The 57,281-nt window shown below is 71.3% G+C and carries 50 protein-coding genes and 1 pseudogene (1 of these 51 running past the window's edge); 18 read left to right on the plus strand and 33 right to left on the minus strand.

Annotation, left to right across the window (positions count from 1 at the left end; translation table 11 throughout):
* From ACRDSK_RS00995 to ACRDSK_RS01045, 11 genes and pseudogenes are all read left to right on the plus strand, one after another.
* A pseudogene (locus ACRDSK_RS00995) lies at window positions 1-1,899 on the plus strand (hypothetical protein); the annotation flags it as partial.
* A gap of 68 nt (window positions 1,900-1,967) precedes the next feature.
* A complete protein-coding gene (locus ACRDSK_RS01000; RefSeq protein WP_431437916.1) occupies window positions 1,968-2,612 on the plus strand; it encodes a DUF1707 SHOCT-like domain-containing protein in 645 nt (214 codons plus the stop codon).
* A gap of 60 nt (window positions 2,613-2,672) precedes the next feature.
* Window positions 2,673-3,248 carry a DinB family protein gene (locus ACRDSK_RS01005; protein WP_431437980.1) on the plus strand — a complete coding sequence of 192 codons (576 nt, stop codon included), beginning with the start codon at window positions 2,673-2,675 and terminating at the stop codon, window positions 3,246-3,248.
* A gap of 10 nt (window positions 3,249-3,258) precedes the next feature.
* Entirely contained in the window at window positions 3,259-4,227 is a 969-nt protein-coding gene (gene deoC, locus ACRDSK_RS01010) for a deoxyribose-phosphate aldolase (RefSeq protein WP_431437918.1), read from the plus strand.
* 1 nt (window position 4,228) lies between these two features.
* Complete coding sequence (locus ACRDSK_RS01015; protein ID WP_431437919.1) at window positions 4,229-5,665, plus strand: aldehyde dehydrogenase family protein; 1,437 nt, start codon at window positions 4,229-4,231, stop codon at window positions 5,663-5,665.
* On the plus strand, window positions 5,658-6,524 hold the full coding sequence (locus ACRDSK_RS01020) for an aldehyde dehydrogenase family protein (RefSeq protein ID WP_431437920.1): 867 nt from the start codon (window positions 5,658-5,660) through the stop codon (window positions 6,522-6,524). The genes ACRDSK_RS01015 and ACRDSK_RS01020 overlap by 8 nt, the downstream gene beginning before the upstream one ends.
* Window positions 6,525-6,571: 47 nt before the next feature.
* The gene (locus ACRDSK_RS01025) at window positions 6,572-6,916 is read left to right on the plus strand and encodes a hypothetical protein (protein ID WP_431437921.1); all 345 of its coding nucleotides are present in this window, start codon (window positions 6,572-6,574) and stop codon (window positions 6,914-6,916) included.
* Window positions 6,913-8,025, plus strand: a complete 1,113-nt coding sequence (locus ACRDSK_RS01030) for a C40 family peptidase (RefSeq protein ID WP_431437922.1) — start codon at window positions 6,913-6,915, stop codon at window positions 8,023-8,025. The genes ACRDSK_RS01025 and ACRDSK_RS01030 overlap by 4 nt, the downstream gene beginning before the upstream one ends.
* A 53-nt stretch (window positions 8,026-8,078) precedes the next feature.
* Window positions 8,079-8,495: a YbaB/EbfC family nucleoid-associated protein gene (locus ACRDSK_RS01035; RefSeq protein WP_431437923.1), complete on the plus strand. Its 417-nt coding sequence runs from the start codon at window positions 8,079-8,081 to the stop codon at window positions 8,493-8,495.
* Window positions 8,492-9,016 carry a YbaB/EbfC family nucleoid-associated protein gene (locus ACRDSK_RS01040; protein WP_431437924.1) on the plus strand — a complete coding sequence of 175 codons (525 nt, stop codon included), beginning with the start codon at window positions 8,492-8,494 and terminating at the stop codon, window positions 9,014-9,016. Before ACRDSK_RS01035 ends, ACRDSK_RS01040 begins: the two co-directional genes overlap by 4 nt.
* A gap of 76 nt (window positions 9,017-9,092) precedes the next feature.
* The gene (locus tag ACRDSK_RS01045) at window positions 9,093-10,370 is read left to right on the plus strand and encodes a primosomal protein (RefSeq protein WP_431437925.1); all 1,278 of its coding nucleotides are present in this window, start codon (window positions 9,093-9,095) and stop codon (window positions 10,368-10,370) included.
* Here the strand turns inward: ACRDSK_RS01045 and ACRDSK_RS01050 are convergent.
* Window positions 10,360-11,469: an adenosine deaminase gene (locus ACRDSK_RS01050; protein WP_431437926.1), complete on the minus strand. Its 1,110-nt coding sequence runs from the start codon at window positions 11,467-11,469 to the stop codon at window positions 10,360-10,362. The two genes, ACRDSK_RS01045 and ACRDSK_RS01050, sit on opposite strands and share 11 nt — an antisense overlap.
* Before the next feature lie 261 nt (window positions 11,470-11,730).
* On the opposite strand from ACRDSK_RS01050, the gene ACRDSK_RS01055 reads away from it, so the two are divergent.
* Window positions 11,731-12,831, plus strand: a complete 1,101-nt coding sequence (locus ACRDSK_RS01055; RefSeq protein ID WP_431437981.1) for a PA containing protein — start codon at window positions 11,731-11,733, stop codon at window positions 12,829-12,831.
* A gap of 223 nt (window positions 12,832-13,054) precedes the next feature.
* Here the strand turns inward: ACRDSK_RS01055 and ACRDSK_RS01060 are convergent, their stop codons facing one another.
* From ACRDSK_RS01060 to ACRDSK_RS01090, 7 genes are all read right to left on the minus strand, one after another.
* The gene (locus ACRDSK_RS01060; protein WP_431437927.1) at window positions 13,055-14,341 is read right to left on the minus strand and encodes a thymidine phosphorylase; all 1,287 of its coding nucleotides are present in this window, start codon (window positions 14,339-14,341) and stop codon (window positions 13,055-13,057) included.
* Complete coding sequence (locus ACRDSK_RS01065; RefSeq protein ID WP_431437982.1) at window positions 14,338-14,727, minus strand: cytidine deaminase; 390 nt, start codon at window positions 14,725-14,727, stop codon at window positions 14,338-14,340. Before ACRDSK_RS01065 ends, ACRDSK_RS01060 begins: the two co-directional genes overlap by 4 nt.
* Window position 14,728: 1 nt before the next feature.
* Window positions 14,729-16,006, minus strand: coding sequence for an ABC transporter permease (locus ACRDSK_RS01070; RefSeq protein ID WP_431437983.1), 1,278 nt, complete (start codon window positions 16,004-16,006; stop codon window positions 14,729-14,731).
* Window positions 16,007-16,008: 2 nt separating this feature from the next.
* Window positions 16,009-17,115 carry an ABC transporter permease gene (locus ACRDSK_RS01075; RefSeq protein WP_431437985.1) on the minus strand — a complete coding sequence of 369 codons (1,107 nt, stop codon included), beginning with the start codon at window positions 17,113-17,115 and terminating at the stop codon, window positions 16,009-16,011.
* On the minus strand, window positions 17,115-18,911 hold the full coding sequence (locus tag ACRDSK_RS01080) for an ATP-binding cassette domain-containing protein (RefSeq protein ID WP_431437928.1): 1,797 nt from the start codon (window positions 18,909-18,911) through the stop codon (window positions 17,115-17,117). Before ACRDSK_RS01080 ends, ACRDSK_RS01075 begins: the two co-directional genes overlap by 1 nt.
* Window positions 18,912-18,989: 78 nt before the next feature.
* Window positions 18,990-20,147 (minus strand): BMP family lipoprotein, encoded by a 1,158-nt coding sequence (locus ACRDSK_RS01085; protein ID WP_431437929.1) that lies wholly within the window; start codon window positions 20,145-20,147, stop codon window positions 18,990-18,992.
* A 380-nt stretch (window positions 20,148-20,527) separates the two neighbouring features.
* Window positions 20,528-21,730: a saccharopine dehydrogenase family protein gene (locus tag ACRDSK_RS01090; protein WP_431437930.1), complete on the minus strand. Its 1,203-nt coding sequence runs from the start codon at window positions 21,728-21,730 to the stop codon at window positions 20,528-20,530.
* A gap of 106 nt (window positions 21,731-21,836) precedes the next feature.
* On the opposite strand from ACRDSK_RS01090, the gene ACRDSK_RS01095 reads away from it, so the two are divergent.
* Complete coding sequence (locus ACRDSK_RS01095; protein WP_431437931.1) at window positions 21,837-22,379, plus strand: hypothetical protein; 543 nt, start codon at window positions 21,837-21,839, stop codon at window positions 22,377-22,379.
* Between the two features lie 10 nt (window positions 22,380-22,389).
* Here the strand turns inward: ACRDSK_RS01095 and ACRDSK_RS01100 are convergent, their stop codons facing one another.
* The 18 genes from ACRDSK_RS01100 to ACRDSK_RS01185 all read right to left on the minus strand — a co-directional run bounded on the left by ACRDSK_RS01100 (window position 22,390) and on the right by ACRDSK_RS01185 (window position 47,769).
* The gene (locus ACRDSK_RS01100; RefSeq protein WP_431437932.1) at window positions 22,390-22,740 is read right to left on the minus strand and encodes a hypothetical protein; all 351 of its coding nucleotides are present in this window, start codon (window positions 22,738-22,740) and stop codon (window positions 22,390-22,392) included.
* 668 nt (window positions 22,741-23,408) lie between these two features.
* Window positions 23,409-24,833 carry a xylulokinase gene (gene xylB / locus ACRDSK_RS01105; protein ID WP_431437933.1) on the minus strand — a complete coding sequence of 475 codons (1,425 nt, stop codon included), beginning with the start codon at window positions 24,831-24,833 and terminating at the stop codon, window positions 23,409-23,411.
* A gap of 24 nt (window positions 24,834-24,857) precedes the next feature.
* The gene (locus tag ACRDSK_RS01110) at window positions 24,858-25,685 is read right to left on the minus strand and encodes a sugar phosphate isomerase/epimerase family protein (RefSeq protein ID WP_431437934.1); all 828 of its coding nucleotides are present in this window, start codon (window positions 25,683-25,685) and stop codon (window positions 24,858-24,860) included.
* Window positions 25,686-25,738: 53 nt separating this feature from the next.
* On the minus strand, window positions 25,739-26,743 hold the full coding sequence (locus ACRDSK_RS01115) for a sugar phosphate isomerase/epimerase family protein (protein ID WP_431437936.1): 1,005 nt from the start codon (window positions 26,741-26,743) through the stop codon (window positions 25,739-25,741).
* On the minus strand, window positions 26,740-28,137 hold the full coding sequence (locus ACRDSK_RS01120; protein ID WP_431437937.1) for an alkaline phosphatase family protein: 1,398 nt from the start codon (window positions 28,135-28,137) through the stop codon (window positions 26,740-26,742). Before ACRDSK_RS01120 ends, ACRDSK_RS01115 begins: the two co-directional genes overlap by 4 nt.
* Window positions 28,134-29,285, minus strand: coding sequence for a metabolite traffic protein EboE (gene eboE / locus ACRDSK_RS01125; protein WP_431437938.1), 1,152 nt, complete (start codon window positions 29,283-29,285; stop codon window positions 28,134-28,136). Before eboE ends, ACRDSK_RS01120 begins: the two co-directional genes overlap by 4 nt.
* A gap of 139 nt (window positions 29,286-29,424) precedes the next feature.
* Window positions 29,425-30,291, minus strand: a complete 867-nt coding sequence (locus tag ACRDSK_RS01130; protein WP_431437939.1) for a TatD family hydrolase — start codon at window positions 30,289-30,291, stop codon at window positions 29,425-29,427.
* Window positions 30,288-31,754: an EboA domain-containing protein gene (locus ACRDSK_RS01135; protein WP_431437940.1), complete on the minus strand. Its 1,467-nt coding sequence runs from the start codon at window positions 31,752-31,754 to the stop codon at window positions 30,288-30,290. The genes ACRDSK_RS01130 and ACRDSK_RS01135 overlap by 4 nt, the downstream gene beginning before the upstream one ends.
* Window positions 31,755-31,972: 218 nt before the next feature.
* Window positions 31,973-32,821, minus strand: coding sequence for an SCO3242 family prenyltransferase (locus tag ACRDSK_RS01140; RefSeq protein WP_431437941.1), 849 nt, complete (start codon window positions 32,819-32,821; stop codon window positions 31,973-31,975).
* The gene (locus tag ACRDSK_RS01145) at window positions 32,818-34,137 is read right to left on the minus strand and encodes an inositol-3-phosphate synthase (RefSeq protein WP_431437942.1); all 1,320 of its coding nucleotides are present in this window, start codon (window positions 34,135-34,137) and stop codon (window positions 32,818-32,820) included. Before ACRDSK_RS01145 ends, ACRDSK_RS01140 begins: the two co-directional genes overlap by 4 nt.
* A gap of 164 nt (window positions 34,138-34,301) precedes the next feature.
* Window positions 34,302-38,813 carry a ThuA domain-containing protein gene (locus ACRDSK_RS01150; protein WP_431437986.1) on the minus strand — a complete coding sequence of 1,504 codons (4,512 nt, stop codon included), beginning with the start codon at window positions 38,811-38,813 and terminating at the stop codon, window positions 34,302-34,304.
* Window positions 38,814-39,020: 207 nt separating this feature from the next.
* Window positions 39,021-40,178 carry a xylose isomerase gene (gene xylA, locus ACRDSK_RS01155; protein WP_431437943.1) on the minus strand — a complete coding sequence of 386 codons (1,158 nt, stop codon included), beginning with the start codon at window positions 40,176-40,178 and terminating at the stop codon, window positions 39,021-39,023.
* Complete coding sequence (locus ACRDSK_RS01160) at window positions 40,175-41,332, minus strand: Gfo/Idh/MocA family protein (protein ID WP_431437944.1); 1,158 nt, start codon at window positions 41,330-41,332, stop codon at window positions 40,175-40,177. Before ACRDSK_RS01160 ends, xylA begins: the two co-directional genes overlap by 4 nt.
* Window positions 41,333-41,398: 66 nt before the next feature.
* Window positions 41,399-42,457 carry a substrate-binding domain-containing protein gene (locus ACRDSK_RS01165; protein WP_431437945.1) on the minus strand — a complete coding sequence of 353 codons (1,059 nt, stop codon included), beginning with the start codon at window positions 42,455-42,457 and terminating at the stop codon, window positions 41,399-41,401.
* Window positions 42,458-42,501: 44 nt separating this feature from the next.
* On the minus strand, window positions 42,502-43,440 hold the full coding sequence (locus ACRDSK_RS01170) for an ABC transporter permease (RefSeq protein WP_431437987.1): 939 nt from the start codon (window positions 43,438-43,440) through the stop codon (window positions 42,502-42,504).
* A 125-nt stretch (window positions 43,441-43,565) separates the two neighbouring features.
* The gene (locus ACRDSK_RS01175) at window positions 43,566-45,059 is read right to left on the minus strand and encodes a sugar ABC transporter ATP-binding protein (RefSeq protein WP_431437988.1); all 1,494 of its coding nucleotides are present in this window, start codon (window positions 45,057-45,059) and stop codon (window positions 43,566-43,568) included.
* A 47-nt stretch (window positions 45,060-45,106) separates the two neighbouring features.
* Window positions 45,107-46,291, minus strand: coding sequence for an ROK family transcriptional regulator (locus tag ACRDSK_RS01180; RefSeq protein ID WP_431437946.1), 1,185 nt, complete (start codon window positions 46,289-46,291; stop codon window positions 45,107-45,109).
* Window positions 46,292-46,557: 266 nt separating this feature from the next.
* Entirely contained in the window at window positions 46,558-47,769 is a 1,212-nt protein-coding gene (locus ACRDSK_RS01185; protein WP_431437947.1) for an ROK family transcriptional regulator, read from the minus strand.
* Window positions 47,770-47,977: 208 nt separating this feature from the next.
* Between ACRDSK_RS01185 and ACRDSK_RS01190 the strand changes: the two genes are divergently transcribed.
* Window positions 47,978-48,163, plus strand: coding sequence for a YegP family protein (locus tag ACRDSK_RS01190; protein WP_431437948.1), 186 nt, complete (start codon window positions 47,978-47,980; stop codon window positions 48,161-48,163).
* 118 nt (window positions 48,164-48,281) lie between these two features.
* Window positions 48,282-49,604 carry a D-alanyl-D-alanine carboxypeptidase family protein gene (locus ACRDSK_RS01195; protein WP_431437949.1) on the plus strand — a complete coding sequence of 441 codons (1,323 nt, stop codon included), beginning with the start codon at window positions 48,282-48,284 and terminating at the stop codon, window positions 49,602-49,604.
* 47 nt (window positions 49,605-49,651) lie between these two features.
* On the opposite strand, the gene yhjD is transcribed toward ACRDSK_RS01195, so the two are convergent.
* The 4 genes from yhjD to ACRDSK_RS01215 all read right to left on the minus strand — a co-directional run bounded on the left by yhjD (window position 49,652) and on the right by ACRDSK_RS01215 (window position 52,954).
* On the minus strand, window positions 49,652-50,665 hold the full coding sequence (yhjD, locus tag ACRDSK_RS01200) for an inner membrane protein YhjD (protein WP_431437950.1): 1,014 nt from the start codon (window positions 50,663-50,665) through the stop codon (window positions 49,652-49,654).
* A 50-nt stretch (window positions 50,666-50,715) separates the two neighbouring features.
* Entirely contained in the window at window positions 50,716-51,741 is a 1,026-nt protein-coding gene (gene trpS / locus ACRDSK_RS01205) for a tryptophan--tRNA ligase (protein ID WP_431437951.1), read from the minus strand.
* 42 nt (window positions 51,742-51,783) lie between these two features.
* On the minus strand, window positions 51,784-52,059 hold the full coding sequence (locus tag ACRDSK_RS01210) for a hypothetical protein (RefSeq protein WP_431437952.1): 276 nt from the start codon (window positions 52,057-52,059) through the stop codon (window positions 51,784-51,786).
* Window positions 52,060-52,270: 211 nt separating this feature from the next.
* Window positions 52,271-52,954, minus strand: a complete 684-nt coding sequence (locus tag ACRDSK_RS01215) for an HD domain-containing protein (protein WP_431437953.1) — start codon at window positions 52,952-52,954, stop codon at window positions 52,271-52,273.
* A 57-nt stretch (window positions 52,955-53,011) separates the two neighbouring features.
* Here ACRDSK_RS01215 and ACRDSK_RS01220 point away from each other — a divergent pair, with 57 nt between their 5' ends.
* Complete coding sequence (locus ACRDSK_RS01220) at window positions 53,012-53,743, plus strand: MBL fold metallo-hydrolase (RefSeq protein ID WP_431437954.1); 732 nt, start codon at window positions 53,012-53,014, stop codon at window positions 53,741-53,743.
* A 7-nt stretch (window positions 53,744-53,750) separates the two neighbouring features.
* Here the strand turns inward: ACRDSK_RS01220 and ACRDSK_RS01225 are convergent, their stop codons facing one another.
* Window positions 53,751-54,644 (minus strand): LysR family transcriptional regulator, encoded by an 894-nt coding sequence (locus ACRDSK_RS01225; protein WP_431437955.1) that lies wholly within the window; start codon window positions 54,642-54,644, stop codon window positions 53,751-53,753.
* A 139-nt stretch (window positions 54,645-54,783) separates the two neighbouring features.
* Here ACRDSK_RS01225 and ACRDSK_RS01230 point away from each other — a divergent pair, with 139 nt between their 5' ends.
* On the plus strand, window positions 54,784-55,011 hold the full coding sequence (locus ACRDSK_RS01230; protein WP_431437956.1) for a hypothetical protein: 228 nt from the start codon (window positions 54,784-54,786) through the stop codon (window positions 55,009-55,011).
* A gap of 10 nt (window positions 55,012-55,021) precedes the next feature.
* Here the strand turns inward: ACRDSK_RS01230 and ACRDSK_RS01235 are convergent, their stop codons facing one another.
* Both ACRDSK_RS01235 and ACRDSK_RS01240 read right to left on the minus strand, forming a co-directional pair.
* Entirely contained in the window at window positions 55,022-55,360 is a 339-nt protein-coding gene (locus ACRDSK_RS01235; protein ID WP_431437957.1) for an SH3 domain-containing protein, read from the minus strand.
* 239 nt (window positions 55,361-55,599) lie between these two features.
* On the minus strand, window positions 55,600-56,820 hold the full coding sequence (locus ACRDSK_RS01240) for an NADP-dependent isocitrate dehydrogenase (RefSeq protein ID WP_431437958.1): 1,221 nt from the start codon (window positions 56,818-56,820) through the stop codon (window positions 55,600-55,602).
* 91 nt (window positions 56,821-56,911) lie between these two features.
* Here ACRDSK_RS01240 and ACRDSK_RS01245 point away from each other — a divergent pair, with 91 nt between their 5' ends.
* On the plus strand, window positions 56,912-57,281 hold the 5' portion of the coding sequence (locus ACRDSK_RS01245; RefSeq protein ID WP_431437959.1) for a hypothetical protein. The gene runs 428 nt beyond the window's last position; the window shows 370 of its 798 coding nt (coding positions 1-370); the start codon lies at window positions 56,912-56,914; its stop codon lies off the right edge, out of view.

A 57,281-nucleotide genomic window follows, 5' to 3' on the forward strand; every position in this document is an offset into this window, starting at 1 on the left:
GTCTACGTCGCCGAGCCCACGCGCCACCGCGTCCGCGCGATCGACCCCGACGGGCGGGCGCGGCCGTTCGCCGGCACGGGCGAGGAGGGCTCGGACGGCGACGGCGAACCCGCCGAGGAGGCCCGGCTCGCGGTGCCGGTCTCGGTGGCGGTCGACTCGGAGGGCTACGTCCTCATCGCCGACCAGCACGAGCGGGTCATCCGCCGGGTGGACCCGGACGGGATCATCGACACGGTCGCCGAGAACGTCGAGGCGCGACAGCTGGCCGCCGGCACGAACGGCACGGTCTACCTGACCGCGGGCGAACTGGTGTACCGGTTGGGCGCGGACGGCCGGCCGGTCCCCGTCGCCGGTGGCGGCGAGCGGTGGGCCGAGAAGGCGGACGGCAAGCCCGCCGCGCAGGCCGGCCTCTGGGAGACGGGCGCCGTCGCCGCGGACGGCGGCTCGGTCTACTTCGCCGAGGCCGGCAAGCCGTCGGTGCGCGCGGTGGCGCCGAACGGCGTGCTCGTGACGGTCGCCGGCAACAGCTACCTCAGCCCAGAGGAGGGCGGGTTCGCCGGCGACGGCGGCCCCGCGGTCCGCGCCGAGCTCAACCACCCCACCGGCCTCGCCGTCGGCCCGGACGGCGAGCGCTACGTCGCCGACACCTACAACAACCGCATCCGCCGCATCGACGACGCGGGCGTGATCACGACGGTCGCCGGCACCGGCGAGCGGGCCGACCGCGGCGACGGCGAGCCCGCGACGAAGGCCGCGCTGACCGAGCCGACCTCGGTGGCGGTCGGGCGCGACGGCGAGCTGTACATCACCAGCACCACCTCGAGCCGGGTGCGCCGCGTCGACCCCGACGGCACCATCGACACGCTCGCCGACCTCGACCCGCCGCGCCCCGACGGCAAGGCCACCGCGACCGACCTCGGCACGCTGCGCACGCTGGCCGTCGGCGTCGACGGCACGCTCTACCTCGACACCGCGGCCGGGCTGCGGACGGTGGCGCGTGACGGCACGCTCGACCCCGCCATGCCGGGCGACGCCGCGTTCCGGACCTCGAGCGAGGTGGTCCCGGCCCGGGACGGCTCGCTGCTGGCGCTCTCCGGCGCGACGCTGGAGCGGTACTACCCGGACGGCGGCGTCCTGCACACGCCGCTCGGCGGGCCGGAGCGCGCGCCCACCGACGACCCGGCGAAGCAGCCCGAGCTGCGGCACCTGGCGACCGGGCCGCGCGACGAGGTCTACGTCGGCGGCACGACCGCGATCCACCGCGTGGCCGAGGACGGCACGCTCGACCAGGTGTACGGCCGCCGCGGCGGCGACGACCTCGGCGCGTTCACCGTCGGCCCGGACGGCAGCCTGTTCGTGCTGAGCGGCGACCAGGTCCTGCGGCTGCGCGACGGCAAGGCCGAGCCGGTCACGGCGGCGGAGTCGACCTACCGCCCGGCCGACGAGGAGGACGGCGGGCCCGCGAAGGAGGCGAGCCTGAGCCTCCCCGGCGACCTCGCCGTCACCGAGGACGGGACGCTGTTCGTCACCACCGCGGACGGCGTGCGGCGGGTGGACACCGGTGGCGACATCGACACGGTCGTGCCGAGCACGACCAACGCCGACGACACGATCCGCTCGGTCACCGAGCTGGCCGTCGGCCCGGGCGGCGACCTGTACCTGGGCTACGCCGAGGGAAAGGTCGACGTCCTGGTCCGCCCGGGCGAGCTGCCCACCTCGAGCGGCTCGGCGTGGCTGTTCTGGTTCGGCGGGGTGGCGCTGGTCCTCGCGGGCGCGGCGCTGACGTTCGTGCTCCGCCGCCGTGTCGCGGTCCGGACCGCCGGCGCCCCCGCCACCGCCGGGGAGACGTCCGGGGAGCCAGCCGCGGAGCCAGCCGGCGAACCGGAAACGGAGAAGTAGCAACGGAACGCGGCTGTGCCGGGCATGGTCGCCACCACGGTCCGGCGCCGCGCGCTAACCTCACGTTCGTGAGTGACCTGCCTGCCGTGCCAGACCCGCGGGACATGCGGGTGTCCAACGACGATCGCGAGCGCGTCGCCAAGGTCCTGCACGACTCCATGGCCGAGGGCCGGCTGACCGTCGGCGAGCTGGAGGAGCGGCTCGACCAGGTCTATGCCGCCAAGACGTTCGGCGACCTGGAGCCGGTCACCCGCGACCTGCCGATCGGCAACCAGTCCCGCGCGGTCGCGATGCCGCAGCCCGCGCCGTCGCCGGTCAACCGCGTCGGCGGCCGCGGCACCTCCTCGACCGCGATCGCGATCATGTCCGGCACCGACCGCAAGGGACTCTGGACGGTGCCGCCGACCTTCACCTCGGTCGCGCTGATGGGCGGCGTCGAGATCGACCTGACCGACGCCCGCTTCGAGGACGCGGAGACGACCATCCAGGCGTTCGCCGTGATGGGCGGCATCGACATCTACGTGCCCGAGGACATCACCGTCCAGGTCAACGGCACGGGGTTCATGGGCGCGTTCGAGAACCGAGTCCAGGACCAGGGCCAGCCGCGTCCCGGCGCGGCGCTGGTGAAGATCACCGGCCTGGCCATGATGGGCGGTGTCGAGGTCAAGCGCCGCAAGCCGCGCAAGCAGAAGCACAAGCAGATCGAGGAGTAGGACCCGCCGCCCGCGGTCGGGCTCGTGGTTTCGTCGGTGCCCGCTGGCATGCTCGCCGTCATGGACGCCAACGCCCGCCCGGTCGCCGACGAGCGCGACGGCCTTCTCACCTTTCTCGCCCAGCAGCGACGGGTGCTCAAGACCGCCGCGTACGGGCTCACCCCCGAGCAGCTGCGCGCGACGCCGAGCGCGAGCGCGCTGTCGGTCGGGGGCCTGCTCAAGCACGTGACGTTCACCGAGCGCGGCTGGACCGACACCATCGCCCGCAAGCCGCGCAGCGTCTCGGTCGAGGACTACGGCGCCGAGTTCCGGCTCACGCCCGAGGAGACCCTCGAGTCGCTGACCGCCGGCTATGACGAGGTCGCCGCCTACACCGACGAGGTCGTGGCGGGCATCGCCGACCTGGATGAGCCTGTCCCGGTGCCCGACGAGCCCTGGTTCCCGAAGGACATCACGCACTGGTCGGTTCGCTGGGTGCTGCTGCACCTCATCGAGGAGGCCTGTCGGCACGCGGGCCATGCCGACATCGTTCGCGAGTCGATCGACGGCGCCACCGCCTACGAGCTGCTGGCGGGTGCGGAGGGTTGGGAGCCGACGCCCTGGCTGCGGCCTTGGCGGCCCTCCGCGTCGGCCTAGACTCGACCGCATGGCAGCACCCTCACCGGCGAGTACGGGGCTACCCCCCGAGCTCTCCGACGCGACCCGCGACGAGAGCTCGCTCCGTCGGTTCCTCCAGGGCCTCCCCGGCGTCGACCAGGTCGGCGTCGAGCAGCGCGCCGCCGGCCTCGCCACCCGCAGCATCAAGAAGGCGGCGAAGCTGTGGGCCATCGACACCGCCATCCGCATGGTCGACCTGACCACGCTGGAGGGGGCCGACACCGCAGGCAAGATCCGGTCCCTGTGCGCCAAGGCGCGCCGGCCCGACCCGGAGCGCCCCGAGGTGCCCCAGGTCGCCGCGGTCTGCGTGTACCCGGACATGGTGACCACCGCGGTCGAGGCGGTGGCGGGCAGCGGCATCCATGTCGCCAGCGTCGCCACGGCCTTCCCGAGCGGCCGGTCCAGCATGCAGGTGAAGATCACCGACACGGAGCAGGCCGTCGCGGACGGGGCGGACGAGGTCGACATGGTCATCGACCGCGGCGCGTTCCTGTCCGGCCACTACGGCCGGGTGTTCGACGAGATCGTCACCATCAAGCACGCCTGTGGAAACGCCCACCTCAAGGTCATCCTGGAGACCGGGGAGCTCGCCACCTACGACAACGTCCGGCGCGCGTCGTGGCTCGCCATGCTCGCGGGCGCCGACTTCATCAAGACCTCCACCGGGAAGGTGTCGCCGGCGGCCACGCTGCCGGTCACCCACGTGATGCTGCAGGCCGTCCGCGACTGGCACACCTCGACCGGCACCAGGATCGGCGTGAAGCCCGCGGGCGGCATCCGCAACACCAAGGACGCCATCCGCTACCTCGTCGCCGTGCGCGAGGTGGCCGGGCCGGAGTGGCTCACCCCGGACCTGTTCCGCTTCGGCGCCTCCAGCCTGCTCAACGACCTGCTGATGCAACGCCGCGCCCAACTAGAGGGCCACTACAGCGGCCCGGACTACGTGACGGTGGACTGACATGAACGACGTATGGGAGTACGCGCCCGCGCCCGAGAACCGGGACATCGCGAACCTCAAGCCCAGCTACCGGATGTTCCTCGACGGCGAGTTCGTCGAGGGTGGCGGCGAGCCGCTGAAGACGATCAACCCGGCCACCGAGGAGGTGCTGGCCGAGGTGTCCACCGCCGCACCGTCCGATGTGGACAGAGCGGTCAAGGCGGCGCGGCGGGCCTACGACCGGGTGTGGGGCCGGATGCCCGGCGCCGAGCGGGCCAAGTACATCTACCGGATCGCGCGAATGATCGCCGAGCGGTCCCGCGAGCTCGCCGTGCTGGAGAGCCTCGACAACGGCAAGCCCATCAAGGAGTCCCGGGACGTGGACGTGCCGACCGCGTCGGCGCACTTCTTCTATCACGCGGGCTGGGCGGACAAGCTCGGCTACGCGGGGCTCGGCCCGGACCCGCGCCCACTCGGCGTGGCCGGCCAGGTCATCCCGTGGAACTTCCCGCTGCTGATGGCCGCGTGGAAGATCGCGCCGGCCCTCGCGTGCGGCAACACCGTCGTGCTCAAGCCGGCCGAGACCACCCCGCTGACCGCGCTGGTGCTGGCCGAGATCGTCCAGCAGGCCGAGCTGCCGCCGGGCGTGGTCAACATCCTGCCGGGCGCCGGCGACGTGGGCGCGGAGCTGACCAACCACTCCGGCGTCGACAAGGTCGCGTTCACCGGCTCCACCGACGTCGGCAAGCTCATCCAGCGCTCGCTCGCCGGGTCGGGCAAGAAGCTGACGCTGGAGCTGGGTGGCAAGGCGGCCAACGTGGTGTTCGACGACGCGCCCCTCGACCAGGCCGTCGAGGGCATCGTCAACGGCATCTTCTTCAACCAGGGCCACGTGTGCTGCGCCGGCTCGCGGCTGCTCGTGCAGGAGTCGGTGGCCGACGAGCTGCTGGAGAAGCTGCACGCACGGGTGTCGACGCTGCGCCTGGGCGACCCGCTGGACAAGAACACCGACGTCGGCGCCATCAACTCGCGCGAGCAGCTCAACAAGATCAACGAGCTGGTGTCCTCGGGCGAGGCGGAGGGCGCCACCCGCTGGACGAGCCCGTGTCCGGTGCCGGAGAAGGGCTTCTTCTTCGCGCCGACGGTGTTCGCCGGCGTCAGCCAGGCCATGCGGATCGCCCGCGAGGAGATCTTCGGCCCGGTGCTGTCGGTCCTCACGTTCCGCACGCCGGACGAGGCCGTGGCGAAGGCCAACAACACGCCCTACGGCCTGTCCGCAGGCGTCTGGACCGACAAGGGATCCCGGATCCTCTGGATGGCCAACAAGCTGCGCGCCGGCGTGGTGTGGGCCAACACGTTCAACCGTTTCGACCCGACCGCGCCGTTCGGCGGCTACCAGGAGTCCGGCTTCGGCCGGGAGGGTGGCCGCACGGGACTGGAGGCCTACCTCGATGTCTGAGCGTCTGTCCGTCGCCAAGACCTACAAGCTGTACGTCGGCGGGGCCTTCCCGCGCTCGGAGTCCGGCCGGTCCTACCCGGTGCGCGACTCGAAGGGCGGCTTCCTCGCCAACGCAGCGCAGGCCTCCCGCAAGGACGTCCGCGAGGCGGTTGTCGCCGCCCGCAAGGCGTTCGCCGGCTGGTCCGGCGCGACGGCCTACAACCGGGGGCAGGTGCTGTACCGGGTGGCGGAGCTGCTCGAGGGCCGGCGCGAGCAGTTCCTGGCCGAGGTGGCGGCGAGCGAGGGCGCGCCGGCCAAGCGCGTCCAGTCCATCGTGGACACCGCGATCGACCGCTGGGTCTGGTACGCGGGCTGGTCGGACAAGATCGCCACCGTGCTCGGCGCGTCGAACCCGGTGGCGGGTCCGTACTTCTCGTTCTCCGTGCCCGAACCGACCGGCGTGGTGGGCGTGCTGGCGCCGCGGTCGTCCTCGCTGCTGGGGCTGGTGAGCGTGGTGGCCCCGGCGATCGCGACGGGCAACACGGTGGTCGTCGTGGCGAGCCAGGACCGCCCGTTGCCGGCGATCACCCTGTCCGAGGTGCTGGCGACGTCGGACGTGCCGGGCGGTGTGGTCAACATCCTGACCGGCCGCACCGCCGAGCTCGCCCCGTGGCTCGCCTCGCACGCGGACGTGAACGCCGTGGACCTGGCGGGCGCACCGGAGTCGATGACCGCCGAGCTGGAGCGAGCCGCCGCGAACACGGTGAAGCGGGTCCTGCGTGCTAAGCCGGCCGAGCCCGACTGGGTCGGCGTGCCGGACATCTCCCGGCTGCGCGCCTTCCTGGAGACCAAGACCGTCTGGCATCCGACGGGAGTGTGAAACCAACTCCAACCGGCTAACGTCAGAGCCGGGGGAAGGGGGAGTACATGACTGACGAGGGGCCACCGCCGCCACGACCCGGCTACGACGCCGACGAGGCGGCCTTCACGGCGTTCACCAGGGGGTTTCGCCCGCTCGCCGACAACCTGACCACCGAGGGGCTCGCCGCGCACACGAACCTGGCGGGCGACGCGTTCTCCAGGGTCGGCGACGAGGTCGGGCTCTCCGCCGCGATCCGCAACGCCGCCCGGCGCCAGCGCGACCGCATCGACGGCCTGGCCACGAACACCACGTCGATGGCCGACGCGGTCGACAACACGTGGACGAACTACCGCAGCACCGAGGACGACCACGACCGGGCGATCCGCCGGGCGGCGGGTGAGCAGGCATGACCGTCCCGATGGTGGAGACGCTCGTCTCGCCGGCCGCCGACGCACAGCGCCAGCTCACCACCGACGACGGCGCCATCGACTCCGTCGACCAGGCGCACGGCGGCGTCCAGACCGCCCTCTACACCTACGACACCGACGCCGGTCAGCAGACGCGCGGCCTCCAGGAGGGCTGGCAGGGCAGCTCCGCGGACCGTCAGGCCGCCGACGTCACCACGATGAGCAGCGCGGCCAAGGACATCAGCACCTACAGCGCCGACGTCCAGGCCGCGGTGCGCGAGGCCGCTGGCATCCTCAAGGTCGGCCAGTCCACCAACCAGCGGCTGATCGACGACTTCATGGACCGCGCCGCCGAGCTGCTCTCCGCGGCCGCGGCCCTGCGCCAGGCCGGGGACAACGCCGGCGCGCAACGCAAGATCAGCGAGCTGATCCGGCTCGGCGCCCAGGTCAGCGGCGACTCGAGCACCAACCTGCAGGCCGTGATGAGCCAGCTGACCGGCGTCGTCACCCGGCTCGACGGCGCCGACGGCTCGACGTCGGCCAGCAGCGCGGACGGTGGCCGAGGTAGCGGCAACTCCGCGCCACAGGCCTACAACACCGGGGGCGGTGGGGGCGGCGGCGACTCCGGCGGCGGAGGCGGCGGGGGTGGCGGCGGCGGTGGCGGCGTGGCCACCAAGAAGCGCCTGCCGGTCGCGATTCCGCCGCAGCCAGGCACCGGCGTCGCGGTCAACCTGCCCGACGGCAGCCAGGTCATGGCGCCCAACGAGACCGCGGCCAAGGCGGTGCGCGCCGCGCTCGGGCAACTCGGGGTGCCCTACGTGTGGGGCGGCACCGCGCCGGGCGTGGGCCTGGACTGCAGCGGCCTGACCCAGTACGCGTACGGCGAGGGAGGCCTGGAAATCCCGCGCACGTCGCGCGAGCAGGACATCGGCGCCGAGGTGCCCTCGGCCGACCAGCTGCTGCCCGGCGACCTGATCTGCTGGGAGGGCCACGTCGCCATGTACATCGGCAACGGCCAGATGGTCGAGGCCGGCGACCCGGTGCAGGTGAGCCCGCTGCGCACGGAGAACTCGGGCATGCCGTTCGTGGGCTTCTACCGCCCCACCGGCTGAACGCGGGTTGGGGACCTTTCGGGCACACTGTGTCCGGAGGTAGGGGGTAGCACATGGATATCGATATTCAGCACGAGCTCGGGGTGGTGGACCGCAAGGTCCAGCGGGCCGGCGAGCAGGCGGCCGCCCAGGTGGCGCGGGCCGGCCGGATCAGCGGACGGGCCAGCTCGCCCGACGGCGGCATCAGCGTCGAGGTGGCGCCGGGCGGGCTGCTGACCGACGTCCAGCTCTCGGCCGCCGCGCTGTCCGTCGACATGGAGACCCTCGCCCGGCAGCTCACCGCCCTCGCCGAGCGGGCCACCCGCCTGGCCGGTGGCGCCATGCACAAGGCCCTCGCGCCCGTGGTCGGCGAGAAGCACCTGGAGTCGCTGGGCTACGTCCCGGTCGAGGACGAGTCCGAGGCCGACTCCGACGACGCCGACTTCGGCGACCCGCTCAAGCACGGCGAGCCGGGCAGGCAGCAGCGATGATCGAACGCGAGCCGCTCAACCGCACCACGAAGCAGCTCATCGAGGACGGCCGCGCCCGCCAAGACGCGCTGTCCAAAGTAGACGAGGTCCTCGAGCAGGTGACCGGAACCGCCCACGACCGCAAGAGAACCGTCGAGGTCACCGTCGACGGCCGCGGCCGGCTGGTGCGCCTCTGGCTCGCCCCGGACGCCGCCCGCTACGGCCCCGAGGGCCTGGGCCGGCTCATCGTCGAGGTCGCCCGGGTGGCGATGGACGACGCCACCCAGTCCGGCTACAACAAGGTCGCCCTCCTGCTCGGCGACAACCTCACGTTCGCGTTGGAGCAGCTCTCCGGCCGCACGACTCCGGCTCGGCGGCAGAGCGACGGCGGCATCACCGCCGAGGAGTTCCAGGCCCGCCGCGACGAACGGTTGCGCCGGACGGCCGAGGAATCGGACGATGGCGGCGGTACGAACGGCGGCTACGACCCCGCTGATGAGCTCGCTTCCTTCGACCCATCGTCGCTACGCTCCGACCGGTGATCCATCACGAGAACCGCACCAACTAGAGTGCCGACGTTCTGTGTGCCGATGGATTGCGTGACCAGGAGGTCCAGCAATGTCTCAGGACATCGTCTCGATCGAGCTCGGCCTGCCCCAGGGCGACCTCGTCACGCTGTGGGCACCGCGCTGGCGAGAAGACGGTGAGGAGTGGGAGGCCTTCCTCGGCCACGAGGACGACCTGTACGCGTTTCCCGACGCCGCGCACCTGGCCGCGTTCGTGCGCACGGTCACCGAGCACGACCTGGCCGACCACCCCGCCTGGGACGTGGTGCCGGAGCTCTCCGTGCCCGAGCTGCTGCCCGACGACTCGCACACCTACGACCTCGTCGGCGTGCCGGAGCTCGCCGCCGAGGAGCCGGACACCTGGACCATCGGCGAGCTCGCCGACATCATCACGATCGTCCGCTCCCTCGCCGACGTGTGCGAGCTCGACGAGGTGCACGAGGTGCTGAACTCGGCGGCCGGGTTCTCGGTGCTCGAACAGGGCACGTTCCCGTTCACCGGCCGCGAGGGCGAGAAGCTGTGGACCGACCTCGCGGAGACCATCGCCGAGCGGTGGGACGAGGTGCTCGACGCCATCGACGAGGTGGTGTACGTGCCCGAGGTCGACAAGGTGACGCTCGACCAGACCACCGACGAGCTGGCCGCCTACCAGGCCGAGTCCGAGGAGGCGGAGAGCGCGCTCGACAGCGAGGACGCGGAGGACGTCGACGTCGACGCCGATGAGTCCGAAAAGGACACCGACGAGGACGAAGACGACGAGGACGACGAGCCGGTCGGCTTCTGGGGCGAGGTCGGCATCGACCCCATCAAGATCATCACGGCCGAGGGCGAGTACTACACGCTGCGCTGCTACCTCGACGACGAACCGATCTTTCTCGGCACCGACGGCACGATCGCGGTCGCCAAGTCGACCCGCGTGCTCGCTCGGCACATCGCCCAGCACGGCGGCGCGGACAACGACCTCGCCGAGGTGTCGACGTGGGAGCAGGTCTCGACCAAGGCCACCGACGGGACCCTCGAGATCGAGGTCGAGACCGACAACACCTACGTGCTCAACGGCCTGGCCGACGACATCGGGGACGGCCCGGACGCGGTCGACCCGGTGCAGCTGGACCTCGCCGTGGAGCTGCTCCGCGACACGGCGGACTGGGCGGACGACAAGAGCGTCGCCGAGGCTCTCGCGCAGTCGGAGAGCCTCGGCTGGCTGGTGTCGTTCGTGCTGCGGCCCGACCCGACGCGGATGGCGCCGAGCCCACCGTTCGACGCTGAGCGGGAGGCTTGGACGCGCCTCGTCGAGACGTTCGAGGGCCGCCTCGAGGTCAAGAAGTAGTGCTCGCCAACGCCGTGTAGCCGGGCTTGATGATGTCGTTGATGATCGCCAGGCGCTCGTCGAAGCCGATGAACGCCGACTTCATCGCGTTGATCGTGAACCACCGCAGGTCCGCCCAGTCGTAACCGAACGCGTCCACCAGCGCGGACATCTCCGACGACGGCGTGCAGCCCGACATCAGCCGGTTGTCGGTGTTGACCGTGACGCGGAAGCGCAGCTTGGTCAGCAGCCCGATCGGGTGCTCGGCGATCGAGGGCGCGGCGCCGGTCTGGATGTTGGAGGACGGGCACATCTCCAGCGGGATCCGGCGGTCCCGCACGTAGCTCGCCAACCGTCCCAAGTGGATGGTCCCGTCGCCGTCGACCTTGATGTCGTCGACGATCCGCACGCCGTGGCCGAGGCGCTCGGCGCCGCAGTGCTGGATGGCCTCCCAGATGGACGGCAGGCCGAACGCCTCGCCGGCGTGGATGGTGAAGTGCGCGTTCTGCTGGCGCAGGTACTCGAACGCGTCGAGGTTGCGGGTGGGCGGGAAGCCCGCCTCCGGCCCGGCGATGTCGAAGCCGACGACGCCGGTGTCGCGGTGGCGCACGGCGAGCTCGGCGATCTCCAGCGAGCGGGCGTTCTGCCGCATCGCGCACAGCAGCGTGCCGACCCGAATGCGTCTGCCCGCCTCGAGGGCGCGCCGCTCGCCGAGCCGGAAGCCCTCCTGCACGGCCTCGACGATCGTGTCGAGCGACAGCCCGTGCTCGCAGAACAGCTCCGGGGCGTAGCGCACCTCGGCGTAGACGACGCCGTCCGCGGCCAGGTCCTCCGCGCACTCGGCGGCGACCCGGACGAGGGCGTCGGTGGACTGCATGACCCCGCAGGTGTGCGCGAAGGTCTCGAGATAGCGGACCAGCGACCCGGAGTCGGCGGCACTGCGGAACCACGTGTCCAGCTCGCCGGCGTCGCTGGTGGGCAGGTCTCCGTAGCCGGCGGCATCGGCCAGCTCGACGACCGTGGCGGCCCGGAGACCACCATCCAGGTGATCATGGAGAAGAACTTTGGGAGCGGTGCGCACGGCCTCCGGAGTCACCGGAACGGGGTTCGACGTCGACATGCTGCAACGGTACTCAACGAGGCATGCCACCCGATCGGGTAAGCGTAGGGCCACGTAAGGTCATGCCCGGTCGCGGCATTCGCGCTACGGCCATACTCCGAACGGCCCAACAGCTCGTGTCTGGGCCTGCAACGAACTAACGGGTGGTGTATGGACGCGTTCTGGGAGTGGCTAGGCTCCCCTGCGTCGGCCCTGCCCCTCCCCACGACGAAGGTCACCTCCGTGAACGAGAACAACAACTCGACGGTGTCGTTCGACCGGATGCGCAACATGCTGGTGCGCGCGGCCGAGATCCGTGAGAGCGAACAGCAGCAGATCTTCGACACGCTGGACGAGATCCACGCCAGGTTGTCCCCACTGGAATCCATCGGGTCCGTGCGCAAGCGGCTGTCCGAGATGCCTGACCGCACCGAGCTCACCGCGCTCGCCGCCCGCGTCGAGGACGCGCTCGGCAAGCTCGAGACCCAGGACGGCGCCATCGCGGCGCTGGCCAGGGCGGTCGAGGGCATCGTGGACAAGCTCGCGACGCCGTTCGCGCAGCTCGACGGCCGACTGGACGGGGTAGCCGGCCGGTTCGAGGGTGTCGCCGGACGGATGGACGGGCTGGAGGACAAGCTCGCCTCGATCCACCGGCGCATCGACGAGCTCGACGGTCACCTCGGCAAGCAGGACGGCAAGCTCGACGCGCTGCCCGGCAACGTCCACGGCCCGGTCCGCGAGCGGATCCAGCAGGCCGAGGTCACCCTGCGCACGCGCATCGACGAGGTCGACGGCGGCATCCGCGCCCACGTCGACTCGACGAAGGACTCGCTGCGCCAGTCCGTGGCCGATGCGGCCAACGCCCTGCACAACAACGTCGACGAGAAGGCGACCGGCGTGCGCGGCGCGGTCGACGAGGCCCGCAAGTCGGTGCAGGACGCCGTCGAGGACACGAAGACGACGGTCGACGGCACCGAGCGGCTCGAGTCGCTCGCCGCGCGCCTGGAGCAGGTGACCGGCCGGCTGGACGAGCTGACGACCCGACTCGACACGGTCGAGGACGGATTCACCGAGAAGATCGGCCAGCTGGGCACGGCGATCACGGACAGTCTCACCAAGGTCGAAGGCACCCTCGACAACCAGCCGGACAACGACCAGCTGGCGACGATGGTCCGCAAGAGCAACGAGGAGTCCGAGCGCCGCATCGGTGGCCACCTCGACGAGGCGATGGCCACCTTCGCGGAGCTGATGATGGGCGGCGGCGCCCCGCAGCCCCGCCCGCCGGCGACCCTGCCGCGGCAGACGTCCCGCCGCCGCAACGGCAAGCCCACGAAGAACACGCGGACCGAGGAGACCGAGGAAGCCGACTCCTCGAACAGCTGACCCAACACGCGAACGGCCCCCACCTCCTAGCCGGTGGGGGCCGTTCCGTGTCCAGTCACCGATTCGGCCCGACCACAGCATCGCCGGGCATCGACTCAGCGATCGCACGACGAAGGACGTTGATCAACGCGCCCACAGCGGCGGGCGACGCCGCCCGGTCGTCCGGCTGGGTCTGCGAGTCAGGGTCGGCGTGCTGGCGTGGTTTGGCGCGGCCGTTCCGTGTCTAGCGCGCGCCGTGGATCGTCTCCACCACCAGCGGGGTGGGCTCCGGCGCCGAGTCGGCGATGTCGACCGCGTCCGCCAACGCCTCCACCGCTCCCGCGACCGCGTCCGGGGTGTCGGTCCGCAGCTCGAACAGCGGCGCCCCGGCGTCGACCCGCTCCCCGGGCTTGGCCAGGCACACGACTCCGGCGCCCGCCTGCACCGGGTCCTCCTTGCGCGCCCGCCCGGCGCCCAGCCGCCACGCCGCGATCCCGACCGAGCGCGCGTCCAGCCGCGCCACCACACCCGCTCGCGGCGCTGGCACCACGTGCACGTGCGCCGGCGTCGGCAGCGCGGCGTCCGGGTCGCCGTCCTGTGCGGCGATCATCGCGCGCCACGTCTCGTACGCCTGGCCCGACGCGAGCACCGCGGCGGGGTCGGCCGGCACCCCGGCCAGCGACAGCATCTCCGCCGCCAGCGCCACGGTCAGCTCCACCACGTCCGGCGGCCCGCCGCCGCGCAGCACCTCGACCGACTCGGCGACCTCGACGGCGTTCCCGACCGCCCGGCCCAGTGGCGTCGACATGTCCGTCAGCAAGGCGGTCACCCGCAGCCCGTGCTCGTCGCCGATGGCGACCAGCGCGGACGCCAGCTCGCGCGCCTCGGAGAGCGTGCGCATGAACGCCCCGGAGCCGACCTTCACGTCCAGCACGAGCGCGCCGGCTCCCTCGGCGATCTTCTTCGACATGATCGACGAGGCGATCAGCGGCACGCACTCCACGGTCGCCGTCACGTCGCGCAGCGCGTAGAGCTTGCGGTCCGCGGGCGCCAGGCCGACCGTCGGCGCGCACACGACCACGCCCACGGACGCGAGCTGGTCCCGGATCTCCGCGGTCGACAGGGCCGCGCGCCATCCGGGGATCGACTCCAGCTTGTCCAGCGTGCCGCCGGTGTGTCCGAGCCCGCGCCCGGACAGCTGCGGCACCGCGGCGCCGCACGCGGCCACCAGCGGCGCCAGCGGCAGCGTGATCTTGTCGCCGACCCCGCCGGTGGAGTGCTTGTCGACGGTCGGCCGGCCGGTGGGCCAGGTGAGCCGCTCCCCGGAGTCGATCATCGCCCGCGTCCAGCGGGCCGTCTCCGCGGCGGTCATCCCGCGCAGGAAGATCGCCATGGCGAGCGCGGACATCTGCTCGTCGGCGACGTCGCCGCGGGTGTAGGCGTCTACCACCCAGTCGATCTGCTCGTCGGACAGCACGCCGCCGTCCCGCTTCGCCCGGATGACGTCGACGGCCGAGTGGGTCGTCGTCACGGGAGGTCGTCCGGCCCGAAGGCGTGCGGCAGCACGTCACGCATGGCCATCGGGCCGGCGGGCGTGTCCAGCAGGCACTCCGGTCCGCCCAGCTCGTAGAGCACCTGGCGGCACCGCCCGCACGGCATCAGCAGCTCACCCGCGCCGCTGCGGCAGGCCACCGCGACGAACCGGCCGCCGCCGGTCAGCCGCAGCTGGCCCGCCATCGTGCACTCGGCGCACAGCCCGAGCCCGTACGAGGCGTTCTCCACGTTGCAGCCGACGACCACCCGGCCGTCATCGGCCACCGCGGCCGCACCGACCGCCAGCCCGGAGTACGGGCAGTAGGCCTGCGCGGCCGCCTCGACCGCCGCCGTGCGTAGTTTGTCCCAGTCCACAGAGGCCAGGCTAGTCACCCTCGCCCCGCCGGTACGGCATGCCGTTCGCGGCGGGTGGTCGCAACCGCTGCGCGGCGAGTGCCAGCACGACGAGCGTGATGATGTGCGGCGTGTACGGCAGGAACTCGGTCGGCAGCTCGTCGGTGGCGTAGTACAGCGCGTACACGGCCACCGCGCCGACCGCGGCGAACAAAGCCACGTTCCAGCGCCGCTTGAACAGCTGCCAGATCACCAGCAGCCCGGCCACGATCACCGCCGCGTACAGCAGCGCGTGCACGGTCTCCGGGCCCGACGACAGGCGCAGGCCGTCCGAGTAGCCGAACAGCGTCGCGCCGGCGAGCGTGCCCCCCGGCCGCCAGTTGCCGAAGATCATCGCGGCGAGACCGATGAACCCGCGGTTGGCCGTCTGCCCCTCGGAGTAGATCGACGGGCTGGAGCCGAGCACGAGCGCCGCGCCACCGATGCCGGCCAGCGCGCCTGACACCACCACGGCGATGTACTTGTGCAGGTAGACGTTCACGCCGAGGGACTCGGACGCGATCGGGTTCTCCCCGCAGGAGCGCAGCCGCAGGCCGAACCGCGAGCGCCACAGCACGAAGTAGGTCGCGATCACCAGCAGGATCGACAGCAGCAGCACCGGCGACACCCGCGTCACCAGGCCGCGCACCAGCCCGGCCACGTCCGAGATGACCACCCGCTGTTCGGCCTCCAGCTCGCCGAGCCAGTCGGACAACCCTGGCGCGGAGAACGTCTCGAACTGCTCGATCGGCGGCGAGTCGCGCGGGTTGCTGGACAGCGGCTCGAAGATCAGCGTCGACAGGTACTTGGTGACGCCGGCGCCGAGCAGGTTGATCGCGACACCGGACACGATGTGGTTGACGCCGAAGGTGACCGTCGCGACCGCGTGCAGCAGGCCGCCGAGGGCGCCGAAGGCCGCGCCGCACAGCACCGCCAGCCAGGGACCGCCGTTCAGGCCGCCCCACGCGGCGCCCCAGGTGCCGAGGATCATCATGCCCTCGAGCCCAATGTTGATCATGCCCGAGCGTTCGGACCAGATGCCGCCGAGACCACAGAGCAGGATCGGCAGCCCGAGGGTCACCGTGTTCTGCATCGTCGAGGACGAGGTCAGCGCGGGCTCGCCGGTCAGGTAGGAGGTCGCGGCGAGCACACCCACCACGGAGACGACGCCGATCATGAAGATCGCCCAGCCCGGCATGACCCGGCGTCGCGGCGGCGTGGGCATCAGCATCGCGCCCCCGCCGGGCGCGCTCGTCTGCACGTCGACCATGCTCATTTCGAGGCCTCCCGCTCGGGCTCGGCGCTGGGATCGGCGGGTTCTGCGGTACCCAGTGCCCGCCCGACCCGGCGTTGCTCGGCCGCCTGGTCGAACCGCTTGACCACCTCGTACGCGATGACCACGGACAGCACGATCGAGCCCTGCATGATCGTCGCGATCTCGCGCGGCACGCCGACGCTGTCCAGCGCACCCTTGGACTTCTCGAGGAACGCCCACAGCAGCGCGCCGAACGCGATGCCGAGCGGATGGTTGCGGCCGAGCAGCGCGATGCCGAGTCCGGCGAACCCGTACCCGGCGGCGAAGTTCAGCGTGTACGCGTGGTCGCGGCCGAGGATCTCCGGCATGCCGACCAGCCCGGCCACCGCGCCGGACGCCAGCAGCGAGATCACGATCATCCGCTTCGCGTCGACCCCGCCCGCCGACGCGGCGGTCGGCGAGAGCCCGGAGGCCTTGAGCTCGAAGCCGAACCGGGTCCGGTTCATGGTCATGCCGTAGATGGCCGCGGCCACCACGGCCAGGAAGACCAGCCCGAACATCGTGCCGCGGTCCCCGAACTCGATGCCCGGCACCAGTCCGGAGTCCGCGATCGGCTCGGTGGAGACGTTGTTGCCGATCAGGATGCCGAACTGGTCGCGCCGGATCAGGTAGGCCGCGAGCCCGAACGCGATCGCGTTCATCATGATCGTGGAGAGCACCTCGTGCACCCCGCGCGTCACCTTCAGGATGGCCGGCAGCAGCGCCCACAGCGCGCCGGCGATCATGGCGACGATCAGGATGACGATCCAGTGCAGCACCGGCGGCAGTACCAGCGCGCTGCCGACGATCGCCGCGACCAGCGCGCCGATCCGGTACTGGCCCTCGATCCCGATGTTCAGCAGGTTCATTTGGAAGCCGATGGCGGCGGCCAGCGCGGCCAGCATGTAGATGGCCGTGCTGTTGACGATGTCGACCGCGACCTGTCCCTCGCCGACCTGGCCGACCATCGCGCCGAGCGCGTCGAACGGGTTCGCCCCGGAGAGCAGCAGGATGACGCCGCACAGCAGCGCCGAGGCGGCGATCGCGAGCGCGGGTGCCAGCAGCGACGACCGCAGCTTAGCGATCACTGCTTGTCTCCTTCCGTAGCGGGGGCGGGCTCGTCCCCGGGCGCCGTGTCGGCGGTGTCGTCGGCCGTCGCGTCCTCGCCGGTCGCGTCCTTGGCGGTCGCGTCCTTGGCGGTCGCGTCCTTGGCCGTCGCGTCCTCGGCCGTCGCGTCCTCGGCCGTCGCGTCTTCGGGCGCGGTGTCCTCGGAGGCGGTGTCCTCGGGGCGGCGGTGTCTGCCGGTCTCGCCCTCGGCGGCTTCGACGACCAATTGTCCCTCGGCGTCCACGTCGCCCGCGCCGGTCATCGCCGACCCCAGGTCCTCCGGGGTGACGGTGGCCGGGTCGGCGTCGGCGACGAACCGGCCGCGCAGCATGACCTTGATCGAGTCGGACAGGCCGATCAGCTCGTCGAGGTCCGCGGAGACCAGCAGCACGGCGAGCCCGCGGGCGCGGGCGGAGCGGATGTGGTCCCAGATCGCGGCCTGCGCGCCGACGTCCACGCCGCGGGTCGGGTGCGAGGCGATCAGCAGCGCCGGGTCGCCGGAGAGCTCCCGGCCGACGACCAGCTTCTGCTGGTTGCCGCCCGACAGCGACGCGGCGGTCACGTCGATGCCCGGCGTGCGGACGTCGAACTGCTCGACGATCCGCTTGGTGTCGGTCCGCGCGCCGGAGACGTCGAGCAGGAACCCGTGCGAGGCGGGGCTGCGGGTCTGATGGCCGAGGATCCGGTTCGCCCACAGCGGCTCGGTGAGCAGCAGGCCGTAGCGGGTGCGGTCCTCGGGGATGTAGCCGATGCCGGCCTCGCGCCGGGCGAGCGTGCCCGCCCTGGTCAGGTCGCGACCGTCGAGCACCACACGGCCGGCCGCGGCCTTGCGCATGCCCATGACCGTCTCGACGAGCTCGGTCTGGCCGTTGCCCTCGACACCCGCGATGCCCAACACCTCGCCGGAGCGGACCACGATGTCGAGCGAGTCGAGCAGCGTCCGGCCGTCCGGGGTGCGCAGGGTGAGGCCCTCGATCCGCAGGACCTCCTTGTCGGTGACCGTGGAGGTGCGGGTCTCCGGGCTGGGCAGCTCGCTGCCGACCATCATCTCGGCCAGCTGGCGGCTGGTCACCGTGGACGGTTCGACGGTGCCGACCGTGGTGCCGCGGCGAATGATCGTGACGGTGTCCGCGATCGACCGGACCTCGTCGAGCTTGTGGGAGATGAAGAGGAAGGTGTAGCCGTCGTCGCGCATCGTGCGCAGGGTCTCGAAGAGCTCGTCGACCTCCTGCGGTACGAGCACCGCGGTAGGCTCGTCGAGGATGACGATGCGCGCGCCGCGGTAGAGCACCTTCAGGATCTCCACCCGCTGCCGGTCGGCGACACCGAGCCGTTCGACCAGGGTCTCCGGGTCGACGTCCAGGCCGGTGGCGCCGGCGAGCTCGCGGACCCGGGATCTCGCGCGCCGGCCGATGCCGTACATCTGCTCGGCGCCGAGCACCACGTTCTCGAGCACGGTCAGGTTGTCGGCGAGCATGAAGTGCTGGTGCACCATGCCGATGCCGGCTCTGATCGCCTCGGACGGGGTCTTGAACCGCACCTGCTCGCCGTTCACCGCGATGGTGCCCTCGTCCGGGCTCTGCATCCCGTAGAGGATCTTCATCAGGGTGGACTTGCCGGCGCCGTTCTCGCCGCAGATCGCGTGCACCTCGCCGGCGCGCACGGTCAGGTGCACGTCGCTGTTGGCGACGACACCCGGGAACCGCTTGGTGATGCCGGTCAGCTCGACCGCGGGCCGGGTGCCCGGGTCGGCACGGAGATCACTGTCGGTCATCGAAGGGGGCCCTTCTCACGGTAAAAGACCCGTGGGTGTGCGGCCCGGCCGCACACCCACGGGCGTCACGCAGAACGGTCAGCTACCGGACGGGGCGTCCGAGACCGTGATCTTGCCGTCGATGATCTGCTGCTTGTACGCGTCGACCCATTCCTGGGTCTCGGCGTCGATCTTGCCGCCGGACGTGGAGTAGCCCACGCCGTCGACCTTGAGGTCGAAGACCGGAGGCAGCTTGGTGAGGTCGTTGCTGGCGACCGCGGCGATGTAGTCGTACACCGCGACGTCGACACGCTTGAGCATGGACGAGATGATCACGTCCTTGTACTCGGCCACCGTCGCCTGGTTGTACTGGTCGGAGTCCACGCCGATGGCCATCACGTTGGCCTCCTTGGCGGCGGCGAACACGCCCTTACCGGAGGCGCCCGCGGCGTGGTAGACGACGTCGGCACCCTTGTCGATCAGGCCCTTCGCCGCGACCTGCCCCTTCGGCGCGTCGGTGAACCCGGTGAGGTCACCCGCCTCGGTGATGTAGGTGGACTCGACCTTGGCGTCCGGCGCGACGGCCTTGACACCCTGCTCGAAACCGGCCTGGAACTTCTGGATCAGCGGGATGTTCACGCCGCCGACGAAGCCGATCGTGCACTTCTCGCTCTTCAGCGCGGCGATCACGCCGACGAGGAACGAGCCCTCGTGCTCGGCGAAGCCGAGGAAGGTGACGTTCTTCGGGGCGCCCTCGGCGAAGCCGTCGATGACCGCGAACTTCAGGTTCGGGTACTGCTTGGCGACCTCCACGGCCGCGGTCGAGTAGGCGAAGCCCACGGCCACGATCGGGTTGCGACCCTCCTGGGCCAGCTGGCGAAGCCGAGCCTGCTTGGCGTCCTCGCTCTCCTGGTCGGTGGCGGTGAGCTCCTTGGTGTTCTCCTTCTTCACGCCCATCTGCGAGATGGCCTCGTCGAGGCCGGCCGCAGCCGAGTCGTTGAAGGACGCGTCACCGCGGCCGCCGATGTCGAAGGCGAGCCCGACCTTGAGCTTGCTGCCGTCGACCGACGCGCCGGGGTCGGATGAGGTCGCACCGCCCTCGGCCGCCGCCGGCTTGTCCACTGTCTGGCATCCCTTGGAATCGCCAGCGTCGCCCGGTGCGTTGCTCGAAGTTCCCGAATCCTTCGCACAGCCGACCACGGACAGCACGCTGGTCAATGCGATCGCGGCGACCGCGACTCCCCGCTTGAAGCGCAAGGCCTTTTCTCCTCCCGGCTTCTGCGCTCGGCAGACACCGAACGCAAACTTATTCGCGAGACCGTACTCTGCGGGCCGTCCGCCGCCACCGCCACGTAGACGCGCGTGACCCAATCGTTTTCGCGCCGCGCCTGAGCGGCACGCACGGTGATCGTTCACGTGCAGCCACGTCACCGCTAGGGCCATTCGTCCCAGTCCGGAAGTCGGGGAGGTGGTCACGCCTCGTGTCGACGCCGAGTTGTCCACAACTCGGCGACCTGTCCACAGCCGCGGCCTACCCGGCCGCGCGCGTCGTCCCCCGCGGGCACGATCGAGCCATGTCCTCCCGACCCGCCACCCCGTCGTCACTCCGCCTGGTCTCGCTCCGGCGACCCGCCGTGTCACTCCGCCGAGGCCGGCCGCCGCTCGCGCTCGTCGGCCACCCGGAACGTCATGCCCGCCCGCCGCAGCCGCTCGATCAACGGGTTGCCCATGGCGGCCGCGGGCGTCACCTGCCCGGCGGTCTCGGGTACGTCGTCGAACGCCAGGCACAGCGCGGACTCGGCCAGCATCTTCGCGGTCTCCCCGTAGCCAGGGTCGCCGCCGGCTACCTCGGTCAGCACCCGCCGTCCGCCGCCGTCGGCCACGAACCGCGCGCGGAACCAGGACTTGGCCCGCCGCTCCTCGCTCGGCCCGGCACCCGCGTCCATCCGCCCGAGCAGCCATCGGCGAGTCGGCGGCACCTGCGCCAGCACCATGGCCGCGCCGACCCCACCCAGGATCGCGGCGGCGGTCGGCAGCCGCCGGACCGCGAGGTAGTGGCCGTAGGAGAAGTCCGGCCCGTACCGGTCCAGCGCTCGTGCAGAGCGCAGCACCACCTGCGGGTCGATCACCGGCGCCGGCAGTACCCACGAGTCGACCACCGGCTCGAACCGGGGCACGCCCTTGACGCCGTGCACCCGCCGGTCCGCGGGCCGGTCCTCGGCGCGGCGCCGCCGGGCGGCCGCCGAGGCCATGGCCCGCACGCGGGAGAACGCGGTGATCGCCGAGTGGTAGGTGCCGCCGGACCACGTGGCGGAGCCGGACATGTAGCACTGGACCCGGATCGGCACGTCGTCGGGCAGCTGCTGGACGGTGAAGTAGGCACCGAGGTCGGCGGGGATGGAGTCGAAGCCGCAGCAGTGCACCAGCCGGGCCCCAGTGGCGACCGCCCGCTCGTGGTGGCCGAGGTACATCCGGTCGACGAACTCGGGCTCGCCGCTGAGATCGAGGTAGTCGGTTCCCTCGTCGGCGCACGCGGCGACGAGCGGCTCGCCGTGGTGGACGTAGGGGCCGACAGTGGTGACCACGGTCCGACTCCGCACGGCGATCGCCCGCAGCGACACCGGATCGGTGACGTCGGCCCGAAGGAGTTCGAGCGACGCGCAGGCGGGGTTGATCTCGGCGAGCCGGGACCGCAACGCCTCGAGCTTCGCCTGACTCCGACCGGCGAGCGCCCACCGGCAGCCGTTGGGCGCGTGGGACGCCAGGTACTCGGCGGTCAGCGCCCCGGTGAACCCGGTCGCGCCGAACAGCACCACATCGAACTCGCGGCCCAACGACATGCCCGAACTCCCCTCTCGCGGGCTTGTTTACCCACGGGTAGCTCGACCATACCGACCGTCCGCGACACCCCAGCCGCTCCGCCCGACCGAAGTTAGGATCCCGCGCATGGCTCCCTCTGAACTGCAGCGCCAGGTCAGCCAGAACAAGAACGACATCACCGCGATCTACGACCTACTCCGCCACACCAACGAGAAGGTCGAGTCCATCCACACCCGGGTCGGATCCATCGACACCCGGGTCGGGTCCATCGACACCCGGGTCGGGTCCATCGACACCCGGGTCGGGTCCATCGACACCCGGGTCGCATCCACCGACACCCGGGTCGGGTCCATCGACACCCGGGTCGCATCCACCGACACCCGGGTCGGGTCCATCGACACCCGGGTCGCATCCACCGACACCCGGGTCGCGTCGATCACCGTGGCCCTCAGGCGCCACGACAACCGCTTCGACGAGATCCAGCAGACCCTGGAACTACACGGCACCCGCCTGTCCCGTCTGGACGAAACCCTCCGTGACCACGGCACCCGTCTGGCGTCCCTGGAATCGAGGTTCGACACCGTCGACGGCAGGTTCGAGACGCTCGAGGGCCAGCTGGCCGAGGTACTCATGATCCTGCGCGGACGCGGCGGCGCGGCGACCTCCTGAGCCCGCGGGCTCAGGTCCAGAAGACGGCCAGGCCGACGTTCACGACGACCAGGCCGGCGAGGGTTGGGGGAAGCCAGTTCGGTGCCGGCACCCGCCGGATCACGTAGGTGAGCGCCAGCCCGCCGATGGCGATCAGCACGAGCAGTTTGATGCCGAGCTTGACCTGGTTGTAGTCCTGGTCGGTGAGCGGCGCCAACAGCTGCATCGCGAGCCCGGTGACCAACTGCAGCGCGGCACCGTGGAGCCAGCCCACATTCAACGGCGCACCGGCCGGCGCGCGCCGGGAGAGAAGGAACATGCCGACGAGGATCGCCATGCCGAGGAGGTGGAGAAACAGCAGCAGGAGCCGAACGAACTCCACGAGACGATCTCCTTGAGTCGGCCGGACCGGGTCGGCCCGTGAGTAGCTGCAGTTCTAGCAGGTACCCGAACCCCACGGACGACGGCCAAGGTCCCGCACGACCGGGACCAACGTCCTACTCGAGCCCGACCAACCGAGGCACCATCTGCCCAACGACGCCGCACCGGCAACCGTCCTCTCTCGACAGAGAGCGGAGGAACCTGTTGGCAAGCCACGACAAGCGCCGACGCCACACGGAAGAGACCGGCCACCAGAACCACCCGACGCCGGGCCGGACAGTCCCCCGAGCGCAGGCAAGCGCTGGCCAAGGCCTTCGCCGATCCCGAACTCCGCGGCGGCGCGCTGCCACGTCGGCCGGCACCCCGATCTGGTTGCCAACCGCCCGGCGCCGACGAGACACAGCCCGCCACCGACCCGCCGCGTCTACGCGCAGCCGACACCCTGGCCAAGACGCAAAGATCCACTCCAAACCTCGGCAAGCGCCCCTGCCGTGCATCGAACCGGCCCCCAACCCCGCGGCCGACGCAGCGACGCCCCAGTCAGATGCGAAAGATCCACTCCTGAACCCGGTGAGCACTCGGGCAACGCGTCGAACCCAACCACCCCGAACCTCGGCGTGCATCGAGCCAGCCGCACCCCAACACCGCGACGCCGACATCGGCCCCGCGCTACTCGGGGCGGGAGAGGATCTTCTCCCGGGCCTCGGCGTAGCGCTCTCGCAGTCCAGGGGTCGGGTCGGCGGTCATCTGTTCCACCGAACCCAGGCGCCATCGCGGCGGGGTGTCCGTGCCGGTCAGTGCCCAGGCCGCCTGACGGGCCGCGCCGTCGGCCACGTACTCGGCCGGCTCGGGGACCAGGACCGGCCGGCCCAGCACCGTCGGTGCGATCCGGCGGACGGCGGACGACCGGGCGCCGCCGCCGATGAGGAGGACTCGGTCCACTCGGACGCCCTGGGCGACCAACGCGTCCACCGCGTCGGCGAGGCCGCAGAGCATGCCCTCCACCGCCGCTCGCGCCTGGTGGGCGGGGGCCGCGTTCGCCAGGCGTAGGCCGTGCAGGGCGCCGGTCGCCGATGGCAGGTTCGGGGTGCGCTCGCCCTCCAGGTACGGCACCAGCACGAGGCCGTCCGCGCCGGGCGGGGCCTCCAGCGCCAGCTCGGCGAACCGGTCGTGGTCCACGCCCAGCATGTGGGCCGCCGCGTCCAGTACGCGGGCCGCGTTGAGGGTGCAGACCAGTGGCAGGAACCGGCCGGTGGCGTCGGCGAAGCCGGCCACCAGGCCGAGCGGGTCGGCGCTCGGCTTGTCCGCCACCGCGAACGCCGTGCCGGACGTGCCGATCGACACGACGACGTCGCCCGGCTCCGCACCGACGCCGAGCGCGGCGGCCATGTTGTCTCCCGTGCCGGCACCGAGCACCGCGCCGGGGTGGTCGGCGGCTGCGAGGTCGCCACCCACGCGGCCGGCGGTGTCGGACGGGTTCAGCACGGCCGGCAGCGCGACCGACTTGCCGAGGCCGAGCGTCAACAGGTCTTGGCGGTACGCGCCGGTCGCCGGCACGTAGTACCCGGTCCCGGAGGCGTCGCCGCGGTCGGTGGTCAACGTCGAGACATCGAGGTCACCGCGCAGCCGCCACGTCAGGTAGTCGTGGGGCAGGCACACGGCGGCCGTCCGCGCCACCGAGTCCGGCTCGTGCTCGGCCAGCCAACGCAGCTTGGCCACGGTGAACGACGCCACCGGGACCGAGCCGACCGCGTCCGCCCACGCCGCCGGGCCGCCGAAGTCATCGACGAGCGTCGCGGCCGCGGAAGCGGAGCGGGTGTCGTTCCACAGGAGCGCGGGGCGCACCACGTCGCCGGACGACGAGAGGCACACCATGCCGTGCTGCTGACCGGCGACCGAGACGGCCGCGACATCGTCGATGCCGCCCGCCCGCTCGATCGCCGTCCGCAGCGCGTTCCACCATGCCGCCGGATCGACCTCCGTCCCCTCGGGGTGGGCCGCCGAGCCGCTGCGCACCAGCGCACCGGACTCCGCGTCACGCACCACGACCTTGCAGGACTGTGTCGACGAGTCGACCCCGGCTACCAGCGGCATGGCCCACCTCCGTCACACGGGATGTCAGAACCGGACGCTACGCAGGTAGCGGTATCCGGTGTCGGCGCACTTCAACGCGTCGACGGGCTGGTCGTTCTCGACGATGTACTCGTCGACCTCGAGCGGGTAGGTCGCGCGGAAGATCCGCGGGAAGTCGATGGTGCCCTCGCCCAGGTCGGCGAACGAACCGTCCGGCTTGCGGTCCTTGACGTGGTACTGCTTGACCCGCCCGGCGTTCTGGTAGAACACCCGCACCGGGTCCTGCTCGCCCGTGACGACCCAGTAGAGGTCCATCTCGAGGTACACGTTCCGCCGCGACGTGCCACGAACGAGCACGTCCCACGGCCGCACGCCGTCGATCGGCGCGAACTCGTGCGCGTGGTTGTGGTAGCCGAGTGGGATGCCCGCCCGCCGGAACGCCTTGCCGGCCGCCTCGAGCCGCGCGGTGAACGACTCCCACTCCGCGATCGTCGCGAAGTTCGAGTACGGGTGGGCCACCCGCCGGTTTCCGAGCGTCTTGGCGTCCGCGATCGCCTGGTCGATGTCGACCCCGTCGATGCCGACGTGCGCCGACGTCGCCCGGATGTGGTTCCTGTCGAGGATGCGGCGGAACTCCGCGGCGGACCTGCCGTAGGTGCCCGCCAGCTCCACCTTGCGGTACCCGATGTCCGCGAGGGCCGACATCGTGCCCTCGACGTCCACCTCGAACAGGTTCCGCAGCGTGTAGAGCTGAATGCTGATCTTGTCCTTCGACACGCGCAGGGGCCGGTGTCCGCCACCGGCACTCGCGGTGCCCTCGAGGGCGCTCATCGCGCCGACCGTGATCGCCGCGCCGGCGGTGCCGCGCAGCATGGATCTCCTTGAGATGGCCACGATTGATCCCTTCTCGGATTGGGCAGGTTGGATCAGTCCTTTGTGGAGAAAGCGGCGTCGAAGGCCGCCGACGGCTTGTCGAACAGGTTGTTGCGGATGAACGTCAACGCCTCCTCGGCGCCGCGCAACCGGTCCATGCCCGCGTCCTCCCACTCGACCGAGATCGGCCCCTCGTAGCCGATCGCGTTGAGCGCGCGGAACGCCGCCTCCCACGGCACGTCACCGTGTCCGGTGGACACGAAGTCCCAGCCGCGACGCGGGTCGGCCCATGCGAGGTGCGAGCCGAGCCGCCCGTTGCGCCCGTCGAAGCGCTTCTTGGCGTCCTTGCAGTCGACGTGGTAGATCCGGTCGGCGAAGTCGAGGATGAAGCCGACCGGGTCGAGGTCCTGCCACACGAAGTGCGACGGGTCCCAGTTGAGCCCGAAGGCCTCCCGGTTGCCGACCGCGTCCAGCGCGCGCCGCGCGGTCCAGTAGTCGTAGGCGATCTCCGACGGGTGCACCTCGTGCGCGAACCGCACGCCGACCTCGTCGAACACGTCGAGGATCGGGTTCCACCGCTGCGCGAAGTCCGCGTAGCCGTCGTCGATGACGTCCTGGCCGACCGGCGGGAACATGGCCACGTACTTCCAGATCTTCGACCCGGTGAAGCCGACCACAGTGGACACGCCGAGCTTGGCGGCGGCCCGCGCGGTGTCCTTCATCTCCTCCGCGGCACGCTGCCGCACGCCCTCCGGGTCGCCGTCGCCCCAGATGCGCGCGGGCAGGATGTCCTTGTGCCGCTGGTCGATCGGGTCGTCGCACACCGCCTGGCCCACGAGGTGGTTCGAGATCGCGTAGACCTTCAGTCCGTGGGCGGCCAGCTGCTCGTGCTTGCGCTGCACGTAGTCGTCCTCGGCGAGCGCGCGGTCCACCTCGAAGTGGTCGCCCCAGCAGGCGATCTCCAACCCGTCGTACCCCCAACCGGCGGCGAGCTTGCACATCTCCTCGAACGGGAGGTCGGCCCACTGGCCGGTGAACAACGTGACTGGTCGACTCATCGTCGAGCTCCTTCCGGAAGATCTATTCCTTGCAACTGGAGAAGCAGGTCGCGGACGCCGGTGGCGGCGAGCGCGCCACCGGGCTCGGCCTCGGGCGTCGAGCACAGCAGCACCGGCCCGTCGTCGGCGCTCGCCGGCAGCCGGCCGTGCGAGCCGCGCACGCAGGTCGGGTCGAGCGGCACCACGCTCATCGCGTAGCGCAGCCCGACCTTCTTGCGCACCAGGTTCAACCCCGCCTTGGCCTTCGCCAGCCGGTCGGCCGGGTCGAAGAACAGCTCGGCCGGGTCGTAGCCCGGCTTGCGGTGGATCTCCACGCCCCGCGCGAAGTCGGGCGCGCTGGCGTCGTCGCCCCAGTAGTAGTAGGTGAACCAGGCATCCGGCTCGGCCACGGCGACGAGCTCGCCCGCGCGCGGGTGGTCGAGGCCGTAGCGCTCCTGCGCCGCCCGGTCCAGCACCTCGTCCACGCCGGGCAGTGCGGCGAGCATGTCACGCACCCGCGACACGTCCGCGGGGTCGGCGACGTAGACGTGCGCCACCTGGTGGTCGGCCACCGCGAACGCCCGGGACGTCCACGGGTCCAGGTACTCCATCCCGGCCTGCGTGTACACCTCGAGCAGACCCTCGGCGCGCAGCAACCGGTTGACGTCGACCGGCCGGTGCACCGGCGTGATGCCGTACTCGGACAACGCCACCACGGTCGCGCCGGCGTCGAGCGCGGTCGCGATCAGCGGGCCGAGCGCGTCGTCGACCTCGCGGGCCGCACGCGCCGCCTCCGGCGTGTCCGGGCCGAACCGCTGCAGGTCGTAGTCCAGGTGCGGCACGTACGCCAGCAGCAGGTCCGGGTGGCGCTCGGTGAACACCTTGCGGGACGCGCCGACGATCCACTCGCTGGAGCGCAGCGACGCGGTCGGCCCCCAGTACTGGAACAGCGGGAACTCGCCGAGCGCGCCGGTCAGCTCGTCGTGCAGGGCCGGCGGGCGCACGTAGGCGTCCGGCGACTTGCGGCCGTCGGCGTGGTAGATCGGCCGCGGCGTCACAGTGATGTCGGTGGTCGCGCCCATGGCGTACCACCAGCAGATGTTCGCCGCCGTGTAGCCGGGGTTCGCCGCGCGGGCGGTCTCCCAGACCTTCTCCCCCGACACCAGCCGGTTGTGCTGGCGCCACAGGAAGACCTCGCCGAGCTCGCGGAAGTACCAGCCGTTGCCCACGATCCCGTGCTCGGCCGGCAGCCGACCGGTGAGGAAGGTCGACTGGGCGCTGCAGGTCACCGCGGGCAGCACGGTGCCGAGCTCGGCCTGCCAGCCGCGTTGGCCCAGCGCCGCGAGGTTCGGCATGTGCGCCAACAGCTTCGGCGTCAACCCGACGACGTCGAGCACCACCAGTCGCGGGGTCATTCGGTCACTCCCTGAGTGGCGAACAGCTGCGCGGCCGCCCAGCGCAGCTCGGCGGCGATGCCCCGGATCAGCGCGGTGTCCCCGCCGTTGCCGGCGGTCTCCGGCAACACGCTCCAGGTGTAGGTCTCGACCTCGATGTGTGGCAGCTCGCCCTCCACAGTGGACTCGAGCGCCGAGATCGCGCCGCGCAGCACGTCGGTGGTGGCCGACAGCGGCGCCGCCGGCCGGGCGTGCAGCGGCACGTGGAAGTGCACCCGCCACGCGTTTCGCGCGGGCAGCTCGGTCAGGGCCTGCGGGATGTCGTCGGCGCCGAGCACCTCGCCGGGCTCGTCGGCGCTGCCGGTGCGCTCGCGGACCTGGTGCAGGTAGCGCGGCTCGGTGAAGTCGGCGAGCGCGAGCCGGGCCGCCTCGCCGCCCGGCTCGTCGACCTGCAGGGCCGCGGAGGCCTGCACCTTCACCACCGACAGGCCGGCGTCGTGGATGGCCGCGACCGTCTCGGCCGGGTCGGCGAAGGACACCGCGAGGTGGCAGGTGTCCAGACACAGCCCCACGTAGCGCGGGTCGACGCGGGGCGCGAGCCAGGCGACCGCGTCGGCGACCGAGTCGAGCACGCAGCCCGGCTCGGGTTCGACGGCGAGCCGGATCGGCCGCCCGTTCGCCTTCGCCATGCCGTCGAGCATCCTAGTCAGCTCGGCGAGCGCGTCGGCCGCCGCCCGGTCGTCGGCGTCGTCCCACGGCGTGCGCCAGGCCAGCGGCAGCGTGGAGATGCTGCCGTAGCTCGCCGTGCCGGGCAGCAGGTCGGCGAGCACGATCGCGCAGTCCACGGTGTACTCGAGCCGCCGCCGGTCCGTCCACTGTGGCCGGTACACGGCGTGTTTGACGACCTCGTCGTGAAAGCCGCCGTAGGGGAAGGCGTTGAGCGTGTACACCTCGAGGCCGCGCGCGTCGAGCTCGGCACGCAGCTTGCGGCGCAGGTCGGCGTCGTCGGCGAGCACGGCCGCGAGCGAGGCGGGCAGCCACAGCCCGAGGCCGAGCACGTCGGTGCCGACCAGCCGGCGCACCGGCTCGGCGTACCGATCGAGCTGCGCGAGCACCCCGGCAAGATCCTCGGCCGGATGCACATTGGTGCAGTAAGAAAGGGGCGTCATGATCCCCCTTCCGCCAGAGCCGCGCGCTTCCCAACCGCACCTAAGGGGAACGGGACGCGAACCGGCCACAAGTGCGTGATCAACAGCAACGTCCTGTCCGAACGAAACCAATCGTAAGAAATCCGGGGAGGCGGAACAGTCATGCGCTGCCGCCTCCGCGTAGTACCGAGTTGCCGGCGAAGGTTTCCGACGACGCGGCGAACCCGGGCAGCTCGTCGAGCACCAGCCGGTCGCTCTGCCCGTAGAACTCGACCGGGTTGCGCCACAACACCTTGTCCACATCGGACTCGGAGAAGCCGGCGTCGAGCATCGCGAGGCCGGTCTTGTACGTCTTGAGCGGATCCGAGCGGCCCCAGTCGGCGGCGGAGTTGACCACCATCCGGTCGGTGCCGTACTCGCGCAGGATCGCGACCATCCGCTTCTCGTCCATCTTGGTGTCCGGGTAGATGGAGAAACCCATCCAGCAGCCGGACTCGGCGACGAGGCCGACGGTCGGCTCGTTGAGGTGGTCGACGACGACCCGGCCCGGGTCGATGCCGGACTCGCGGACGACGTCGAGCGTGCGTCTGGTCCCGGCGAGCTTGTCCCGGTGCGGGGTGTGCACCAGCGCGGGCAGCTCGTGCTCGACCGCGAGCCGCAGCTGCGTGGCGAACACCTCGTCCTCCTCCGGCGTCATCGAGTCGTAACCGACCTCGCCGACCGCGACCACACCGTCCTTGGCGAGGTAGCGCGGCAGCACGTCGAGCACCTCGGCACAGCGCGGATCGTTGGCCTCCTTGGGGTTCAGCGCGATCGTGCAGTGGTGGCGGATGCCGAACTGCGCGGCGCGGAACCGTTCCCAGCCGATGAGGCCGTCGAAGTAGTCGGTGAACGACGCGACGCTGGTGCGCGGCTGGCCGAGCCAGAACGACGGCTCGACGAGCGCACGCACCCCGGCGGCGAACATCGCCTCGTAGTCGTCGGTGGTCCGCGACGTCATGTGAATGTGCGGATCGAAGATCCTCATGAGGTGGCCTCCAGAAGGGTCACGGCGTCGGCCGGGACCTCGCGGCCCGCGGCGCGGCGCTCGTCGGCGTAGTCGCCGACCATGCGCAGCAGCTCGGCGTCGGCACGCCGGTCGAGGTCGGCGACGGCGGCCAGCGGCACGCCGACGAACAGGCACTTGAGCACGCCGTGCCGCCAGGTGTGGTCGTCGAGGTGGCGCGCGCCGAACTCGCCCATGGCGGCGGCCACGAGCCGGATGTCGTTGGCGCGCAAGGCGTCCTTCACGATGTCGAGCCCGGTGTGGGCGGCCACCGGCGGCAGGGCAGAGAGCCCGCGCAGCACGCCGCGGCGCTCGGCGTCGTCGCCGTAGCGGTACAGGTCGGCGACCTCGGGGCCGAGCCGCGAGCCGTCGAGCACCTCGGCGAGCACGGCGAGCAGCCGGGTGCGGGCGAGGTCGTCGACGGTGCCGTGCACGAGGCCCTGCGGGTCGGTCTCCGGACGCAGCGGAGCCCGGCCGACCTTGCGGCCGACCGCGGGGAACAGCGTGCGGATGGCCGCCGGGTCGGCGCGCACCCGGTCCTCGGCCTCGACGAGCCAGGGATGGTCCACTTGCGTCATCCAATCGAGATCGTTGTCGGGCCGCGAGGCCGCCGAGCCGAGCGCCGCCCGCAGCGCGGTGATCGAACGGGCGGCCACGTCCGGCGCCGCGTGGCTGTGCCGTGGCAGCTCGACCGCCGCGACGCCGGAGTAGCCCACCTCGGTCAGCGCGGCCAGGGTGGCCGGCAGATTGAGCTCGCCCTCGCCGAACTCAAGGTGCTCGTGTACCCCGGTGCGCATGTCGTCCAACTGCACGTTGACGAGGAGGTCGGCGGCGCGGCGAAGGCAGGTCGCCGCGTCGTCGGGCTCCACCGCCACGCAGTGGCCGACGTCCAACGTGATGCCGAGCAGCTCGGGGGCGCCCAGCTCCTCGCGGAGCCGCAGCGCCTCGGACAGGTGCTCGACGAACATGCCCGGCTCGGGCTCGAGACCCAGCCGGACACCCCGCTCGCCCGCCTCCTCCAGCACGGTGGCCACCCCGGCGCGCATTCGCCGCCAGGCGGTGTCAGGATCCACTGTGGACGGTCGGATGCCGGACCAGAAGGAGACGCAGTCCGCGTTCAGGTCGGCGGCGATGCGTACCGCCCGGTTGAGGAAGTCGATGCGACGCTCCGGCTCGTCGCAGACGAGCGTGGGGTGGTGCTTGCGGTACGGGTCGAGCAGGTAGCGCGCGCCGGTCTCGACGACACACCGCAGCCCGAGCAGGTCCAGCAGTCCGGCGACGTGCTCGGTCCGCTTGACCACGTCGTCGGCGAACGGGTCGAGGTGGTCGTGGTCGAGGGTGAGCGCGACCGCCGCGTAGCCGAGGTCGGCGATCACTCGCAGGGCGTCGTCGAGGCGGTGGTTGGCGAAGCCGTTGGTGCCGTAGCCGAGGTGGAAGGCGGTCACGACCCCCCCTCGCAGGCTCGGTGCCGCCGCTCGCGGTCGCCCTGTGACATCGATTCGCTCGCAAGCTCACTCATGACGCCCCCTCGCAGGCTCGGTGCCGCCGCTCACGGTCGCCCTGTGACATTGATTCGCTCGCAAGCTCACTCATGACGCCCCCTCGCAGGCTCGGTGCCGCCGCTCACGGTCGCCCTGTGACATTGATTCGCTCGCAAGCTCACTCATGTCGGGCTCACCTTCCGGGACAGTCGCCGGGCCAGCGGCAGGGCGGCGGCCACCGCGAGCGCGCCGGCGAGCTCGCCCCGGCGCGCGGCGAGTGCCGCCTGGAGCGGGACCATGCCGAGGATGCCGGCCATGGTGGCGCGCCGAACCGTCGCGGCGGTCGGATCCTCCCGCGCGGCGAGCTGCGCCCGCCCGACGGTCGCCGAGTAGAGCGCGGCCGCGGTCAGCGCGCCGAGCCGGTGCTTCACCGAGCTGGCCCGCCCGCCGATCGCGGCCGCGGTGGTGAGCGCGGTGCCGGCGAGCGCGGCCTCCGCGGTGGCCGGCTTCGCGCCGTGTACCTCGCCGCGGGACAGCGCGGTGACGCCGAGCGTGTGCACGCCGACCGCCGCCGCCGCCGGCAGCGCGGACCTGCGGCCGCCGCCGCCCATGAGCACGTCGAGGGAGCGGCAGGCGGCCATGCCCACCGGGCCGGCGGGAGTGGACTTCAGGACCGTGTCGTAGAGCCAGACCGCGGCGGCCAACGGCAGGGCGACCTTGACCGCGTCGCGCCCGCCCCCGACCGCGGCGAGCCCCAACCCGGCGGCCGTGAGCCCGCCGGCGACCGCGATGGCCTGGTTGGGAGTGACGCGGCCGGAGGGGATCGGGCGTTCGGGGCGCTCGGTGGCGTCGAGGGCGCGGTCGGCCCAGTCGTTGAGTGCCATGCCCGACCAGTAGAACGCCGCCGAGGACAGCGGCAGCAGCAGACGCCGCCCCCGCAGCGGGTTGCCGGCAGCCGCGGCCCCGGCGACGGTGTCCCCGAGGACCGTGAGGGCGGCCGGCGCCCGAACCAGCTGCAGAAAGGCCTTCATGCCCGCCCGCCAGGCGTATCCTCGCGCGCGCGTGCAGAAGAAGACTCCCCAACGCCCCCACCCTCTCCGGGGGCACCCCGTGACTCCAGTCTACCGGTGGGGGCCGACATTTCCGGAGTTGTGGGGTCTGCTGTGGACAACTCCGTCGGTTGTGGATGGGCGAGGGTCGCGGCCCACTCGGTCAGCATCGTGGTCTGTTCGGCGAAGCGGTGCTCGTCGCTGCCGATGGGGTCCTTGAAGAAGAACGCCAGTTCGCCGATCGGCCCGGAGACGCCGGCCGCGTGGGCCGCCGCGGTCAGCCGGGCCAGGTCGAGGACCAGCGGCGCCGCCAGCGCGGAGTCCAGGCCCGTCCACGTCAGCTGCAGGCTCATCTTCGCGCCGAGGAAGCCTTCGAACGACACGTGGTCCCACGCCGTCTTCTGCTCGCCCAGGTCCGGGACGTTGTCGATGTGCAGCGGCGCGGTCACCGCGGAGCCGAGCAGCGCCTCGAGCCCTCGGGCCTTCGACTCCAGCTTCCCCCGGGCCTGCGTCGGCGACGCCAGGTTGGCCCCGTCGCCGCCACCCAGCAGGTTCGTGCCCGCCCACGAGCGCACGCGCAGCGCCCGCGCCGTGAACATCGGCGCCAGCACCGTCCGCAGCAGCGTCTCGCCCGTCTTGCCGTCCGCGCCGGCGTACGGCAGGCCCGCCGACACGGCCAGCTCGTGCAGCGCCGGCAGGCGCACCCCGGGCGACGGGGTGAAATCCACGAAGGCACAGCCGGCCGACAGCGCCGCGTAGGCGGCCAGCGAGCTCGGCGGCAACACGGCCCGGTCAGCCGAAGCGAGCGCCGCGCGCAGCGAAGCGAGCGAGTCGAACGAAGGCACGTGCGGCACCGGCGGCTCGGTCGACGACACGTTCACCACCACCACCCGCGCCAGCCCGTTGCGCTCCCGGAAGTCCGCGATGTCCGCCGCCAGCCGGTCGGCCGCCAGCGCCTGCGCGCCGGTGTGCGTCGACGGGTGGTAGCCGTCCCGGATGGCCGCGTCCACGGCGCGCAGGCCGGCCGCCGTGGCGGTCAGCACCCGGTGCGGGATCAGCCCGGAGTCGGCCAGCTGCTCCGCCCGCTTCTCCAACGGGGTCCCCGCGATGTCGTGGCCGCCCACGACGAGGTGTTCCCACGGGACCAGGCCCATCTCCGTGAACGGCGCCCGCTCGGTGACGCAGCCGATCGGCTCGATCAGCCCGGCACGCAGCGCCAGCAGCCCGGTCACGGCGGTCGTGGCCACCGACCCCCGCGCGCCGACCAGCCACAACCCGGTCGGTTCGTTCGATCCCATGTGTGGAACCCCTTCCCAAAGCAAGTCCGGTGACACCGGTGGGCCGACGGCGCGGTGCGGGGCGCCGCCGGCCCACCGGCGCTAACCGCGAGCCACATCCCCTCGCAGGCTCGGTGATGCCGCTCGCGGTCGCACGGTGTCGATGGACTCGCTCGCAAGCTCGCTCATCGTTCGTTCACCGCACGGGGTAGCACAGCATCCCCGCTGAGGGAACCGATGACGGCGTTGCCGTCCCGCTCGAGGACCGACCGCACGTCCGCGTCGCGGACGAGCGTGCCGTCCGTGGCGCGCGAGACGAACGTACGCGGGTGGCGCACCGCCCGGCCGTCATCGCCGTTCGCCTCGGCCTTGCGGGCCTTGGTGAGCACCGACGACAGCTGCTTGTACGCCTTCAGCGACAGCCGGTTCGTCGCCCGGAAGCGGTCCACCAGCTGGCCCATGTCCCGCATCGATGTGGTCGTGACGAAGGACAGCGACTGGCTCGTGGAGTTGCCCGCCTTGTCGGTGGCGGTCACCGCGAAGCCGTGGGTGCCCAGCGGCAGCTGGTACAGCGACACCGTACGGCCCGAGGTGACCGCCGTGCCGTCGAGCGCACCGGTCACGGTGGACAGCCCGGACGTGGCGTCCTCGGCGTGCCACGACAGCACCACGTCGGTGGCGTCGCCGTAGACCCGCCCGTCGGCCACGCCGGCCACCAGCAGCGTCGGCAGCGAACCGTCGATCTTGATCGTCGCCGCCTTCTCCGCCTCGACGTTCCCCGCCTTGTCGGTCGCCCGGTACAGCAGGGTGTGCTCGCCGTCGCCGGTCACGGTGACCGTGTCGGAGTACGGCGTCCAGTCGCCGCCGTCGAGCTTGTACTCGACGCGGTCGACACCCTGGCCGGCGTCGGTCGCCGCCAGCTGGACCGGGACGGTGCCCGGATGCCAGCCGGCCGGACCGGGGTCGGCGAAGGTAGCCGTGGTGACCGGCGCCGTCTCGTCCGCGATCTCCTTGATCTGGATGTTGCGGAACGAGGCGTCGTCGCCGTCGCCGTGGTTCTGGATGCCGACGAACCCCTGGGTGAGGTCACGCGCGGGATCGGTGCTCACGAAGTCGTTGACCAGCACCCCGTTGAGGTAGACCTTGATGGTCTGCCCTTGCACCACGATCTCGTAGTTGTTCCACTCACCCGGCGGGTTCAGCGCCTCGTCGCGGGCCGCGATGTCAGCCGACTGGAACGAGTAGATCGAACCGGTGGTCCGGTCCGGCGCGTCCGTGGCGTCGATCTGGATCTCGTAGCCCTGGTTGACCGCGACCCACGGGTCGTCGCCGGGCTCCGGGTAGCCCACGAAGATGCCGGAGTTGTCGTCACCGGCCACCTTCCAGTCCAGCTTCAGGCTGTAGGCGTTGAACTCCTCGTCGAAGGAGAGCAGGCCCATCCCACCGGTGGACAGGATCGTGCAGTCCTCCTGGTGCGCGAAGCTGCCCGGGCCGGCCTGGTTCCAGCTCCCGAGGCTGTCCGCCGTGCCGTCGAACAGGCTGCGGTAGCCCTGGTCCGGCTGCGTCGGCGTGCACTCCTCCGGACCGGAGCCGCCACCGGCGACGCCCTCACCCTCGACCTGGATGTTGTCCACGTCGAACAGTCCGCCCGATCCGGTGCCGGAGAACACCAGGTACAGCGGTCCGCTGCCACCCGGGTCGGTCACCGCTGAGGGCGCGATGTCGACGTAGTTGTCCCAGCCGCCGGTGCTGGCCACCTCGACGGTCTGCACCACCGGGCCGTCGACCGCGTCCTTGTGGACGGTGATCGTGCCGCCCGCGCCACCGGAGCTGACCCGGTAGCCGATCGCGTCGACGCCGACCAGGTTGACCGGGTCGAACTTGATCCAGTCACCGTCGTCGATGTAGCCGACGCGCTTGCCGCCACTGGCGGCCCCCTGGCTGACGACCTGGGTGCCGTTGTTCTCGGAGAAGAACTCGGCCTGCTTCAGCTTGGGCTGCAGCTTGATCTCGTCCTCACCGGTCAGCGCCGGGGCGCCGGGCCCACCGTTGTCGGTGTAGCTGGCGTTGATGACACCGAACACGTCCGCGTCCAGCCCGTGTCCCTCGTCGGCGGGAGTCTCGATCACGCCCTCACAGCCGGTCGCCCGGGAGAGCGGGTGGCCGTGGTTGTCGTGGCCGAGAATGTACTCCACGACGACCTTCGAGCAGTCGATCGTCCCGTCCTCGGGGTCGGTCACGGTCACCTTGAACGGAACCGTGTCGCCATAGCCGAAGAACCCGCCGTCGGCCGGCAGGTCCAGCGCCACGGTCGGCTCGGTGTTGCCGGCCGTGACGACGACGCTCGCCGCGCCGGTCAGCCCGGTCTCGTCGGTGACCGCCAGGTGCGCGGTGAACTGGCCCGCGGTGTCGTAGGTGTGCGACACCGGGCCCTCCTCGGTGGAGTCGGTGGTGCCGTCCCCGTCGAAGTCCCACGCGTAGGTGAGGTCACCGCCGTCCTCGTCGGCCGTTCCGGTCGGGTCGAACTGAACCGTCAGCGGAGCCGGCCCGGAGGTCTTGTCCGCGTCCAGCACGACCTGCGGCGTGCGGTTGCCCTTCGTGTAGTCGATCCGGTAGACCGCCGAGTCCTCCGAGCCGCCGAAGTAGCCGCTGCCGTAGTCGAGCACGTACAGCGAACCGTCCGGACCGAACTCCAGGTTCATCGGCCGGGTCAGCTCCATCGAGTTGAAGAACGGCGTGATCGCGCCGCGCTCGCCGTTCGGCCCGACGTCGATGGTCTTGATCCAGCCGCGGTCCCACTCGTAGGCGAAGTTCTTGCCGTTGAAGTACTCCGGGAACTTCGTCACGAACTCGAGGTCGGCGTCGAAGCGGTAGACCGGGCCGCCCATCGGCGACTCGCCGCCGGTGCCGAACTCGGGCACCGAGCCGCCGTCGTACGGGATCCACGCCGGCTGCACCGGTGGCAGGTCGACCAGGCCGGTGTTGTGCGGACTCTCGTTCTTCGGCGCCGCGCAGTCGAACGCCGCGCCGGACTGGCCGGTCGCGAAGTCGTAGTCGATGAACGGCTGGTTGTCGCCGACGCAGTACGGCCACCCGAAGTTGCCGGGCTCCTTGATCAGGTTGAACTCGACCAGGCCGCCCGGACCGCGCGCCGGGTTCGCCGCGCCCGCGTCCGGACCGTAGTCGCCGAGGTAGATCCAGCCCGTCTCCTTGTCCACGGAGAACCGGAACGGGTTGCGGAAGCCCATCGCGTAGATCTCCGGACGGGTCTTCTCGGTGCCCGGCGCGTACAGGTTGCCCGCGGGCACCGTGTAGCTGCCGTCGTCGGCCACCGTGATCCGCAGCAGCTTGCCGCGCAGGTCGTTGGTGTTGCCCGACGAGCGCTGCCCGTCGAACACCGGGTTGCGGGTGGTCCGCTCGTCGATCGGCGTGTAGCCGTCGGAGGCGAACGGGTTGGTGTCGTCACCGGTGGACAGCAGCAGGTTGCCGGCCGCGTCGAAGTCGATCTCGCCGCCCGCGTGGCAGCAGATGCCGCGGTCGGTGCCGACCTGCATGATCTGCTGCTCGCTGCCGAGGTCGAGGGAGCCCTGTTCGGACAGCTTGAACCGGGACAGCTGGTTGTGTCCCTTGAACGGCTCGAAGTCCGCCGGGGTCCCGTTCTCCGGGGCGTCGCCGGCCGGGGTGTCCAGCGGCGGCGCGTAGTAGAGGTAGACCCAGCGGTTGGTGGCGAAGTTCGGGTCGATGGCCACGCCCTGCAGGCCGTCCTCGTCGTGGTTGTAGACGGGAACCTGGCCGGCGAGCGTGGTCGTCGCCTCCGGGGTGGTCAGCCAGACCCGGCCGTCGCGCGAGGTGTGGACCACCTTGCGGTCGGGCAGTACGGCCAGCGCGATCGGCTCGCCGGTGCTCGGCTCGCCCTTGGCCAGCGTGATCTGGTCGAAGTCGGCGTCGACCGGCGGGTCGTCGGGGTTGGTGGTCGGCGTGCAGTCGGCCTCCTCGAGGCCCGCCGCGTACCGGATGCCGCCCGCGAGGTGGTCGCGGAACTCCGGCTCGGCGTAGGACTCGTTGGTGTGGCCGCCGCCGGTGTACCAGGACCGGCCGGCCCCCTGCGGGTGGCACCACATGATCGGGTGGTCACCCATCGCGTCGCCGCCCGGGTCGTAGGTGGACTCGTCGAGCGTGGCGAGCACCTTCACCGAGGAACGCGGGTTGGTTTGGTAGTTGTACCACTCGTCGGTGCGCGTCCAGGTGTCCGGCAACGGCGCGGTCGACGGGTGGTCGTGGCCCTCCGTGCGCACCACCGCCTGCTGGATGGCCGGGTGCGACTTGAAGTAGGCGCCGACGAGGTCGCCGTACCAGGGCCAGTCGTACTCGGTGTCGGCCGCGGCGTGCACGCCGGCGTACCCGCCGCCAGAGTCGACGTAGTTCTCGAACGCCGTCTGCTGCTCGGCGTTGAGGATGTCGCCGGTGGTCGACAGGAAGACCACCGCGGAGTAGTGGGACAGGTTCTCGGCCGTGAACGCGGCCGCGTCCTCGGTCGCCTCGACGGCGAAACCGTTGGCCGCACCCAGCTCCTGGATGGCGGCGATGCCGGTGGGGATGGAGTCGTGCCGGAACCCGGCGGTCTTGGAGAACACCAGGACGGTGGGGTCCTCGTGGTTAGCGACCGGCTCGGCCGAGGCGACCCCCAGACCGGTCAGGAGTGCCAACGAAGCGATCCCGAAACGCGACGCGCCGCGTAGTCCTCGCCTCACCCCAGGTGGTTTTAGCTGATTCTTGTCCGTGCTGTTCCCTCGCACTGGTACTTTCTCCTTGTCCTTGCGAAATGGGGACTACGAGAAGGGGCATTGCTCCTTTCCGTGTTCGCGGCGCCGCCGGACGTACGGGTCTGGCGGCGTCGCTTTTCGTCAGCGAGTACCGAACAGGTATTCCAGGGCCAACTGGTCCAACGCTTCTGCGTGCGCGCCCCGCTGTGCAGCCGCGGCGATGTCGAGCTCCTCGGTCCGCAGGTCGGCGAGGCTCTCACCAGGCGCGAGAGTGGGTTTGGCCAGCTGGTCGACGCGGCTGTCCGCCAGGGCGGCGGCCACGTCCGGGTCGGCCCGGAACCGCCGGGCCTTGTCCGCGAGCACCAGGTAGTTGCGCATGCACGCGGCCGCCGACGCCCACACACCGGACTCGTCCTCGGTGCGCGCCGGCTTGAAGTCGAAGTGCCGCGGGCCGCTGTAACCGGCGTGTTCCAGCAAATCGACGAGCGCGAACGCGGATTTCACATCGCCGTTGCCGAATCGCAGATCCTGGTCGTATCGCGGACCGTTCTGTCCGTTCAGGTCGAGGTGGAACAGTTTCCCGTGCCACAACGCCTGCGCATATCCGTGCACGACCGACAATCCGGCCATCTGCTCGTGGCCGACCTCCGGGTTGAGCCCGACCCGGTCCGGCTCCTCCAGCTCGGAGATGAACGCGATCGCGTGCCCGATCGTCGGCAGCAGGATGTCGCCGCGCGGCTCGTTGGGCTTGGGCTCCAGCGCGAACCTGATGTCGTAGCCCTGCTCGCGCACGTACGCGCACAGGATGTTGACCGACTCGGCGTACCGGTCCAGCGCCGCCCGGACGTCCTTGTTGAACGGCGACTCCGCGCCCTCCCGGCCGCCCCACATGACGTAGGTGCTGGCACCGAGCTCGGCCGCGAGGTCGAGGTTGCGCAGGATCTTGCGCAGCGCGAACCGCCGGACGTCGCGGTCGTTCGCGGTCAGCGCGCCCTCGCGGAACACCGGGTGGGTGAACAGGTTCGTGGTGGCCATCGGCACCACCAGCCCGGTGGACTCCAGCGCCTTGCGGAAGCTCGCGATCCGGTTGGCGCGGTCGGTGTCCGAGGAGCCGAACGGGATCAGGTCGTCATCGTGGAAGGAGACGCCCCACGCGCCGAGCTCCGCGAGCTTCTCCACCGCGTACGCCGGATCCATCGGGTCCCGGGTGGCGACGCCGAACGGGTCGACCGCCTGCCAGCCGACCGTCCACAGCCCGAAGCTGAACCTGTGCTCCGGCCGAGGGGTGAGGTCGTTCATCTGCCCGCTCCCTGGATCTGTGTCCACTCCGAACCCTGATCGGCGCTGCGCTCCACGGCCTCGAGCACCCGCTGCACCTGCAGCCCGTCCGCGAACGACGGGGTCGGATCGGTCCCGTCCGCGACCGCCCGGATGAGGTCGACGACCTCGTGGGTGAACGTGTGCTCGTACCCCAGCAGATGCCCGGGCGGCCACCAGGCGCCGACGTAGGGGTGCGTCGGCTCGGTGACCAGGATCCGGCGGAACCCGGCCGCCTCACCCTGCGACCCGTCGTAGAACGACAGCTCGTTCATCGACTCGAAGTCGAACGCGAGGCTGCCGAGCGAGCCGTTGACCTCCACCCGCATCGCGTTCTTGCGGCCGAGCGCGAACCGGGTGGCCTCGTAGCTCGCCAGCGCCCCGGAGGCGAACCGGCCGAGGAACAGGGCCGCGTCGTCCACCGTGACGTCGTCGAGGTCACCGGTCTCCGTCGGTCGCTTGTGGACGAACGTGTTCGTGACCGCGGTGACCCCGGTGAGCAGGTCGCCCACGAGGTACTGGGTGGCGTCGACGATGTGCGCGCCGAGGTCGCCGAGCGCGCCCGAGCCGGCCTTGTCCTTGCGCAGCCGCCAGGCCATCGGCGCCTGCTCGTCGGAGAGCCAGTCCTGCAGGTACACCGCGCGCACGTGCCGCACGGTGCCCAGCCGGCCCTCCTCGATCAGCTTTCGCGCGTACGCGATGGCCGGCACCCGGCGGTAGTTGAACGCCACCATCGACCGGACCCCGCGCGCGGCGGCCTCGGCCGCGGCCGACGCCATCCGCTCGGCCTCGGCGACCGTGTTGGCGAGCGGCTTCTCGCACAGCACGTGCTTACCCGCGGCGAGCGCCGCGATGGCGATCTCCGCGTGCGTGTCGCCCGGGGTGCAGATGTCGACCAGCTGCACGTCGTCGGACGTCACGACGTCGTGCCAGTCGGTCTGCACGCTAGCCCAGCCGTACTTCGCGGCCGCGGCCTTGGTCCGGGCGAGGTCACGCCCGCCGAGGACGGCGAGGTCCGGAACCATTGGCAGGTCGAAGAATCTGTGCGCGCTCCGCCAGGCATGGGAGTGCACGGCTCCCATGAACGCGTGGCCGACCATGCCGATCCCGATCCGGCCCCCGCTGCCCTCTGTCATCGCTCATCCCTCCATGTCGACTCGTGTCGACTCGGCTGTCAACTCTCGTCCGCTCAGGTGCTTGGCTCAGGAGTCGAAGCCGATGTCCAGGTAGGAGTCGACGTTCTCCTTGGTCACCACGGCCGAGTAGGTCGTGATGAACGCGGGGATCTCGTGCTCGGCGAAGTCGGCGACGCCCTTGTTCTGGCCGAGCAGCCGGGCGAGGGAGATGGACGTGGACGCCATCGACGGGCTGTACAGGACGGTCGCCTTGATGACCGTGTTGTCGGCCTTGATGCGGTCCATCATGTCCCGCGAGCCGGCGCCACCGAGCATGATGAACTCGCTGCGGCTGGCCGAGTCGATGGCCGCCATCACGCCGATGCCCTGGTCGTCGTCGTGGTTCCACAGCGCGTCCAGCCTGGTCGCGCCCTGCAGCAGGTTCGCGGTCTGCTTCTCGCCGGACTCCGCGGTGAACTCCGCCGCCACCCGCGGGCCGACCTTGAACCCGTTGCGCGCCAACGCGTCCTTGAAGCCCTTGCTGCGTTCCTGGGTCAGCGGCAGCGAGTCGATGCCGGCCACCTCGCCGATGATCGGGCTGGCGACGCTCTTGGCCTTCATCTGCTCGGCGATGTAGTTGCCGGCGTTGACGCCCATCCGGTAGTTGTCGCCGCCGATCCACGTGCGGTAGGCGAGCGGCGTGTCGAACACCCGGTCCAGGTTGATCACCGGGATGTCCTTGTCCATCACCTCCTGCGCGGTGGCGGTCAGCGCCTTGCCGTCGAAGGGCAGGATGACCAGCACGTCGACGCCCTCGTTCACCAGCGACTCGACCTGAGCGATCTGCTGGTTGACGTCGTTGGTGCCCTCGGTGGCCTTCAGCGTCACGTCCTCGAACGCCTCCGACTGGGCCTGCGCGTTCTTGGTGATGGCCGCGATCCAGCCGTGGTCGGCGGCCGGTGCGGAGAAGCCGATCGTGACCTCCTTGCCGGGCTGGTCGTTGTCGCCACCGCCGGCGGCGACCTGCCCATCGTTGCCGGCGTTGGCCGGCTCGTTCGAGGTGCAGCCGACGACCAGCGCGCTCGCGCCGAGCGCGGAGGCGCCGAAGAGGAACCGGCGACGGGCCAGGGACGGGTCGTGGGACATGGGTACTCCCTTGTGCGGTCTGAAGTGGACAGTGGAGGGCGGGGCTATGTCTTTCGTGTCTTGCGGGTTCGGAGCGTGGTGGACTGGAGCAGCACCGCGGCGACGATGATCACGCCCTTGGCGATGTTCTGGATGTCCGTCTCGAGGTTGTTCTGGGTGAAGATGCTGTTCACCACGGTGAAGATCAGCACGCCGATGAGGGTGCCGATCAACGTGCCGCGGCCGCCGGTCAGCAACGTGCCGCCGATGACGACCGCCGCGATCGCGTCCAGCTCGTAGAACTGACCGTTGGTCGACGCGCCCGATGTGGTGCGGGCGACGACCATGAGCGCCGCGATCCCGCAGCACAGGCCGGCGAGCGCGTACACGTACGCGGTGTGCCGCTTGACGTTGATGCCGGCCAGACGAGCGGCCTCGGCGTTGCCGCCGACCGCGAACGTGCGGCGGCCGAACGTGGTGCGGTTGAGCAACACCCAGCCGGCCGCGAACACCACGGCGAGCATCCAGATCAGCACCGGGATGCCCAGCAGGTCGCCGCGGAAGAACTCGAGGTAGCCCTGCACGGTGACGACCTGCGTGCGCCGCTCGGAGAGCCGCTCGGCGAGGCCGCGTGCGGAGGCGTACATGGCGAGCGTCGCGATGAACGGCACCACCCGGCCGTACGAGACCAGCACGCCGTTGATCAGACCCGCGCCCAGGCCGACCGCGAGCGCGCAGCCCACCATCACCCACGCCCCGTAGGACTGGGTGGCGAGCGTGGTCATCCAGACGCTGGCGAGCGCCACCATCGAGCCGACCGACAGGTCGATGCCGCCCGAGATGATCACGAACGTCATGCCGACGCTGACCACGCCGATCGCCGCCGCGAGGCGCAGCATCGTGGAGATGTTGCTCTCGGACAGGAACGTGTCGGGCTGGGTGATGTACCCGACCACGCATAGCGCGAGGAGCACGCCGATCAGGATCGCCAGCCGGATGTCCATCCGCAGCCCGCTCGGCGTGCGCACGCCACCGGTCGGACCGGTCTGCACCGGCTCGGCCTCGAGCGCGGCCTTGGCCTCCGGATCCGGCTTAGGGTCCATTGTGGACTCCTTGGCCTCGACATCACTCACGCCATCACCTCGCTACCTTCCATGACCATGTCGAGCACGGCCGCCTCGGTGAGCTCGCTCGCCGGCGCCTCGGTGAGCAGGCGGCCCTCACGCATCACGAGCACCCGGTCGGACAGACCGAGCACCTCCGGAACCTCGCTGGAGACCAGGACCACGGCGACCCCGGCCGCCGCGAGCTCGTGGATCAGCCGGTACAGCTCGGCCCGCGCGCCGACGTCGACGCCGCGGGTCGGCTCGTCCAGCAGCAACACCTTGCAGTCGCGCACCAGCCAGCGGGCCACGACGGCCTTCTGCTGGTTGCCGCCCGACAGCGTGCGCACCACGCGGCGCGGGTCGGCCGGGCGCAGGTCGAGCCGCTCGAGCGTGGCGCGCGAGTCGCGCAGCTCCCGGTTGTGGTCGGTGAACCCGACCCGGCTGTACTCCGGCAGGCTCGCGAGCGTCACGTTGTCGGCCACCGACTGGTCCAGCAGCAGGCCCTGGCTCTTGCGCTCCTCCGGCGCGAGCCCGACCCCGGCGGCGACCGCGGCGGGCACGCTGCCCGGCCGCAGCCGCTTGTCGTTGACCCAGACCGTGCCGGCGTCGGGCTTGCGCGCGCCGAACACCGTCTCCAGGACCTCGCTGCGGCCGGCGCCGACCAGGCCCGCGAGCCCGACGATCTCGCCGGCGTGCACGGTGAAGCTGACGTCGTGGAACTCGCTGCCCCGGGTGAGCCCCTCGACCCGCAGCACCTCGTTCGATTCGTCCACAGTGGACACCTCGCGCTTGGGGAAGACGGTCTCCACCATGCGGCCGGACATCAGGTTCACCAGCTCGCTCGTCGACGTCTTCGCCGCGTCGAGGCCGGCGGCGACCGTGCGGCCGTCCTTGAGCACGGTGACCCGGTGGCCGATGCGGCGGATCTCGTCCAGGCGGTGGGAGATGTAGACGACCGAGACGCCCTCGGCGGTCAGCTCGGCCACGATCCGGAACAGGTTGTCGACCTCGTCGGCGGCGAGCGCGGCGGTCGGCTCGTCCATGACGATCAGCCGGGCGTCGTGCACGAGCGCGCGGGCCATCGACACCAGCTGCTGGCCGGCCGAGGACAGCAACGCGACCTCGCGGCCGGGCGGGATCTCCGGGTGGCCCAGCCGGCGCATGAGCGCGCGGGTCTCGTTGCGCATCCGCCGCCGCTGCGGGAAGCCGAAAACCGCGGGCTCGTGGCCGAGGAAGATGTTCTCCGCGACCGACACCCCGTCGACGAGGTCCAGCTCCTGGTACATCGTCGCGATGCCGCGGTTCAGGGCGGCGACCGGCGAGCCGAGTGTCGTGGGCTCACCGCGCCAGCTGATCTCCCCCTCGTCCGGCTGGTGCGCGCCGGAGAGAACCTTGATCAGCGTCGACTTGCCCGCGCCGTTCTGGCCGAGCAGGCAGTGCACCTCGCCCGCGCGGACCTCGAGGTCCACGCCGTCCAGCGCACGCACGCCGGGGAACGTCTTGACGATGCCGGACATCGTCAAGAGAACCTCGGCGTTCTCGTCGTACTCGGTACGCAGCTCTGTCACGCCGGCGCCTCCTCGTCGTCGGGTTGGCTGGTCGGGACGACCGTCGGGTCGTCGAGAACGCGGTGCAGGGCCGCGAGCGCGCCGCCGGTGGTGGCCGCGGTGAAGCCGAGCGTCGAGCCGACCACCCGGGCCCCGCCGGCGCCGGGGGCGAGCACGTTGGCCACGACCTCGTTGCGGATCGGCTCGACGAGCCACTCGGGCAGTGCGGCGAAGTACCCGCCGAGCACCACGACGGCCGGGTTGAGCAGGTTGACCAGGACCGCCACGCCGAGCCCGAGTGCGGTGCCGATCTGGTGCAGGGCGTCCAGCGTGCGGCGGTCCCGCTGCTCGGCCCGCGCCCGGACGATGCCCATCCGCTTGTCGAGGTCGAGCGTGGGGTCGCGGACCGGGTCGTCGGGGTCGGCGCACGCGTGCAGCAGGGCACCGAGGCCGACCTGGGTCTCCCAGCAGCCGCGCCGCCCGCAGGAGCAGTACGGACCGAGCGGGTCCATGGCCATGTGCCCGATCTCGCCGGCGAAGCCGATCGAGCCGCGGATCAGCCGGCCGCCGGCGATCACGCCGCAGCCGATGCCGAAGTCGCCGGTGAGGTAGGCGAGGTCGGTGACGTTCCCGCTCATGGTGGCGAGCTCGGCCTCCGCGCCGAGGTTGGCGTCGTTGTCGACGGCGATGTGGTCCAGCGGCAGCCGGGTGCGCGCGGCCAGCCCGTCCGCGACCGCGACGTCGCGCCACCGCAGCCGCGGGGCGAAGGTGACGGTGCCGGCGTCGCGGTCGACCAGGCCCGGGACCGAGACGGTGAGCCCGACCGGCGGGCCGACGAGGCCCTCGACCTCGGCGAGGGCGGTGTTGGCGAGCTCGGCGAGCTGGTCGATCGCGCGCTCGGGCCCGATGCCCGGCACGTCGCAGAGGACCCGTCGGCGGAAGAGGAGCTCGCCGGACAGGTCCGTGACGGCCGCGCCGACGTGTCCGACGTGCACGTCCAGCCCGATGCCGCACACGCTGGTCGGCCGCAGGTCCACGAGCTGGCCGGGCCGGCCCTGCCCGCCCGCGGAGACGCCGGCGGAGTGCACGAGCCCGCGCAGCTCGAGGTCGGTGACCAGGCTGGAGACGGTGGCCTTGGAGAGGCCGGAGCGGACCGCCAACTGGGCCCGGGACAGCGCGCCGTGCTCGCGGAGGGTCCGCACCAGAAGTGCGAGGTTCCCTCGGCGCAGACCAGCCTGGTCCACGGGGCGGCTCTGGCCCACCGGCTCTACTCCACTTCGTTGAGGCGCCGATCGAACATCGGTGCTCAAGCTCACAAGAAAGCGTCCCGTAGGCACATCTATCGAGGCAATACGCCGTTTGGCGCAACATCCAGGCCGGTCTTTCGCGGAGAAGCGTCAAAAGTTTGGCTGATTCAACACGAAGCTACAAACCAGTCCACGTGGGTAACCAACAGCAACCGCGGGGCCTACTCCCGGGGGGAGGGGACGGCAAATGTTCGATCTGTTGCCGACCAGGCTGCGCCGGTTACGCCGGCCAGTTCGCCGAGCTCCGAGAGCACGATCGGCAGGTTGCCCGTCGCCAGGGGAAGCGAGCGGCGGTACACCGAGCTGCGCACCTCGGCGAGCAGCGGGTGCCCGAGCCGGGACACGCCGCCGCCGATGACGACCATGCCCGGGTTCAGGAAGCTCACCAGCGAGGCCACCACGTGCCCGAGCCGCCGCCCGCCCTCGCGGACCAGGTTGGCCGCCGCGAAGTCGCCGGCCACCGCCGCCTCGCCGACGTCCTGTGCGGTCAGCTTGCCGCGCTGGGTGAGCAGCTCGGCGAGCATCGTGGACCGGCCGCTGCGCGCCAGCGTCAACGCGTCGCGGGCCAGCGCCGCGCCGCCGAAGTACGCCTCCAGGCAGCCGACCTCGCCGCACGCGCAGGCCGGGCCGTAGTCGTCGAGCCGGATGTGGCCGATGTCGCCCGCGGTGCCGGCCACCCCGCGGTACACCCGGCCGCCGAGCACGATGCCGCAGCCGATGCCGGTGCCGACCTTGACGAAGATGAGGTCGTCCAGGGACCGGGCGACTCCGGCGTGCCGCTCGCCCAGCGCCATCACGTTCACGTCGTTGTCCACGGTGACCGGGCAGCCCCACTTCCCGGCGAGCTCGTCGCGCACCGGATACCGGTCCCAGCCGGGCATGATCGGCGGCGCGACCGGCATGCCGTCGCGGAAGCTGACCGGCCCGGGCAGGCCGATGCCGGCGCCGATGAGCCGGCCGGGCGCCTTGTCCCGCACCCGGTTGACGAGGTCCACGACCAGTCCGAGCACCGGCACCGGGCCGAGCCGGACCTCGCAGTCCTCGCTCTCGCTGGCCAGCACCTCGCAGCGGCCGTCGGTGATCGCGACGTTGACCGACGTGGCGCCGACGTCGGCGGCCACGAACCGCAGGTCGTCGGCCAGGTGCACGAGCGTGGAGCGCCGGCCGCCGCGGCTCGCGGCCGGGCCGCCGATCTCCACCAGGCCGGTGTCGACGAGCCGGGTCAGCTCGCCGGTCAGCTTCGCCCTCGGCAGGTCGAGCCGCTCGCCGAGCGCCACCCGGGACATCGGTCCCTCGTCCCGCAGCAACGCGAGCAGCCTGGACTGTTGGCGGGAACGGACGCCCGGCTGCTGGCCGGCGTTCGATGCGGTCATGAGCGGACTCCTCGCCGAATGTCTCTTTGGTGCCGAACATGATTCGAAGCTCAACCCGTGACCGCAGGCCCGCTCGAACACCTTCGAATCATGTTCGTCCATTTAACCCCCCGCCCCAGCTGGCCGGACGTAGACTTCGGCGCCCCGCGACCCGAGTCCCCACCTGGCCGCGGCGTGAATCTGCAACCTGGACCTTCTGGAGATGCGCATGGCGGCGAAGTTCGAGATCTACACGGACTCCAAGGGCGAGTTCCGCTTCCGGCTCAAGGCCGGCAACGGCGAGATCGTCGCGACCGGCGAGAGCTACAAGACGAAGTCCGGCGTGATCAACGGCGTGGACGCCGTCAAGCGGGCCGCGGCCGAGGGCGAGATCGACGACAAGACCGGCGCCTGATCGTCGGCGAATTCACCCCGACGGGGGCTTACCGCCACGTTTGGCTGGTAGAGCCCCCGTCCTCGGCTGCCCGGAGGGTCGGCGCGAGCCAAGTCGACCTTGGCCCTAGGCTGGCTCCGTGCGTCACGCAACCGTCAGGTTCGTTCCCGCCTTCGTCGTGTCGCTGTGTGCCCTGGTCATCGCGGTTGTGGTGGCCGCGCCGGGCGCATCGGCCGGGCAGCGGACAGCCCGCAATGCCCAGCCGCAGACCCAGGACCAGGGGGGCGCCTGCCAGGCCCGGCAGCTGCCGCCGGCGCCCATCGACACGTCGGAGGAGCCGAAGCCCGGGGAGCCCAGTCCGGAACCCCTGCCGATACCGGAAGACCCGGTCGGGGGACCACAGATGGGTGACTGCGGCATCGTTCGCCCCGACGGCACGCCCTCACCTCCCGGCGGTCTCAGCGCCGCCACGTGGACCATCACCGACCTCGAGAGCGGCGACGTGCTGGCCGCCAAGGACCCGCACGCGCGCGAGCGGCCCGCCTCACTGATCAAGAACCTGCTCGCCATCGTCGTGATCCGCGAGCTGCGCCCGGACACGAAGGTCAAGGGCACGAAGCAGGACGCGAACCAGGAAGGCACGAAGGTCGGCGTCGGCCCCGGCGGCAACTACACGGTCGACCAGCTGCTGCACGCGCTGATCATGCGGTCCGGCAACGACGCGGCGTGGGCGCTGGCCCGCGCGCTGGGCGGCGTCGACGCGGCGCTGGAGAAGATGAACGCGCTGGCCAAGGAGATCGGTGCGCTCGACACCCGTGCGGCCACCCCCTCCGGCCTCGACGGGCCGGGCATGACGACGTCGGCCTACGACCAGAGCCTGATCTTCCGCGCCGCGATGAAGTACGACGAGTTCGCCGAAGCCGCGACCACCCGGTCCATCCAGTTCCCGGGCCACTCCGGCAAACCCGGCTTCCAGGTCGACAACGACAACCGGCTGCTGGACAGCTACGAGGGCTTCATCGGCGGCAAGACCGGCTTCACCGACGACGCCCGGCACACCTACGTGGGCGGGGCCGAGCGCGACGGCCGGCGGCTCGCGGTGGTGCTGTTGCGCGGCGAACGCAACCCGGAGCCGTTGGGCGACCAGGCCGCCAAGCTGCTGGACTACGGCTTCCGGCTGGCGGCCGCGGACGTGCGCCCGATCGGCGAGCTGGTCGACCGCGCGCCGGAGGCGCAGCCCAAGCAGAGCCAGGACGACAACGAGGACGGCGACAACGGCGACGCCGTCCGCGAACCGGTCGACGACGCGGCGGGCACGGTTCCCGCGAGCACGGAGCGCTCGGCCTTCGGCAACGTCGGCCTGCCGCTGGTGTTGCTCGCCGGCTTGGCGGCGTTCGTGACGATGGCCATGTGGTTCCGGCGGCGGCGGGCCCGCATCGCCCGCGCGAACCGCACGTCCTGACAGTCCCTCCTGACCGGAGTCCTAACCGGACGTCCATACAGGACAGATCAGCGTGAGCGGGAACGCCTGCCCCACAACAGGCCCAGCAGTGCGCCCGCGCCCAGCAGCCCCGCCGCATCGCGGGCACGTGGGCCGCTGCGCACCTCCAGCACCGGGCGGATCACCGCCGGCGGCGGCGGTTCCGGCGCGGCCGCATGCAGGTTCTCCTTCGCGGTGGCCGTCCACGCCGTGATGAACAGCAGGAAACGCGACACCAGGTTCGCGAACACCAGCAGGCCGATGATCGGGCCGAACAGCACGCCCGTCGGCGACGTGGTGACGCTCGCCAGGAACACCGTGGCCAGCTGCTTGAGGATCTCGAAGCCGATCGCGGCCCCGATGGCGCCGCGAACCGCCGACCGGGCGCTCACCTTCTCCCGCGGCAGCCGGGAGATCACCCAGATGAACACCACCCAGTTCGCCGCGAGCGCCAGCGCGATCGTGGCCACTCGCAACAGGAACACCGCCCAGGCGTCGTCGTCCAGGCCCATCCAGTCGAGCAGCAGCGAGCCCAGCCCGCTGCCCGCCGCGGTCAGCCCGAACGAGATCGCCAGCGCCAAACCCAGTCCCAGCAGGGAAAGCAGGTCCGAGGCCGACTTCTTCAGGAACGGCACTTCCTTGTGCTCGATGCCCCACTGGGCGGTCAGCGCGTCGCGCAGGTTGCTCATCCAGCCCAGGCCCGAGTACGCGGCGGTCAGCAACCCGATCACGCCGACCGCGCCGCGTGACTCGATGGCCCCGTCGACGATGTCGTTCACCATCTGCTCGAGACCGGGCGGCACCGCCGTGGTGATCGACTCCTTCAGGTTCTCCAGCTGCACCGGATCGCCGGCGACGACGAACCCGACGACCGCGAACGCGATCATCACCATCGGGAACAGCGACAGCACGCTGAAGTACGTGATCGCGGCCGCGTAGTGGTTGCCGTTCCGCTCGGTGAACGCCTCGTACGCGCGCACCAGGTGATCGAGCCACGGCCGCTGTCGACGTTGCCTGGCGAGCCAGGACTCCTTTTCCGCCACGGGTTCGACGCTATCCCGGCGATCGGCTCACCGCAGGGCGAAACGCCTGCTCAGCCGCCGGAAGCCGGCACGAACCCGATCTTGTCGTACGCGCGGGCAAGCGTGGTGGAGGTGACCTCGCGGGCCCGTTCGGCGCCGCGGGCGAGGATCTTGTCCAGCTCCGCGGTGTCGTCGAGGTAGTGGCGCACCCGCTCCTGGATCGGCGTCACGAAGTCCACGAGCACCTCGCCGACGGCCTTCTTGAGATCGCCGTAGCCCATGCCCGCGAACTCGCCGGCGATGTCGGCCAGCGGCCGGCCCGCGAGCGCGGAGTAGATCACCAGCAGGTTCGACACGCCCGGCTTGTTCTCCGGGTCGTAGACGATCTCCCGGCCGGCGTCGGTGACCGCCGAGCGGATCTTCTTCGCCGACACCTTCGGATCGTCGAGCAGCTCGACGATGCCGCCGGGCGAGGACGAGGACTTGCTCATCTTCGCGGTCGGGTCCTGCAGGTCGTAGATCTTGGCCGCTTCCTTGAGGATGTAGGGCTCCGGCAGCCGGAACGTCTTGCCGAACCGCGAGTTGAACCGCTGCGCGAGGTCGCGGGTGAGCTCGAGGTGCTGGCGCTGGTCCTCACCGACCGGCACGTAGGTCGCCTGGTAGGCGAGGATGTCCGCGGCCTGCAGCGCCGGGTAGCCGAAGAGCCCGAGGCTGATCCGCTCCGCCTGCTGCTTGGCCGACTTGTCCTTGAACTGCGTCATCCGGCTGGCCTCGCCGAAACCGGTGAGGCACTGCATCACCCAGCCGAGCTGCGCGTGCTCGGGCACGTGGCTCTGCACGAACAGTGTGGCGCGGTCGGGGTCGATGCCCAGCGCGAGCAGCTGCGCGGCCGAGACCCTGGTCCGCTTGCGCAGCAGCTTGGGGTCGTGGTCGACGGTGATCGCGTGCAGGTCGACCACGCAGTAGAACGTGTCGTACTCCTCCTGCAGCGCCACCCACTGGCGCACCGCGCCGAGGTAGTTGCCGAGGTGGAACGAGTCCGCGGTGGGCTGGATCCCGGACAGCACCCGGGGAAGGGCCGCAGGTTGGGTCGACACGGGCCGATTCTCGCAGAAGCGCCTGACCGGGCGGCGGCGGCGTCAGGCCGCGCGCTCGCCGGCGCGCTGCTCCACGGCCTGGCGGGCGACCCGCATCGCGGCGGCCGCGTCCCGCCGGCGGTGCCGCAGCAGTCCGATGATCAACCCGCCGAAACCGACGACCACGGCCGCGATGCCCACCGGACCCGCGAAGCCGAAGGAGGCGCCCTCCGCGGCGACGCTCTCGTCGACGGCGGCCGTCGAGGCCGCGGCCGACTGCGCCATCGCCGCCAGCGCGACGCCGGCCAGAGCGGGGACCAGGGTCATGACAACGCTCATCCGAACCAGCTTGCTCGTCACAGCCGCCCGCGTGCGGGCGGCCTTCAGGGCAACACGGTTGCGCACTGCTGCGCCTCCTGCGCTCGTCACCGAAGTTGTCCCCCGGACAGGGGGCCGTGGGTCGGAAACCTACTGACCGTGGCTGCCCGTGAAGGCGCCGTTAGTCCGATCGGTCAACGCGGTGAAGATTAGACCCGACATGTGCGCGCCATCACGCGGGGGGTGCCGCCGGGCGGCCGTCCCCGGTGCGCTCCGCGGAGCGCACCCAACCCCGCCGCTCGCCCTCGTCGATCAGAACCAGCGCGGCCTCGCCGAGCGCCGCGGAGGCCGCTCCGATGTGCGCCTTGCGGGCCCGCACGGCGTCTGCGGTGACGCCCGGCGTGCGCCAGGTCCCGCCGCCGGCCATCCAGTTGAGCAGCAACGGCTCGAGCCGGTCCATGCCCTTGGCGAACCGCGACTCTGGCGTCTCCCGGGCCTCGAACTCGTCCCAGAGCGCGCGCAGCTCGCGAGCCTGGTCGCCGGGCAGCAGCCCGAAGAGCCGGTCGGCGGCGGCCTGCTCGCGGGCCTCCTGGGTCCGCGCGCCGACGTCGTCGTAGAGCGGCGTGTCCCCCGCGTGGATCTCGACGAGATCGTGCACGACGACGAGCTTGACCGTGTGCCCGACGTCGATCGGCTCGTCGGCGTGCTCCGCGAGCAGGATCACCATGAGCGCGAGGTGCCAGGAGTGCTCGGCGTCGTTCTCCCGCCGCGAAGCGGCGGCCAGCGGCGACTGGCGCAGGACGGTCTTGAGCCGGTCGACCTCGACGACGAACCTGAGCTGCGCGGCGATGCGCGGGTCGAGCGCGTCGGGCAGCGGGTTGCGGTCGGTCAGCAGCGGTTCCCGGGCGACATCCACGTGCGCGACCCTCTCAACCGGCGGCGCCCGCGGGCAACCGCGTTACGGTGCCGTCCCGTGAAGGTCACCGTCCTCGGCTCGTGCGCCGCCTGGCCGGAGCCCGGCCGCGCGTGCAGCGGCTACCTCGTGGAGCACGACGGCTTCCGCCTCGTCCTCGACCTCGGCTTCGCGACGCTGCCGCGGCTGCTTCGGTACTGCCCCGGCGGAACCGTCGACGCGGTCGTCATCACCCACCGGCACAGCGACCACTGCGTGGACCTCAACGGCCTGCTGCGGGTGCGCCACTACGGCGAGCGCACGCTGCCGCGAGTCCCGCTGCTGTGCCCGCCGGACGTGGCGGAGCTGGTCGACACGCTCGAGCCGCAGCCGCGGCTGGCGGAGCTCTTCGACGTCGGTGAGCTGCCCGGCAGCCATCGGGTGGGTCCGTTCCACGTCGACGGCATCGACCTGCCGCACTTCGTACCCAACACCGGCATTCGGCTCACCACGGCGAGCCGCACGCTCGCCTACACCGGCGACACCGGCCCGGATCCGCAGCTGGCCGAGCTGGGCGCGGACGCGGACCTCTACATCATGGAGGCGACGCTGCAGGCCGAGCCGGAGCCCGGCGAGCCGAGGCGGCTGCTGACCGCGCGCGAGGCCGGCCAATGGGCGACGGAGGCGAACGCCCGCCGGCTGCTGCTCACCCACTTCTGGCCGGGCAGCGACCGCGGCGTGTCGCTGCGCCAGGCGGCGGAGACCTTCGGCGGCGAGATCCTCGCCGCCGAGGAGGACCTGGTGATCGAGTAGGCCACACTCAGATCTGCCCGGCCTGTTCGGCCTGCTCGGCCACGGCGAGGAACCGCGACAGGACGGGCGAAGGGCTGTCGGCGGACCAGGCCAGCGCCAGCTCCCACAACGGCAGGTCGTCGCTGATCGGCCGGTAGACGACGGACTGCTCGGCGGTCGGCGGGGTCGGCGCGATCAGCAGGGACACCCCGAGCCCGGCCGCGACGAGCGACACGATCGTCTGCACGCCGGCGGCCTCCTGGACGACCCGCGGCGAGAACCCGGCCGCCAGGCAGTGGCCGATGATCGAGTCCTGCACGGACGGGCCGAACGCGCGGGTGTAGAGCACGAACGACTCGTCGGCGAGCGCGGCCAGCGGCAGGCTCTCGCGCTCGGCGAGCGGGTGCCTGGCCGGCAGCGCGGCGACCAGCGGGTCGCGGGAGACGACCCGGGTGTTCAGGGTCGGCTCGGAGATGGGCGGGCGGAGCAGGCCGACGTCGGCCTCGCCCGCCCGCAGCGCCGCGACCTGGCGGAGGGTCGTCATGTTCTCCACGTCGAGGGCGACGTCCGGGTACGCGGCCCGGAAGGCGACCAGCAGCCGGGGCAGGGCCTCGAAGGTGGCGGACTGGACGAAGCGCAGCCGCAGCGTGCCGAGCTCGCCGCGGTGGGCCCGCTGCGCGTCGCGGGCCGCCTCGTCCGCGCGACGCACGATCTCCCGGGCCGCGCCGAGGAAGACCTCGCCGGCCGGGGACAGCCCGAACCTGCGCTTGACGCGGGTGAACAGCGGCACGCCGACGTCCCGTTCGAGTGCGGCGAGCTGGCGGCTCAGCGACGGCTGGGTCAGGTGCAGCCGGGTCGCGGCGCGGCCGACGTGCAGTTCCTCCGCGGTGACGACGAACGACCGGAGGTGGCGGAGTTCCACAGCACACATCATTCCTGATGTGCATGAGATGAGCCAAATAGTTGCATTGGACGTATCGACGGCGGCGACCTAGCGTCGATGGTGTCGAGGTACCTCACCAGCACGCATCACTTGTCTGCCAACGAAAGCGAGTCGAACGATGTCCGTCGTCATCCCGCCGCACCTTGTCACCGACGCCACGCGCGGGCTGGCGTGGTCCGCTTTGCCGAACGCGCCCGTCGAACCGGACGACCCACCGCCGCGCCGGCGCGTCCGCGGGTTCCTCCGCGCCGCGTTCAGAGCCGTGTTCCGCAAACCGGCGAGCACACCGGCCGGCACGCCGCCGGCTCGGCCCGCGCCGCTGCGGCCGCAGGCCGACCGCTGCTAGCGGGGACCGGCTAGCAGTCGCGACCCTCGACTGTCACGACGTACTCGCTGGAGACCCAGCGGCCCTCGTCGAGCTTGCGGAAGCCGTTCTGTTCGACTTTCTGCGCGTCGGCCTGGTCGCCGCTGTCCAGCGTGCCGACGATGTTGTTCGGGTTCAACGCGGGGGCGGAGCGGATGTTGAGATCGTCGACGGTCGCCTCGACGCGGCACTGCGTGGTGCTCGACGTGGTGTCCGCACCGTCCTTGCCGTCCCCGCGCCGCTGCTCGGAGCCCATGGCGTAGAGCCAGAGCACGCCGACCAGCAACCCTGCCGCGATCAGGGTGCGCTTACCGGACCACTTGATCTTCACTGTGACCGCTCCCGACAGCCCTGTGGTTGCCTGCCCACCAGATATAACCCAGCTCGCTCGCGTTTGGAACGTGACACCCGGCGAACCACTCGCAGGATGCAACGCCCGGGCGACCGACCGCACTGTCCGTCACAGCACGTGCAGATGCGATGTACGGCGCGTTCCCGCCGCTGACCGCGGGGAACGCGCCGCACACCGATCTGTCAGGTGCCACTAGGCAGCGTCGCTAGGCAGCGTCGCTAGGCCGAGGCCATGCGCTGCCGGAGGTTGTCGTCCAGCGTCGCGAGGAACTCCTCGGTGGACTGGAACGCCTGGTCCTTGCCGACCAGCAGGGCCAGGTCCTTGGTCATCTTGCCGCTCTCGACCGTCTCGATGATCACCCGCTCGAGCGTCTCGGCGAACCCGACGACCTCGGGCGTCGAGTCCTGCTTGCCGCGTGCCTCGAGCCCGCGCGTCCAGGCGTAGATCGACGCGATCGGGTTGGTCGAGGTCGGCTTGCCCTGCTGGTGCTGGCGGAAGTGCCGGGTGACCGTGCCGTGCGCGGCCTCGGCCTCGACCTTGCCGTCCGGCGTCATCAGCACCGAGGTCATCAGGCCGAGCGAGCCGAAGCCCTGCGCGACCGTGTCGGACTGGACGTCGCCGTCGTAGTTCTTGCAGGCCCAGACGTAGCCGCCCTCCCACTTGAGCGCGGCGGCGACCATGTCGTCGATGAGCCGGTGCTCGTAGGTCAGGCCCGCGGCGTCGAAGTCGCTCTTGAACTCGGCCTCGAAGATCTCCGCGAACACGTCCTTGAACATGCCGTCGTAGGCCTTGAGGATCGTGTTCTTGGTCGACATGTACAGCGGGTACTTGCGCTCCAGCGCGTAGCGCATCGACGAGCGCGCGAAGTCCTCGATCGACTTGCGGTAGTTGTACATCCCGACCGCGACGCCGCCGCCCTCCGGGAAGTTGGCGACCTCGAACTCCATCGGCTCGCCGCCGTCGGCCGGCTGGTAGCTGACCGTGAGCGTGCCGGGGCCGGGCACCTTGAAGTCGGTGGCCTTGTACTGGTCGCCGTGCGCGTGGCGGCCGATGATGATCGGCTTCGTCCAGCCCGGCACCAGCCGCGGGATGTTGGAGATGACGATCGGCTCGCGGAAGATCACGCCGCCGAGGATGTTGCGGATCGTGCCGTTGGGGCTGCGCCACATCTTCTTGAGGCCGAACTCCTCGACGCGGGCCTCGTCCGGGGTGATCGTCGCGCACTTCACGCCGACCCCGTGCCGGGCGATGGCGTTCGCCGCGTCCACGGTGACCTGGTCGTCGGTCGCGTCCCGGTGCTCGATGCCCAGGTCGTAGTAGTCCAGGTCGACGTCCAGGTACGGGTGGACCAGCTTGTCCTTGATGAACTGCCAGATGATGCGGGTCATCTCGTCGCCGTCGAGCTCGACGATCGTGCCCTCGACCTTGATCTTGGCCATCTGCCGGGATGCTCCTCTCGCGTCGTCGTCGCGCGTATTACCTGTCTCAGCCGACCCAAACGGTACACGCGTACTGCTGCATCATGGGGGCATGCCCCTGCACCCCGACCTCGTGCCGGTCGCCGACCCCTCGGTCGGCGACTGGATCCTGCCGCGGTTCGGCGACGACGAAGGCACGGTCGGCGCCACCGTGCCGCAGGGTTACGAGACGTACGCCCGGGTGCTCCACCCCGTCGACCGCGGCAGCGAGGGCCCACACCTCACCTGGGCCGAGGTCTGCCGCCGCACCGGCCGCGTCCCGCACGCGCTCGCGCAGTGGCACGCCGTGGCCCAAGGCGACACCGGGACGTGGGACGACGGCGTGCCCCAGGAGGGCAACCTCGACCCGACCGCGCTCACATTGCTGCTCGACATCCTGGCTCCGGTCACCGGCGACCAGGACTGCTTCCACGCACTGTGGG

Origin of the sequence: Actinophytocola sp. (assembly GCF_050699915.1) — a bacterium.
Taxonomy (GTDB): Bacteria; Actinomycetota; Actinomycetes; order Mycobacteriales; family Pseudonocardiaceae; genus Actinophytocola.

What these genes read in the sequence shown, in the direction of transcription:
- ACRDSK_RS01005 (WP_431437980.1), top strand. Translation starts at nt 2,673, where the DNA reads ATGGACGCCAACGCCCGCCCGGTCGCCGACGAGCGCGACGGCCTTCTC.
- deoC (WP_431437918.1), top strand. Translation starts at nt 3,259, where the DNA reads ATGGCAGCACCCTCACCGGCGAGTACGGGGCTACCCCCCGAGCTCTCC.
- ACRDSK_RS01015 (WP_431437919.1), top strand. Translation starts at nt 4,229, where the DNA reads ATGAACGACGTATGGGAGTACGCGCCCGCGCCCGAGAACCGGGACATC.
- ACRDSK_RS01020 (WP_431437920.1), top strand. Translation starts at nt 5,658, where the DNA reads ATGTCTGAGCGTCTGTCCGTCGCCAAGACCTACAAGCTGTACGTCGGC.
- ACRDSK_RS01025 (WP_431437921.1), top strand. Translation starts at nt 6,572, where the DNA reads ATGACTGACGAGGGGCCACCGCCGCCACGACCCGGCTACGACGCCGAC.
- ACRDSK_RS01030 (WP_431437922.1), top strand. Translation starts at nt 6,913, where the DNA reads ATGACCGTCCCGATGGTGGAGACGCTCGTCTCGCCGGCCGCCGACGCA.
- ACRDSK_RS01035 (WP_431437923.1), top strand. Translation starts at nt 8,079, where the DNA reads ATGGATATCGATATTCAGCACGAGCTCGGGGTGGTGGACCGCAAGGTC.
- ACRDSK_RS01040 (WP_431437924.1), top strand. Translation starts at nt 8,492, where the DNA reads ATGATCGAACGCGAGCCGCTCAACCGCACCACGAAGCAGCTCATCGAG.
- ACRDSK_RS01045 (WP_431437925.1), top strand. Translation starts at nt 9,093, where the DNA reads ATGTCTCAGGACATCGTCTCGATCGAGCTCGGCCTGCCCCAGGGCGAC.
- ACRDSK_RS01050 (WP_431437926.1), bottom strand. Translation starts at nt 11,469, where the DNA reads ATGTCGACGTCGAACCCCGTTCCGGTGACTCCGGAGGCCGTGCGCACC.
- ACRDSK_RS01055 (WP_431437981.1), top strand. Translation starts at nt 11,731, where the DNA reads ATGCGCAACATGCTGGTGCGCGCGGCCGAGATCCGTGAGAGCGAACAG.
- ACRDSK_RS01070 (WP_431437983.1), bottom strand. Translation starts at nt 16,006, where the DNA reads ATGGTCGACGTGCAGACGAGCGCGCCCGGCGGGGGCGCGATGCTGATG.
- ACRDSK_RS01080 (WP_431437928.1), bottom strand. Translation starts at nt 18,911, where the DNA reads ATGACCGACAGTGATCTCCGTGCCGACCCGGGCACCCGGCCCGCGGTC.
- ACRDSK_RS01090 (WP_431437930.1), bottom strand. Translation starts at nt 21,730, where the DNA reads ATGTCGTTGGGCCGCGAGTTCGATGTGGTGCTGTTCGGCGCGACCGGG.
- ACRDSK_RS01095 (WP_431437931.1), top strand. Translation starts at nt 21,837, where the DNA reads ATGGCTCCCTCTGAACTGCAGCGCCAGGTCAGCCAGAACAAGAACGAC.
- xylB (WP_431437933.1), bottom strand. Translation starts at nt 24,833, where the DNA reads ATGCCGCTGGTAGCCGGGGTCGACTCGTCGACACAGTCCTGCAAGGTC.
- ACRDSK_RS01110 (WP_431437934.1), bottom strand. Translation starts at nt 25,685, where the DNA reads ATGCTGCGCGGCACCGCCGGCGCGGCGATCACGGTCGGCGCGATGAGC.
- ACRDSK_RS01115 (WP_431437936.1), bottom strand. Translation starts at nt 26,743, where the DNA reads ATGAGTCGACCAGTCACGTTGTTCACCGGCCAGTGGGCCGACCTCCCG.
- ACRDSK_RS01120 (WP_431437937.1), bottom strand. Translation starts at nt 28,137, where the DNA reads ATGACCCCGCGACTGGTGGTGCTCGACGTCGTCGGGTTGACGCCGAAG.
- eboE (WP_431437938.1), bottom strand. Translation starts at nt 29,285, where the DNA reads ATGACGCCCCTTTCTTACTGCACCAATGTGCATCCGGCCGAGGATCTT.
- ACRDSK_RS01130 (WP_431437939.1), bottom strand. Translation starts at nt 30,291, where the DNA reads ATGAGGATCTTCGATCCGCACATTCACATGACGTCGCGGACCACCGAC.
- ACRDSK_RS01140 (WP_431437941.1), bottom strand. Translation starts at nt 32,821, where the DNA reads ATGAAGGCCTTTCTGCAGCTGGTTCGGGCGCCGGCCGCCCTCACGGTC.
- ACRDSK_RS01145 (WP_431437942.1), bottom strand. Translation starts at nt 34,137, where the DNA reads ATGGGATCGAACGAACCGACCGGGTTGTGGCTGGTCGGCGCGCGGGGG.
- xylA (WP_431437943.1), bottom strand. Translation starts at nt 40,178, where the DNA reads ATGAACGACCTCACCCCTCGGCCGGAGCACAGGTTCAGCTTCGGGCTG.
- ACRDSK_RS01160 (WP_431437944.1), bottom strand. Translation starts at nt 41,332, where the DNA reads ATGACAGAGGGCAGCGGGGGCCGGATCGGGATCGGCATGGTCGGCCAC.
- ACRDSK_RS01165 (WP_431437945.1), bottom strand. Translation starts at nt 42,457, where the DNA reads ATGTCCCACGACCCGTCCCTGGCCCGTCGCCGGTTCCTCTTCGGCGCC.
- ACRDSK_RS01170 (WP_431437987.1), bottom strand. Translation starts at nt 43,440, where the DNA reads ATGGACATCCGGCTGGCGATCCTGATCGGCGTGCTCCTCGCGCTATGC.
- ACRDSK_RS01175 (WP_431437988.1), bottom strand. Translation starts at nt 45,059, where the DNA reads ATGTCCGGCATCGTCAAGACGTTCCCCGGCGTGCGTGCGCTGGACGGC.
- ACRDSK_RS01185 (WP_431437947.1), bottom strand. Translation starts at nt 47,769, where the DNA reads ATGACCGCATCGAACGCCGGCCAGCAGCCGGGCGTCCGTTCCCGCCAA.
- ACRDSK_RS01190 (WP_431437948.1), top strand. Translation starts at nt 47,978, where the DNA reads ATGGCGGCGAAGTTCGAGATCTACACGGACTCCAAGGGCGAGTTCCGC.
- ACRDSK_RS01210 (WP_431437952.1), bottom strand. Translation starts at nt 52,059, where the DNA reads ATGAGCGTTGTCATGACCCTGGTCCCCGCTCTGGCCGGCGTCGCGCTG.
- ACRDSK_RS01230 (WP_431437956.1), top strand. Translation starts at nt 54,784, where the DNA reads ATGTCCGTCGTCATCCCGCCGCACCTTGTCACCGACGCCACGCGCGGG.
- ACRDSK_RS01240 (WP_431437958.1), bottom strand. Translation starts at nt 56,820, where the DNA reads ATGGCCAAGATCAAGGTCGAGGGCACGATCGTCGAGCTCGACGGCGAC.